At 61.1% G+C, this 57,671-nt stretch carries 50 protein-coding genes (1 of these 50 running past the window's edge); 35 read left to right on the top strand and 15 right to left on the bottom strand.

Features of this window, described 5'->3' with window-relative positions:
- Nucleotides 1-2,969, bottom strand: partial view of a DUF748 domain-containing protein gene (locus tag JHD64_RS03390; protein ID WP_199052256.1) — the 5' portion only. It extends 361 nt beyond the left edge of the window; only the first 2,969 of its 3,330 coding nucleotides appear in the window; it begins with the start codon at nucleotides 2,967-2,969; the stop codon falls past the left edge of the window.
- Between the two features lie 164 nt (nucleotides 2,970-3,133).
- Here JHD64_RS03390 and earP point away from each other — a divergent pair, with 164 nt between their 5' ends.
- The 3 genes from earP to JHD64_RS03375 all read left to right on the top strand — a co-directional run bounded on the left by earP (nucleotide 3,134) and on the right by JHD64_RS03375 (nucleotide 5,558).
- Nucleotides 3,134-4,291 carry an elongation factor P maturation arginine rhamnosyltransferase EarP gene (gene earP, locus JHD64_RS03385; protein WP_199052255.1) on the top strand — a complete coding sequence of 386 codons (1,158 nt, stop codon included), beginning with the start codon at nucleotides 3,134-3,136 and terminating at the stop codon, nucleotides 4,289-4,291.
- A 57-nt stretch (nucleotides 4,292-4,348) separates the two neighbouring features.
- Nucleotides 4,349-4,912: an elongation factor P gene (gene efp / locus JHD64_RS03380; protein WP_059285870.1), complete on the top strand. Its 564-nt coding sequence runs from the start codon at nucleotides 4,349-4,351 to the stop codon at nucleotides 4,910-4,912.
- Nucleotides 4,913-5,015: 103 nt separating this feature from the next.
- Entirely contained in the window at nucleotides 5,016-5,558 is a 543-nt protein-coding gene (locus JHD64_RS03375) for a DinB family protein (protein WP_199052254.1), read from the top strand.
- A gap of 50 nt (nucleotides 5,559-5,608) precedes the next feature.
- Here the strand turns inward: JHD64_RS03375 and zapE are convergent, their stop codons facing one another.
- Nucleotides 5,609-6,772 (bottom strand): cell division protein ZapE, encoded by a 1,164-nt coding sequence (gene zapE / locus JHD64_RS03370; RefSeq protein ID WP_059285873.1) that lies wholly within the window; start codon nucleotides 6,770-6,772, stop codon nucleotides 5,609-5,611.
- 296 nt (nucleotides 6,773-7,068) lie between these two features.
- On the opposite strand from zapE, the gene JHD64_RS03365 reads away from it, so the two are divergent.
- The 3 genes from JHD64_RS03365 (at nucleotide 7,069) to JHD64_RS03355 (ending at nucleotide 9,991) form a co-directional block, all read left to right on the top strand.
- The gene (locus tag JHD64_RS03365; RefSeq protein ID WP_199052253.1) at nucleotides 7,069-7,809 is read left to right on the top strand and encodes an acetoacetate decarboxylase; all 741 of its coding nucleotides are present in this window, start codon (nucleotides 7,069-7,071) and stop codon (nucleotides 7,807-7,809) included.
- A 16-nt stretch (nucleotides 7,810-7,825) separates the two neighbouring features.
- Nucleotides 7,826-8,608, top strand: coding sequence for a 3-hydroxybutyrate dehydrogenase (locus JHD64_RS03360; protein ID WP_059285875.1), 783 nt, complete (start codon nucleotides 7,826-7,828; stop codon nucleotides 8,606-8,608).
- Nucleotides 8,609-8,812: 204 nt separating this feature from the next.
- Nucleotides 8,813-9,991, top strand: a complete 1,179-nt coding sequence (locus JHD64_RS03355; RefSeq protein WP_199052252.1) for a patatin-like phospholipase family protein — start codon at nucleotides 8,813-8,815, stop codon at nucleotides 9,989-9,991.
- 72 nt (nucleotides 9,992-10,063) lie between these two features.
- On the opposite strand, the gene cysM is transcribed toward JHD64_RS03355, so the two are convergent.
- From cysM to cmk, 11 genes are all read right to left on the bottom strand, one after another.
- A complete protein-coding gene (gene cysM / locus JHD64_RS03350) occupies nucleotides 10,064-10,978 on the bottom strand; it encodes a cysteine synthase CysM (RefSeq protein WP_059285876.1) in 915 nt (304 codons plus the stop codon).
- Between the two features lie 132 nt (nucleotides 10,979-11,110).
- Nucleotides 11,111-12,106: an ADP-glyceromanno-heptose 6-epimerase gene (gene rfaD, locus JHD64_RS03345; protein WP_199052251.1), complete on the bottom strand. Its 996-nt coding sequence runs from the start codon at nucleotides 12,104-12,106 to the stop codon at nucleotides 11,111-11,113.
- 11 nt (nucleotides 12,107-12,117) lie between these two features.
- A complete protein-coding gene (locus tag JHD64_RS03340; RefSeq protein ID WP_233170315.1) occupies nucleotides 12,118-12,699 on the bottom strand; it encodes a DUF924 family protein in 582 nt (193 codons plus the stop codon).
- A gap of 26 nt (nucleotides 12,700-12,725) precedes the next feature.
- Entirely contained in the window at nucleotides 12,726-13,688 is a 963-nt protein-coding gene (gene rfaE1, locus JHD64_RS03335; RefSeq protein ID WP_199052250.1) for a D-glycero-beta-D-manno-heptose-7-phosphate kinase, read from the bottom strand.
- Nucleotides 13,689-13,694: 6 nt separating this feature from the next.
- Nucleotides 13,695-15,014 carry a UDP-glucose/GDP-mannose dehydrogenase family protein gene (locus tag JHD64_RS03330; protein WP_199052249.1) on the bottom strand — a complete coding sequence of 440 codons (1,320 nt, stop codon included), beginning with the start codon at nucleotides 15,012-15,014 and terminating at the stop codon, nucleotides 13,695-13,697.
- Nucleotides 15,011-15,757 carry an orotidine-5'-phosphate decarboxylase gene (gene pyrF, locus JHD64_RS03325; protein ID WP_059285881.1) on the bottom strand — a complete coding sequence of 249 codons (747 nt, stop codon included), beginning with the start codon at nucleotides 15,755-15,757 and terminating at the stop codon, nucleotides 15,011-15,013. The genes JHD64_RS03330 and pyrF overlap by 4 nt, the downstream gene beginning before the upstream one ends.
- An 18-nt stretch (nucleotides 15,758-15,775) precedes the next feature.
- The gene (gene lapB, locus JHD64_RS03320; protein WP_059285882.1) at nucleotides 15,776-16,936 is read right to left on the bottom strand and encodes a lipopolysaccharide assembly protein LapB; all 1,161 of its coding nucleotides are present in this window, start codon (nucleotides 16,934-16,936) and stop codon (nucleotides 15,776-15,778) included.
- A gap of 70 nt (nucleotides 16,937-17,006) precedes the next feature.
- A complete protein-coding gene (locus JHD64_RS03315; RefSeq protein WP_103525165.1) occupies nucleotides 17,007-17,300 on the bottom strand; it encodes a lipopolysaccharide assembly LapA domain-containing protein in 294 nt (97 codons plus the stop codon).
- A gap of 141 nt (nucleotides 17,301-17,441) precedes the next feature.
- A complete protein-coding gene (locus tag JHD64_RS03310) occupies nucleotides 17,442-17,756 on the bottom strand; it encodes an integration host factor subunit beta (RefSeq protein WP_199052248.1) in 315 nt (104 codons plus the stop codon).
- 7 nt (nucleotides 17,757-17,763) lie between these two features.
- Nucleotides 17,764-19,455: a 30S ribosomal protein S1 gene (gene rpsA, locus JHD64_RS03305; protein ID WP_110313272.1), complete on the bottom strand. Its 1,692-nt coding sequence runs from the start codon at nucleotides 19,453-19,455 to the stop codon at nucleotides 17,764-17,766.
- A gap of 94 nt (nucleotides 19,456-19,549) precedes the next feature.
- Nucleotides 19,550-20,218 (bottom strand): (d)CMP kinase, encoded by a 669-nt coding sequence (gene cmk / locus JHD64_RS03300; protein WP_199052299.1) that lies wholly within the window; start codon nucleotides 20,216-20,218, stop codon nucleotides 19,550-19,552.
- Between the two features lie 283 nt (nucleotides 20,219-20,501).
- Here cmk and aroA point away from each other — a divergent pair, with 283 nt between their 5' ends.
- From aroA to JHD64_RS03285, 3 genes are all read left to right on the top strand, one after another.
- Nucleotides 20,502-21,788 (top strand): 3-phosphoshikimate 1-carboxyvinyltransferase, encoded by a 1,287-nt coding sequence (gene aroA, locus JHD64_RS03295; protein WP_199052247.1) that lies wholly within the window; start codon nucleotides 20,502-20,504, stop codon nucleotides 21,786-21,788.
- Between the two features lie 106 nt (nucleotides 21,789-21,894).
- Nucleotides 21,895-22,338, top strand: coding sequence for a nucleoside triphosphate pyrophosphohydrolase family protein (locus JHD64_RS03290; protein WP_199052246.1), 444 nt, complete (start codon nucleotides 21,895-21,897; stop codon nucleotides 22,336-22,338).
- Nucleotides 22,339-22,410: 72 nt separating this feature from the next.
- Nucleotides 22,411-22,959, top strand: coding sequence for a cytochrome b (locus JHD64_RS03285; protein WP_199052245.1), 549 nt, complete (start codon nucleotides 22,411-22,413; stop codon nucleotides 22,957-22,959).
- Nucleotides 22,960-23,020: 61 nt separating this feature from the next.
- On the opposite strand, the gene JHD64_RS03280 is transcribed toward JHD64_RS03285, so the two are convergent.
- Nucleotides 23,021-24,538 carry an MFS transporter gene (locus JHD64_RS03280; protein ID WP_059285888.1) on the bottom strand — a complete coding sequence of 506 codons (1,518 nt, stop codon included), beginning with the start codon at nucleotides 24,536-24,538 and terminating at the stop codon, nucleotides 23,021-23,023.
- 90 nt (nucleotides 24,539-24,628) lie between these two features.
- On the opposite strand from JHD64_RS03280, the gene JHD64_RS03275 reads away from it, so the two are divergent.
- Nucleotides 24,629-25,558: a LysR family transcriptional regulator gene (locus JHD64_RS03275; RefSeq protein ID WP_199052244.1), complete on the top strand. Its 930-nt coding sequence runs from the start codon at nucleotides 24,629-24,631 to the stop codon at nucleotides 25,556-25,558.
- Between the two features lie 57 nt (nucleotides 25,559-25,615).
- Here the strand turns inward: JHD64_RS03275 and JHD64_RS03270 are convergent, their stop codons facing one another.
- The gene (locus JHD64_RS03270; RefSeq protein ID WP_199052243.1) at nucleotides 25,616-26,635 is read right to left on the bottom strand and encodes a LacI family DNA-binding transcriptional regulator; all 1,020 of its coding nucleotides are present in this window, start codon (nucleotides 26,633-26,635) and stop codon (nucleotides 25,616-25,618) included.
- A gap of 240 nt (nucleotides 26,636-26,875) precedes the next feature.
- On the opposite strand from JHD64_RS03270, the gene ptsP reads away from it, so the two are divergent.
- From ptsP to JHD64_RS03145, 25 genes are all read left to right on the top strand, one after another.
- Nucleotides 26,876-29,380 carry a phosphoenolpyruvate--protein phosphotransferase gene (gene ptsP, locus JHD64_RS03265; protein ID WP_199052242.1) on the top strand — a complete coding sequence of 835 codons (2,505 nt, stop codon included), beginning with the start codon at nucleotides 26,876-26,878 and terminating at the stop codon, nucleotides 29,378-29,380.
- Nucleotides 29,377-30,333 (top strand): 1-phosphofructokinase, encoded by a 957-nt coding sequence (pfkB, locus tag JHD64_RS03260; protein WP_199052241.1) that lies wholly within the window; start codon nucleotides 29,377-29,379, stop codon nucleotides 30,331-30,333. The genes ptsP and pfkB overlap by 4 nt, the downstream gene beginning before the upstream one ends.
- 213 nt (nucleotides 30,334-30,546) lie before the next feature.
- Nucleotides 30,547-32,262 carry a PTS fructose transporter subunit IIBC gene (locus JHD64_RS03255; protein WP_199052240.1) on the top strand — a complete coding sequence of 572 codons (1,716 nt, stop codon included), beginning with the start codon at nucleotides 30,547-30,549 and terminating at the stop codon, nucleotides 32,260-32,262.
- A 241-nt stretch (nucleotides 32,263-32,503) separates the two neighbouring features.
- Nucleotides 32,504-33,877 carry an MFS transporter gene (locus tag JHD64_RS03250; protein ID WP_199052239.1) on the top strand — a complete coding sequence of 458 codons (1,374 nt, stop codon included), beginning with the start codon at nucleotides 32,504-32,506 and terminating at the stop codon, nucleotides 33,875-33,877.
- Between the two features lies 1 nt (nucleotide 33,878).
- Nucleotides 33,879-36,239 carry a beta-glucosidase gene (locus JHD64_RS03245; RefSeq protein ID WP_199052238.1) on the top strand — a complete coding sequence of 787 codons (2,361 nt, stop codon included), beginning with the start codon at nucleotides 33,879-33,881 and terminating at the stop codon, nucleotides 36,237-36,239.
- Nucleotides 36,240-36,545: 306 nt separating this feature from the next.
- Entirely contained in the window at nucleotides 36,546-36,905 is a 360-nt protein-coding gene (locus JHD64_RS03240) for a translation initiation factor Sui1 (RefSeq protein ID WP_199052237.1), read from the top strand.
- Nucleotides 36,906-37,185: 280 nt separating this feature from the next.
- On the top strand, nucleotides 37,186-37,776 hold the full coding sequence (locus JHD64_RS03235) for a helix-turn-helix domain-containing protein (protein WP_199052236.1): 591 nt from the start codon (nucleotides 37,186-37,188) through the stop codon (nucleotides 37,774-37,776).
- Between the two features lie 31 nt (nucleotides 37,777-37,807).
- Complete coding sequence (locus JHD64_RS03230) at nucleotides 37,808-39,115, top strand: FAD-binding oxidoreductase (protein WP_199052235.1); 1,308 nt, start codon at nucleotides 37,808-37,810, stop codon at nucleotides 39,113-39,115.
- 494 nt (nucleotides 39,116-39,609) lie between these two features.
- Nucleotides 39,610-40,116, top strand: a complete 507-nt coding sequence (tssB, locus tag JHD64_RS03225) for a type VI secretion system contractile sheath small subunit (protein ID WP_059285730.1) — start codon at nucleotides 39,610-39,612, stop codon at nucleotides 40,114-40,116.
- A gap of 17 nt (nucleotides 40,117-40,133) precedes the next feature.
- Entirely contained in the window at nucleotides 40,134-41,672 is a 1,539-nt protein-coding gene (gene tssC / locus JHD64_RS03220; protein WP_199052234.1) for a type VI secretion system contractile sheath large subunit, read from the top strand.
- A 109-nt stretch (nucleotides 41,673-41,781) separates the two neighbouring features.
- Nucleotides 41,782-43,338 carry a type VI secretion system protein TssA gene (gene tssA, locus JHD64_RS03215; protein WP_199052233.1) on the top strand — a complete coding sequence of 519 codons (1,557 nt, stop codon included), beginning with the start codon at nucleotides 41,782-41,784 and terminating at the stop codon, nucleotides 43,336-43,338.
- Nucleotides 43,339-43,354: 16 nt separating this feature from the next.
- A complete protein-coding gene (tssF, locus tag JHD64_RS03210) occupies nucleotides 43,355-45,118 on the top strand; it encodes a type VI secretion system baseplate subunit TssF (RefSeq protein ID WP_199052232.1) in 1,764 nt (587 codons plus the stop codon).
- The gene (gene tssG, locus JHD64_RS03205; protein ID WP_199052231.1) at nucleotides 45,097-46,095 is read left to right on the top strand and encodes a type VI secretion system baseplate subunit TssG; all 999 of its coding nucleotides are present in this window, start codon (nucleotides 45,097-45,099) and stop codon (nucleotides 46,093-46,095) included. Before tssF ends, tssG begins: the two co-directional genes overlap by 22 nt.
- On the top strand, nucleotides 46,088-46,738 hold the full coding sequence (tssJ, locus tag JHD64_RS03200; protein ID WP_199052230.1) for a type VI secretion system lipoprotein TssJ: 651 nt from the start codon (nucleotides 46,088-46,090) through the stop codon (nucleotides 46,736-46,738). The genes tssG and tssJ overlap by 8 nt, the downstream gene beginning before the upstream one ends.
- A gap of 2 nt (nucleotides 46,739-46,740) precedes the next feature.
- The gene (gene tssE, locus JHD64_RS03195) at nucleotides 46,741-47,229 is read left to right on the top strand and encodes a type VI secretion system baseplate subunit TssE (RefSeq protein ID WP_199052229.1); all 489 of its coding nucleotides are present in this window, start codon (nucleotides 46,741-46,743) and stop codon (nucleotides 47,227-47,229) included.
- A 76-nt stretch (nucleotides 47,230-47,305) separates the two neighbouring features.
- Complete coding sequence (gene tssK / locus JHD64_RS03190; protein WP_059285736.1) at nucleotides 47,306-48,655, top strand: type VI secretion system baseplate subunit TssK; 1,350 nt, start codon at nucleotides 47,306-47,308, stop codon at nucleotides 48,653-48,655.
- Entirely contained in the window at nucleotides 48,652-49,296 is a 645-nt protein-coding gene (locus JHD64_RS03185) for a DotU family type IV/VI secretion system protein (RefSeq protein ID WP_199052228.1), read from the top strand. Before tssK ends, JHD64_RS03185 begins: the two co-directional genes overlap by 4 nt.
- Nucleotides 49,297-49,305: 9 nt before the next feature.
- Nucleotides 49,306-50,886 carry an OmpA family protein gene (locus JHD64_RS03180; RefSeq protein WP_199052227.1) on the top strand — a complete coding sequence of 527 codons (1,581 nt, stop codon included), beginning with the start codon at nucleotides 49,306-49,308 and terminating at the stop codon, nucleotides 50,884-50,886.
- Nucleotides 50,887-50,971: 85 nt separating this feature from the next.
- Complete coding sequence (locus JHD64_RS03175) at nucleotides 50,972-51,457, top strand: Hcp family type VI secretion system effector (RefSeq protein ID WP_059285739.1); 486 nt, start codon at nucleotides 50,972-50,974, stop codon at nucleotides 51,455-51,457.
- Between the two features lie 68 nt (nucleotides 51,458-51,525).
- Nucleotides 51,526-53,856: a type VI secretion system Vgr family protein gene (locus tag JHD64_RS03170; protein WP_199052226.1), complete on the top strand. Its 2,331-nt coding sequence runs from the start codon at nucleotides 51,526-51,528 to the stop codon at nucleotides 53,854-53,856.
- Nucleotides 53,856-54,692 carry a DUF4123 domain-containing protein gene (locus JHD64_RS03165; protein ID WP_199052225.1) on the top strand — a complete coding sequence of 279 codons (837 nt, stop codon included), beginning with the start codon at nucleotides 53,856-53,858 and terminating at the stop codon, nucleotides 54,690-54,692. Before JHD64_RS03170 ends, JHD64_RS03165 begins: the two co-directional genes overlap by 1 nt.
- Before the next feature lie 51 nt (nucleotides 54,693-54,743).
- Nucleotides 54,744-55,430, top strand: a complete 687-nt coding sequence (locus JHD64_RS03160) for a hypothetical protein (RefSeq protein WP_199052224.1) — start codon at nucleotides 54,744-54,746, stop codon at nucleotides 55,428-55,430.
- A gap of 142 nt (nucleotides 55,431-55,572) precedes the next feature.
- The gene (locus tag JHD64_RS03155; protein WP_199052223.1) at nucleotides 55,573-56,229 is read left to right on the top strand and encodes a DUF3304 domain-containing protein; all 657 of its coding nucleotides are present in this window, start codon (nucleotides 55,573-55,575) and stop codon (nucleotides 56,227-56,229) included.
- Between the two features lie 89 nt (nucleotides 56,230-56,318).
- Nucleotides 56,319-56,867 carry a DUF3304 domain-containing protein gene (locus tag JHD64_RS03150; RefSeq protein ID WP_199052222.1) on the top strand — a complete coding sequence of 183 codons (549 nt, stop codon included), beginning with the start codon at nucleotides 56,319-56,321 and terminating at the stop codon, nucleotides 56,865-56,867.
- Nucleotides 56,849-57,671: phospholipase effector Tle1 domain-containing protein (locus JHD64_RS03145; protein ID WP_199052221.1), on the top strand; the 823-nt coding region annotated here is incomplete at its 3' end. The genes JHD64_RS03150 and JHD64_RS03145, both read left to right, overlap by 19 nt.

Raw genomic sequence — 57,671 nt, 5'->3', positions numbered from 1 at the left:
CGCCCGGCGGCCTGCAGGATGGCGCTGTCGATGCGGGCACGGGCCAGCTCCTTGCTGTCGACCGCCGGATCAAAACTGCCGGCAAGCTGCAACTGCATCTTGGGCCGCTTGGCCATTACCGCAGCCACCTTTTCCAGCTTCTCGCGCTCCGGCGGTGCCACATTGGCCTCACCCGGAATGAAGTAGACATTGTCGAAGCCATCGCCACCCAGCAACGCACCCAGGGCACGGAACGGGGCGGTGACCACCTTGGTCAGCACATTCACCAGCGCCTTCCACACGATCTGGCCATAGCTGAACTGCGGGTCATCCAGGCTGCCGGATACCGGCAAATCCAGATCGATCTTGCCGTCGCTATCCTCCAGCAAGGCCACGGCCAACCGCAGCGGCAGGTGGGTACCCTTGTAGTCCGGCACCTCGTCACCCAGCTGGATGGTGTTGATCACCACCCGGTTCTGCCCCTTCATCTGGCGGTGGTCCAGCAGATAGTGCAGGTCGACGGTGAGCCGGCCATCATTGATGCGCCAGCCGGCAAAGGTGGTGGCATAGGGGTTGAGGTTGTTGAGCAGAATATTGCGGAATGACAGCGTGACATCGGTATTGTCGGTCACCGCCAGCGGGGCCAGCACGCCGCGTACCCGCACATCACCATACTGGTCGACATCGCCATCCAGCGTGATGGTGCCGGTGCGGCCGGGGCGGGTGGACAGGCCCTGGATCGAACCGCGCAGGTGGTGCATCTGGGTGGCAAAGTTCGGCTGCATGCTCTGGTCGGCAAACTGCACCTTGCTGCGGTTCAGATGAATGCTGCGGATTTCCACTGGCGGCATGCTGCTGGCCGCTGCTGGCTTGGCGGCCGCTGCGGTTTTCGGCGCAGCCGCGGCCTTGGCGGCAAAAATGCGCTGCCAGTTGAGCTGGCGCTGGGCGTCCAGAATCAATCTGGCAGACAGTTCTTCCAGCTGCACATCCTGTACCGCCACGCTGAGCGGCAAGGCCTGGGTGCTCTGGGCACGGATACCGTTGACCCGCAGATTGCGCCAGCCCAGCAGCGGCAGTTTCTCACCCGGCTCCATGATGGCCAGGCTGCTGATGCCGGCAGTACCGGCCACTTTCCAGCCTTTGCTCGCCGACTCCACATCCAGCTGGGCATTCAGCTGGCCGCCATTCATGCGCAGCGGCGTGCCGGACAAACCATACGGTGCAAACGGTGCCAGCGGCAGGGCCTGGGCATTCACCTTGCCCTTGATGGCTGCAGTGGCCGGGTCCAGCTGCAATGCGGCCTTGAGCTGGCCGGACTCCAGCTGGCCGGCCAGTTCCAGCGCCAGCTGGCCGGCAGCATCAGGCTGCAAGGTGGCGTTCAGCGCGCGCAGCGTGGCACTGACCGGTCGCGCCAGGGTCTGGTCGCTCCAGCCCAGCTGGCCATCCGTCAGCTTGACCGCAGGATAATGCAGCTGCCAGCCTGGCTGGCTCTTGCCGTCGGCGCTTGCCGGCTGGCTGGCTGGCGGATTGACCTTGCCGCGGGCAAACAGCCGGGCCAGGTTTAACTGCCCCTGCTTGTTGCGTTCCACAGCCACGCGCAGGCCCTGCAAATCCAGCGCACCCGGCTCGATCAGCAGACCATGCTGCACAATGCGCGAAGGCTGCAGCGTGGCCTTGGCCAGGCTGATCTGTTCTTCCCGCTCGCCATTACCCAGCTTGATGTCAGCCAGCTCGGCCGCCAGCCGGTCGACGCTGAAGCCCTGTCTGGGGTCCAGCGCAAAACGGGCATGCAATAGCGGCAAGGAGGCTGACAGCTGCAAGGGCGTGGTGAAACCGGCATCGGTCAGCCGGTATTGCCAGTTGGCCAGCTTGATATCGTCCACCGTGATGGACCATGGCGACGGCGCATTCTGGTGCGCGGGCTGGGCCGCTGCGCTGGCCGGCTGTTGCGGCAAGGCCATCATCCAGTCGATCACACCATTCTGCATGCGCATTGCATCCAGGCTGCCGCCCTCCAGCGCCACTTGCTTGATCGCCAGGCGGCTGCCCTGCAGATCAAAGCTGCCACCACTGACATTGAGGGTGGGCAGGGAAAAATGGTGCTGGCTGGCCGGTGCCTGCATCAGCAAGCCCTTGAGCTGGGCATTGAAGGGGCTGATCTGCAGCTGGGCGCGCTTGCCGCTCATATCGAAGTGATAACTGGCCTGGGCCGACAGCTCGCCTTGCGGCTTGGCGATATTGAACTGCGGCTTGATGTAGTCCCACACGCTGGCCAGGGTAAAGCCGCGGATGCTGGCTTGACCGGTCGATTGCAAAGGCTGCAATTGCAGGCTGCCCTTCCAGTCCAGCTGGGTGCCATCCCCCAGGGCGGCATGCAGGCGATAGCCACCGGCTTCCGGCAGGGTGGAAATATCCGTCAGCGACAGATTCAGTGGCGAAACCTTGAACTGCTCCTTGCTGCCGGCCAGCTGGTCATTGACCATGATCTGGCCATTGCGGATGGCCAGTGCCTGCAGCAGGAATGTTGGTGTGGTGCTGTCCTGTTTTTTCGGCTGGGGCGGGCCGCTGGCATCGCTGATGAAGCGCGCCCAGTTCCACTGCCCTTGCCCGTCACGCTTGACCCATAGCCTGGGCGCGTCCATCGCGAATTCCGACAGCTGCCAGCGCCCCAGCAACAGCGCGGTGGGGTCGAAATCGACATAGACCCGGTCGGCGGCGAACAGCGGCTCACCCTTGCCCTCGGCCAGTTGCAGCCGGCGGATTTCCACCGCCATTTTCCACGGATTGATGGACACTTCGCCCAGGCTCAGCTGGCGACCGATGCCAGCAGCCCATTTGCTGGCCTGGCTTTGTACGATGCCCGGCGCAATACCCGCCAGAAAGCCCCAGCACAGCACGATGATGCCAAGCAGGCCGGCCAGCCAGCGCCGCCAGCGCGCAGCCTTGCCTGGCAAGGGGGGATTTCCAGAATTCTGATCAGTTGTGCTCATGGCGTTCTTCTTGTAGGCATTAGCTTTCATTTTAACTGTTTTATCAAATAGTGTTACCCGCATGTTGTTAGCAAAGTTGTTGGCACGCCTGACCGGCAGCCACAGCCGCACAGGCCGCAGCAGCGCGTGCTATGCTGCGCCTGCCCTCATTTCATCATGCCGCCATGCCACAGACCGCACGCCTCAGCTGGGATATTTTCTGTACCGTCATCGACAACTACGGTGATATCGGGGTGGCCTGGCGACTGGCCCGCCGGCTGGCTCATGACTTTGGCCACCCGGTGCGGCTGTGGGTGGATGATCTGGCCAGTTTTGCCCGCATCGCCCCCTTGCTGGACCCGGCCAGCCCACAACAGCTGGTGGACGATATCGACATCCGCCGCTGGGAGCCGCACGACAGCTTTGCCGGCTACCAGCCGGCACGGGTGGTGATCGAGGCCTTTGGCTGCCGCCTGCCCGACACCGTGGAACAAGCCATGGCAGGGGCTGACATCAGGCCGGTGTGGATCAATCTGGAATACCTGTCGGCGGAAGACTGGGTGGAAGGCTGCCATGGCATGGCCTCGCCCCACCCGCGCCTGCCCTTGACCAAGTACTTTTTCTTTCCCGGTTTCAGCGCTAGCACCGGCGGCCTGCTATGCGAGGATGGCCTGATCGCCACCCGTCAGCGCTGGCAACAAGACAAGCTGGCGCAACGCGCCTTCTGGCAGATGTTCGATATTCCGGAAAAGCAGCCGGAGGAGTGGCGCATCAGCCTGTTTGCCTATGAAAACCCGGCGGCACGCGAGTTGCTGGAGTACTGGACAGGCAGCCCGCTGCCGGTGCACTGCATGGTGCCGGAGGGCAAGGTGCTGGCCGATGTCGAGGCAGTGCTGGGGCGGCCGCTGCAGGCCGGACAGCATGCCACACGCGGCGCGCTGACCGTGCATGTGCTGCCGATGACCGATCAGGACAGTTACGATCTGACCCTGTGGTCTTGCGATATCAACTTCGTGCGCGGCGAGGACAGCTTCGTCCGGGCACAATGGGCGGGCCGGCCCTTCATCTGGCATATCTATCCGCAAGACGATGCGGCGCACATGGTGAAGCTTGATGCCTTTTTGTCACACTACTGCCGAGGCATTGACGCGGAAACCGCCAGCGCCCTGCAGGCGGCAAGCCATGCCTGGAACCATGGCCAGGGCATGGTGGCAGCGTGGCAGCAGCTGGAAAAGTGCCTGCCGCAATGGCATCAGCACAGCCGCAACTGGCCGGACAAGTTGCTCGAGCAAGGAGACTTGGGGATGCGGCTGGTGCAATTCATAGAAAACCAGCTAGAATAGCCCGTTTTTCGGAAACCGATTTCCGAGTTCAATCAAGAGTTTGGGACTTTACAAGCAATGAAAACCGCACAAGAACTCCGCGCTGGCAACGTATTCATGGTAGGCAACGACCCGATGGTCGTGCAAAAAGCCGAATTCAGCAAATCCGGCCGCAACGCATCCGTTGTAAAAATGAAGATGAAGAACCTGCTGACCGGCACCGGCTCTGAAGCCGTTTACCGCGCTGACGACAAGTTCGACGTCGTGGTTCTGGATCGCAAGGATTGCACCTACTCCTACTTTGCTGACCCGATGTATGTCTTCATGGACAGCGAATTCAACCAGTACGAAGTAGAAGCCGACAACCTGGGCGACGCACTCAACTACATCGTTGACGGCATGGAAGATGTTTGCCAGGTTACCTTCTACGATGGCAAGGCCATCTCCGTGGAACTGCCGACCACCGTGGTACGCGAAGTGGAATACACCGAACCGGCCGTACGCGGCGATACTTCGGGCAAGGTTCTGAAGCCGGCTCGTCTGGTAGGCACCACCTTCGAAGTACAGGTTCCGGCCTTCGTCAATACCGGCGAAAAGATCGAAATCGACACCCGCACCGGCGAATTCAAGAAGCGCGCCTGATCGCTTGTTTGAATGCTGTGCAAAAAGCGGCCTGATGGCCGCTTTTGTTTTGCCTGTCATTCCGGCAAATGCTGCGTTATCGTGCTGTTTTCAGGAGGGCACGATGAACCGACTCGCACAGCTTGCGCTGCAGGCCCGCTACAACCAGTGGATGAATGACAAACTTTACCAGGCGGCAGCCCGCTTGCCAGAAGCGGTCTTGCAGCAGGACTGCGGCGCGTTTTTTGGTTCGCTGTTTGGTACGCTCAATCACATCGTGGTAGCCGACACCTTGTGGCTGCAACGCTTTGGCCAGCACCCCGCCAACTTTGCCGCCTTGCAGCCGCTGCAGGCCATGGCAGCGCCCACCTCCTTGAACGACTTGCTGTTTGACCAGCTGCCCGCGCTAGCGACGCGGCGACAGCAGCTGGACGAAGTCATCATCTACTTATGCAGCGCGCTTAACGACAGCGATCTTGATCAGCCGCTGGCCTATCACAACACCCGTGGCATCGCGCAGCGCAAGAACTTCCACGCCCTTCTGCTGCACTTCTTCAATCACCAGACCCACCACCGCGGCCAGGCCACCACCTTGCTGTCCCAGCTGGGCGAGGACGTCGGCATCACCGACCTGATTGCCCTGATCGACGACATTCCGCAAGCCTGACAGCAAAACGGCCAGACACTGTCTGGCCGTGGGCTGCACAGCACGGTATTTCAGATCACCACGCCCGGCGGTGGCTGGTCGTGGGTCTGGCCGGCACTCTGGTGCGGCAGCTCCAGATAACTCTTGGACTGCATTTCGGTCAGCCGGCTGGCGGTACGGAAAAACTCGCTGGCCTGCACGCCGTCGGTATAAATATCGTCGATGGGCACTGCGGCCGAAGCAATCAGCTTCACCCGGTTGTCGTAAAACACATCCACCAGCCAGGTAAAGCGGCGGGCAATGGAGGCATCCTTGGCCGCCAGCTTGGGAATACCGCTGATGAACACGGTATGGAATTCGGTGGCGATCTCCAGATAGTCGGTCTGGGCGCGCGGACCATCACAGATGGCCGGAAAATCAAACCAGATCATGCCCGGTGCCAGTTTCTTCAGCGGAATCTGCCGCCCCAGAATCTCGATTTCCTGCTTGGCAATCAGCGTCTCGCTGCTCAAGCGGCTAAACATGGCCTCCATGCGCGCCTCGGCAGCCGCATCGTCCGGCACCATGAACAAGGGCTCACGGGTCAGTTCGCGCAGGCGATAGTCATTGCCACCATCCACATTCAGCACATTCAATTCGCGCTTGATCAAGTCAATGGTCGGCAGGAAGTTCTGCCGTTGCAAACCGTTCGGGTACAAGCCATCCGGCGGGTAGTTGGAAGTGGTCACCAGTACCACGCCACGCTCGAACAAGGCGCTGAGCAGGCGGCCCAGCATCATGGCATCGGCAATGTCGCTGACATGAAATTCGTCAAAACACAGCAGACGGGTTTCGCGGGCGATCTTGTCGGCATAGGCCAGCAAAGGGTCTTTGCTCCCCGCCAGCTGGCGCAGTTCGCGGTGCACCTCGGCCATGAAATTGTGGAAATGAATGCGGCGCTTGCGTCGATACGGCACGCAGGCGTAGAAGGCATCCATCAGGAAGCTCTTGCCACGCCCCACGCCCCCCCAGAAATACAGGCCACGCGGCACATCCGGGCTGCGCAGGCTGCGCCCCAGAAAGCGGTTGCGCTTGTCCTTGAATTCCAGCAATTGATGCCACAAGGCATCGAGCTCTTCGATGGCGGCTGCCTGTGCCGCATCATGAATGAAACCGGGCTTTTCACTGGCGGCCTGGTACCAGGCCTTGGGGCTGGTCAGGGCGTTGCCATCCGGGGAAAAGGTATGCTGGGACATGATGTGTGCTGTTCTGTTGTTGGTGTTGTGGCGCAGGCTGGCACCGGCGCAATAAAGCCATACCGCGAGCCCTGCCCGTCCGGCGATCAATAGCGCATGATAACCCGAATCGGCGCGCTGTCGGGCAAGTGAAAAACAAGGCCGGTCATGCTGCTGCAATCCATTGCCCCTGACAATTAGACCTGTCACCACGATCTGGCTGTAAAGCCTCCCGCCAGACATTCTTAATGGGCTGCCGCCAGCCGGTCATGGCGGCATGCATTCCAGCAACGCACGACATCCTTACAGGTAGGTTCATGAATATCGAACAGATTCGTCGGCAAGCCTTTGCCATGCCGCTTACCAGCCCAGCCTTTCCTCCCGGCCCCTACCGCTTTTACCAGCGGGAATTCTTCATCATCAGCTACCGCACCGACCCGGACAAACTGCGGGCGGTGATTCCCGAGCCATTGCAAATGATCGAGCCGGTGGTCAATTTCGAATTCATCCGCATGCCGGACTCCACCGGCTTTGGCGACTACACCGAAAGCGGTCAGGTGATTCCGGTTTCCTACCAGGGCAAAGCGGGCAACTACACCCACGCCATGTATCTGAATGACCACCCGCCCACCGCCGGCGGCCGCGAGTTGTGGGGCTTTCCCAAGAAAATGGCCTCCCCCCAGCTGAAAGTGCATACCGACACCCTGGTAGGCGAGCTGAACTATGGCCCGGTACGCGTGGCCACCGGCAGCATGGGCTACAAGCACCGGGAACTGGACCGCGCCGTCATAGCCCAAAGCCTGCGCGACACCCCCAACTACCTGCTGAAAATCATCCCTCATGTCGATGGCACGGCGCGCATCTGCGAACTGGTGAGCTTCCCCATGCTGGATGTCGAAGTGCATGGCGCCTGGACTGGACCTGCCGCCTTGTCACTCTTCCCCCATGCACTGGCACCGGTGGCGGATTTACCGGTGCTGGAAATACTGGGTGCCAAACACTATGTTGCCGACCTGACTCTGGGCCTTGGCAAAGTTGAATTCGATTATCTGCGCTGACCAAAGGAGAAGAAGCATGAAACTGCAAGGAAAAGTTGCCCTGATTACCGGTGCCGCCAGCGGCATCGGCCGCGCCATTGCCGAGACCTATGCCCGCGAGGGCGCAGCGGTGGCCATTGCCGACATCAATCTGGCCGCAGCCGAGGCCACGGCCAAGGAAATCATCGCGGCAGGCGGCAAAGCCATGGGCGTGGCCATGGATGTCACCAATGAAGAGGCGGTCAATGCCGGCACCCAGGCCGTGGTGGATGCCTTTGGCCAGCTGGATATCCTGGTATCCAATGCCGGCATCCAGATCATCAGCCCGTTGGTGGATTTCAGCTTTGCCGACTGGAAAAGGCTGCAAGCCATTCATGTCGATGGTGGTTTCCTCACCACCAAGGCCGCCCTGCCCCACATGTACAAGGACAAGCGCGGTGGCACCGTCATCTTCATGGGTTCGGTGCACTCGCACGAAGGCTCCAAGCTCAAGTCCGCCTATGTCGCAGCCAAGCACGCGCTGCTGGGCCTGAGCAAGGTACTGGCCAAGGAAGGGGCGGAATACAATGTCCGCTCCAATGTGATCTGCCCCGGTTTCGTGCGCACCCCGCTGGTGGAAAAGCAGATCCCCGAACAGGCCAAGACCCTGGGCATCTCGGAAGACGAAGTCATCAAGCACGTGATGCTGGGTGACACCGTCGATGGCGTCTTCACCACCGTGGATGATATCGCCCAGACGGCACTCTACCTGGCCTCCTTCCCCAGCAATGCCCTGACCGGCCAGTCGATTGTGGTCAGCCATGGCTGGTACATGCAATAAAAGGCTGACACTACCGCTGCCGCAGCCATGCCTTCTGGCCTTGGCCAGTCTGCATCGGCTGCGCTGTCCCTGAGACGCGACACCACGCAGTGAGCCGCTCCAGGCCACAGCGGATAATGAAGGGAGCCGCCCCCCTTGGAGGGTGGCTCCCTTCCCTGGCATACCAGCAACCAGCCGCACAGCGATGTGCAAACGGAGTATTGCATGAGCGTTGGCTACGATCCGCAACACCAGCTTTATCAAAGCGCCAGCCTGCCGGCCGGCCATCAATACCATGTCGTCGCCCTGTTGCTGCAAGGTGGCGGCGCGCTGGGTTCCTACCAGCCTGGCGTCTATCAGGGCCTGGCCGAGGCCGACCTGCACCCCAACTGGGTGGCCGGCATTTCCATCGGGGCGCTCAATGCAGCCATCATTGCCGGCAACCCGCCCAACAAACGGGTGGACCAACTGCGCCGCTTCTGGGAAACCATCTGTCAGCCGCCATTACTTCCGGCAACGCCATTGAGTCATCTGGATACCAGCCAATGGCCAGACCCGATGCAGCACATGCTGGCCGGCTGGGAAGCCTGGCGCTCGCTACTGGAAGGTCAGAACGGCTTCTATCGGCCGCGCCTGCCCTGGAGCTTTCACCAGTACAGCACACCGGCGGAGATCAGTTTTTACGACACCAGCCCGCTCAAGCAGACACTGGAACAACTGGTGGATTTCGACCGCCTCAATGACAGCCGGCTGATGCGGGTGTCGGTTGGCGCGGTCAATGTGCGTACCGGCAACTTTGTCTATTTCGACAACACACGGCAAAAGCTGCGAGCGGAGCATTTCATGGCCTCAGGTGCGTTGCCACCGGGCTTTCCTGCGGTGGAAATCGACGGTGAGTTCTACTGGGATGGTGGTGTGGTGTCCAATACCCCGCTGGGGCAGCTGATTGGTGCCGATGAACGCAACAATACCCTGGCCTTCCAGGTAGACCTGTGGAGTGCGCGTGGCGACCTGCCCGGCAATATGAAGGAAGTGGCCATGCGCCAAAAAGACATCCAGTACTCCAGCCGCACCCGCATGATGACCGATGTACTGCGCCACGAACTGCACTTTCGCGAGATGCTGTCCGAGCTGATGGAGCTGGTTCCTGCCGAGCATCACGACAAGAAAATATTCCTGGCTGCGCAGCAGGCCGCCAGTAGCCAGCGGCTAAATGTCATCCATCTGATTTATCAGGACAAGGTTTACGATGATCATTACAAAGACTACCAGTTTGGCCTGCAAACCATGCGCCAGCACTGGCACAGCGGTTATCAGGACATTCGCAACAGCCTGCAGCGCCCCGGCTGGCTGGACATGCCGGATGCGGCCAACTCCTGCGTGACCCACGATATTCATCGCTGAACAGACACCGCGCCCACCAATACAAAAAGCCGTTTCCTGATGGAAACGGCTTTTTGTATTGAACTGTTCGTCCTACAGAGGAAACAGGCCAGTCGACAGGTAGCGGTCGCCACGGTCACACACAATGGACACGATGACCGCGTTTTCCAGTTGCCGGTTCAGCCGTAACGCCACCGCCAGTGCGCCACCGGAAGACGGACCGGCCAGAATGCCTTCTTCTCGCGCCAGTTGGCGGGCGGTGTCTTCCGCCTCTTGCTGCGACACATGAATCAGCTGATCGATACGGCTGAAATCACAGATCCTGGGCAGGTACTCGTCTTCCCATTTGCGGATGCCGGGAATCTGGCTACCGGTTTCCGGCTGCACACCGATGATCTGGATGGCCGGATTCTGTTCTTTCAGATAACGGCTATTGCCCATGATGGTGCCGGTGGTCCCCATGCTGGAAACAAAGTGGGTGATCTTGCCCTGGGTATCGGCCCAGATTTCCGGCCCGGTTCCTTCATAGTGCGCCAGCGGATTATCCGGGTTGGCAAACTGGTCCAGAATCACCCCCAGCCCGGCACGCTGCATGCGGTGTGCTTCGTCGATGGCCCCCGGCATGGAGGCTTCTTTCGGGGTCAGAATCACCTCGGCACCATAGGCGCGCATGGTTTGCACGCGTTCGGTACTGGAGCCTTCCGGCATCAGCAGGATCATCTTGTAACCCATCATGGCCGCCGCCATGGCCAGCGCAATGCCGGTATTGCCACTGGTGGGCTCGATCAGGGTATCCCCCGGCTTGATATCGCCACGTGCCTCGGCCCGGCGGATCATCGACAGCGCGGGGCGGTCCTTGACCGAACCGGCCGGATTATTCCCTTCCAGCTTGAGCAGCAGCACATTGCTGCTATCCCCCGGCATACGCTTGAGCCGAACCAGCGGCGTATGGCCGACGAAGTCTTCCAGATACTTGTACACGAGTGAGTCTCCTTGGCAGAGCGCCATTATACGACCTGGTGCTAACAGGCAGTCGAACCGTTATTTCTAATCAAATAACCAAGCAGCAAGCGCCATGGCGATGGCAATAAAAAAGCCGCCAAGCCTCAGGCATGGCGGCTGGTGCGAATGGCCGGAGACTTAGCGGTTGATCAGCCAGTCCACATAACGGTCCACGCCCTGCTCCACCGTCAGCATGGGGGCGCTGTAGCCGGCATCGCGCAGCTTGCCGATATCGGCCTGGGTAAAGCTCTGGTATTTGCCCTTGAGCGCTTCCGGAAAATCGATGTACTCGATGATGCCCTGGGCCACCAGTTCGTCCAGGCTCAGTGCCGGCTTGCCTTCGTGGCGGCGGCAGGCATTGACGGTGGACACCGCCACATCGTTGAAAGGCTGGGCGCGGCCGGAGCCCAGGTTGAAAATGCCGCTCTTGCCTGGGTTATCCAGGAAATACAGATTGACCTTGACCACGTCTTCCACCGAGACAAAGTCGCGGCTTTGCATGCCATTGCCCCAGCCATCATTGCTGCCAAACAGCTTGACCTTGCCGTGTTCGCGGTACTGGTTGAAGTTGTGGAAGGCCACCGAGGCCATGCGCCCCTTGTGCTGCTCTTGCGGGCCATAGACATTGAAATAGCGGAAGCCCACGGCCTGGGCAGACAGGCCTTCCTTCATGCGCTGGCGCAACACCTGGTCAAACAGGAATTTGGAGTAGCCATACACATTGAGCGGGCCTTCGTACTGGCGCTCTTCCTTGAAGATAGTGCCCTTGCCATAAGTAGCCGCGCTGGAGGCAAACAGGAACTGGATTTCCTCGTGCTGGCAGTAATCAAACAGCGCCAGCGTGTACTGATAGTTGTTATCCATCATGTACTTGCCGTCGTGGTTCATGGTGTCGGAGCAGGCACCCTGATGCAGGATGGCGCTGATCTCGCCCTCGAACTCGCCTTCCAGCAGCAGATTGAGGAAATCATGCTTGTCCAGATAATGGGCGATTTCACAGTCCACCAGATTGCGGAATTTGTCGCCAGAGGTCAGGTTATCCACGGCGATGATGTCGGTCATACCGCGCTGGTTCAGCGCCTTGACGATATTGGAACCGATAAAGCCGGCGGCGCCGGTCACCACGATAGTCATTGTGCGTCCTTTCAGAAGGAGGAGCCGGGCTGCTGCAAAAAGGCCAGCTCTTCCGGTGTGCTGGGGCGGCCCAGCAGCGCATTACGATGGGGAAAACGGCCAAAACGGCGGATGATGTCGCGATGCCGCTGGGCGTAGTCGATGAATTCCGCACTATGCGGGTAGGCTGCCAGCGTCTGGAACAGCGCGACGGACACATCCTGGTCGGCCAGCTGTTCGCTGTGTTCGAAAGGCAGATAGACAAACACCCGCGCCATCGGCGGCAGTGCCTGATCCGCGGCGGCGTCGACCAGCTGGCGTGCCGCAGCCAAGGCCAGCGCATCGCTGGCGAAAGCCTGGGCGCTGTCGCGATACATATTGCGTGACAGCTGATCCGTCAGGACGATATAGCCCAGCAGCGCCAGCGGCTCGGCCACTGACGGCATGGCCAGCTGCCCGCTCATGGCGGCTTGCCAGCCACTGGCAAAGCGCTGGCGCAACAGCTGGTCGAATTCAGCATCCTTGCGAAACCACTTGGCTTGCGGCTGCTGCATCAGCGCGGGCTCTGCACCACCAAACCAGCATTGCACCACCTCGTCCAGCACTGTTGTCATGTGCATCCCCAGCCCTGCGGCCACAGTCAAACTACGAACAATTCCTGCTGGGTGCACACAGCCGTGCCCAGCTTGCCGACCACGATGCCCGCCGCGGCATTGGCCAGACTCATGGCCAACGGCAGCGACAGCCCGGCCGCCAGGGCCAGACCCATGGTGCCGATCACGGTATCCCCCGCGCCGGATACATCGTAAACCTCGCGGGCGAAAGTCGGCTGGTGCAAGGCGCCTTCGGCACGGAACAGGGTCATGCCCTCTTCGCTACGGGTCACCAACAGGGCATCCAGCTGCAGTTCGCTGCGCAGTGCCTGGGCCTTGGCAATCAGCTGCTCCTCGCTATGCCAGCTGCCCGCCACCTCTTTGAACTCGCTGCGGTTCGGCGTCAGCAGGGTGGCACCGGCATATTTGGCATAATCATCGCCCTTGGGGTCGATCAGCACCGGTTTGCCGGCAGCCCGTGCCAGCTCGATCATGCGTGCCACATGGGTGAGGCCACCCTTGCCGTAGTCGGACAGAATCACCACATCGTGCTCGGCCAGTACCGCCTGGTATTGCTCCAGCTTGTCCGCCAGGATTTCCCGGCTGGGTGCATCTTCGAAATCCAGCCGGATCAATTGCTGCTGACGCGCTACCACGCGCAACTTGATGGTGGTGGAAATGGCGGCATCACGCTTGAGCAAGGTGGTGATGCCATCTGCCAGCATCAGTCGCTCCAGTGCAGTGGCTGCTTCGTCATCGCCCACCACCGACAGGATGGAGGCCTTGCCTCCCAGACTGGCGATATTACGCGCCACATTGGCCGCACCACCGGCGCGTTCTTCCATGCGGCCGATACGGGCCACCGGCACCGGTGCTTCCGGTGAAATGCGTGAAACATCGCCAAACCAGTAACGGTCCAGCATCACATCGCCCACCACCAGCACACGGGCACGGGCCAGATCGGCGCTCAGCGTGGTACGGTCCAGCCCCAGTTCATGCAACAGATTCATACGGTTTTAGCGTCCTATCGCCTGATAGTCGAAACCCAGCTCACGCAGCCAGGCCGGATCATACATATTGCGGCCATCCAGAATCACCGGGTGCTTGAGACTGGCCTTGATGGCGTCGAAGTCCGGCGCACGGAACATCTTCCATTCGGTGACAATCAGCAAGGCATCCGCTCCGTGCAGGGCAGCCATCATGTCATCGGCAAACTGCAGTGCCGGATTGTCGCCCATGACGCGGCGCGCTTCATCGGCGGCGACCGGATCATAAGCTGCCACCGTGGCACCACGGCGGGTCAGTTCGGCGACGATGACGCGGCTGGAGGCTTCACGCATATCATCGGTATTCGGCTTGAAGGCCAGCCCCCACAAGGCAAAATGGTGACCGCTGAGATCCTCGCCAAAGCGTTTGACCAGCTTGTCCACCAGCCGGCGCTTTTGCGCTTCGTTGGCCTCTTCCACCGCCGTCAGCACGCGCATGGCGTGGCCTTGCTCGCGACCACTGGCCACCAGCGCCTTGACGTCTTTCGGGAAGCAGGAGCCACCATAGCCGGCCCCCGGATACAGGAAGTGATAACCGATGCGCGGATCGGAGCCGATACCACGGCGTACCAGCTCGATGTCTGCGCCCAGATCTTCCGCCAGATTGGCCAGTTCGTTCATAAAGGAAATACGGGTGGCCAGCATGGCGTTGGCCGCATATTTGGTCAGCTCGGCCGAGCGTACATCCATGAACAGGATACGGTCGTGATTGCGCTGGAAGGGAGCGTACAGGCGGCGCATCAGCTCGATGGCGCGTTCGTCTTCGGCACCGACCACAATACGGTCGGGCTTCATGAAGTCCTCGATGGCCGCACCTTCTTTCAGGAACTCGGGATTGGACACCACGCTATAAGCAATGCCGGCACCGCGTTCGGCCAGGGTGGCGGCAATCTGCGCCTTGACCTTGTCGGCCGTGCCGACCGGTACGGTAGATTTGTCCACCACCACCTTGGGCTCAGTCATGTACAGGCCGATATTGCGCGCGGCAGCCAGCACATATTGCAGGTCGGCGGAGCCATCTTCATCCGGCGGGGTGCCCACGGCAATGAACTGTACCTCGCCAAAGGCGACGGCGGCGGGGATATCCGTGGTAAAGGACAGGCGGCCAGCCTCGACATTACGCCGCACCATGTCATCCAGGCCAGGTTCGTAAATGGGAATGCCGCCTTGCTGCAAGGTGGCAATCTTGGCCGGGTCCACATCGAGACACAGCACATGGTTGCCCACTTCGGCCAGGCAGGTACCGGTGACCAGGCCAACATAGCCGGAACCAACAACGGTGATCTTCATGCCTGTTCTGCCCGGTAAAGCGCGATATCGCGATTGATCTTGCGCAGTACATCCAGCGGCTCATCGGCGCGCGTGATGGGGCGGCCGATCACCAGATAATCGGCACCGGCCTCCAGTGCGGCCACCGGGGTCATCACCCGGCGCTGATCGTCGGCAGCGCTATCTGCCAGGCGGATGCCCGGCGTGACCAGCTGGAACTCCTTGCCCAGCGCGGCCTTGAGCATGGGGGCTTCCTGTGCCGAACACACCACGCCATCCAGGCCACAGTCGCGGGTCAGGGTGGCCAGGCGCAATACCTGCTCCTGCGGCGAGACAGTGATGCCGATTTCCGCCAGATCGGCCGCTTCCATGCTGGTGAGCACGGTGACGGCAATCAACAGCGGACGCTGGCTGTATTGCGCCAGTCCCTCGCGCGCGGCTTCCATCATGCGGCGGCCACCGGAGGCATGCACATTCACCATCCACACGCCGGCCTCGGCGGCAGCCTTGCAGGCATGGGCCACGGTGTTGGGAATGTCATGGAACTTCAGATCAAGAAACACCTGAAAGCCTCGCGCGGCAAGGCTTTCCACCAGGCCACGCCCGGTGGAGGTAAACAATTCCTTGCCCACTTTAAGCCGGCACTGCTGCGGGTCGAGACGGGCTGCAAATTCGAGAGCCGACGGCGCATCGGCAAAATCCAGCGCCACAACGACAGGAGATGCCGGTTGCAGGTCCTGACCGGCGGCAATTAGCGGATTCATGTTTTCTCCTGAATGCGATCAATGAGTTTCCGAGCGGTTGGGCGTAAAGCTTTCCCACTCGCCGCAGGCGGGGCAATGCCAGAAGAAGGCCCGCGAGCGGAAATTGCAACACTTGCAGCGGTGCACCGTCAGGCGCGCCGCGTGTTTCTGGATCAGGGCACGGGCCACTTCGGCATCCATGCGCCCTTCTGGCGACAGCTCGTCCATCTGTGCTTCGATCAGGCGGTAAACGCCCATCAGATTGGGACGGGCGTGTACCGACTGACGGGCCACTTCCAGCGCCCGCTCCTCGCCTTCGTAGGCTGACAGCTTCTGATACAGCAGGTCGGTCAGCTCCAGTTGCGGGAAAGTCTTCTGGTAACCCTGCAGCAGGGCAATGCCCTCCTGTGGCTTGTCCAGTTTCTCGTAGGCGTCGAACAAGCGCTCGGCCGCCATCGACAAGTATTCGTAATTCTGTTTCTCGATGTTTTGCCATGCCGCAATGGCCGCTTCGATTTTGCCTTCGGCAAATTCGATATCACCCAGAATCAGGCTGGCGCGCACACATTTGCGATTGGCCTGCATGGCCTCGGCCACCAGGGTACGGGCCGCCGGGTAATTGGAGCGGTACAGCTCCCCCTGCGCCAGTTCGCAGAAAAACTGCGCCACTTCATGCTGGAAGGAATGGGCATCACTGCGCAGTTCCTTGGCGGTTTCAATGGCTTTTTTCCAGTCGCGATCCTGCTGGTAGATATCCAGCAGCTGACGTCGCGCCGCCAGCGCCATATTGCCGCCCAACAGTTTCAGCAAGATTTCTTCGGCCCGATCCACCAGACCGGCCTTGCGAAAATCCTGCGCCAGCTCGTTACGCACGATGTCGCGCTGTTCGGCAGGCAGGTCGGACGATTCCAGCATGCGCTGATGCAGGCGAATGGCGCGGTCGTTCTCGCCGCGTTTGCGATACAGCTTGCCCAGCGTCAACTGCAGTTCCGGTGCCGATCCCTGCTGGCGCGACACCTCGGCCAGCGCCTGGGCGGCAATATCCGTCTTGTCGTCCACAAGAGCATCCAGACCACGGAAAAAGCCGGTGGGCACCGACTTGGCCTGCTTCAATACCGTGCGCATGTCTACTCGCGCGGCCAGCCAGCCCAGACCGAAAAAGGCCGGGAATAATAGCAGCCACCACAAATCCAGTTCCAAAGAATGCTTCCTTCAAGGGGAGTAAGAGGCCGGCCCCGCGCGCATGGTGGCGGGACCTGACAGAACAGGTCTAATCGGCCAGTGCGTCGCTGGGATCGACGGCGACCTTGCTGCTGGGCGGGCGGTTACGCAATTCCTTCTTGAGCTGGGACAGCTCCTTGCGCATGCGCAGATAGTAGGAGAAGGTGGCCAGCAATCCGACAGCAGCGCCTGCAACAAAGAACACCAGCAGGAAGACGATCAGCGGTGCCGACCAGGACTGGCCGAAGAACAGCTTGAACTCGACCATGTGGCTGTTTTGCACGGTGACGGCAATCAGGAAAACCAGCAGGGCCAATTCGATGATACGCACGATGTAGCGCATGCTCTTTACTCGGAGAGGGTTACCGGAGTGCAAGTTTAAACGATAGTGTGCTGCAACCCAAGCCAGAGGAAGGTCAAACAAAGAAAAAGCGCCGCAAAAGCGGCGCTTTGATTTGGCTTGCTAGACCGGGATTCGCAACAATCAGACCTGGGTCTGCTCCAGCAGGGACAGATCCACCCGTTCGCGCAATTCCTTGCCGGCCTTGAAATGCGGCACATATTTCTCAGGAACCGAGACACTGCTACCTGATTTCGGGTTACGGCCCACACGGGGCGGACGGTAGTTCAGGTCGAAGCTACCGAAGCCGCGGATTTCAATGCGGCTACCCTGTGCCAGGTTGCTGGCCATCGCATCCAGAATGGTTTTGACGGCCAGCTCAGCATCTTTGTAGACCAACTGAGAATTGCGCTCGGCAAGACGTTCTGCCAGCCGCGCGATCAGCTCAGACTTGGTCATGATGCAATTACTCGTTGGAGCCGGACAGCTTGGCCTTCAACAGAGCACCCAGGTTGGTAGTACCAGCCGAAGCGCTGTCAACCGACAGGTTCTTCATGGCGGTGCTGTCTTCCTGAGCATCCTTGGCCTTGATGGACAGGCTGATATTGCGGGACTTGCGATCCACGGCAATGATCACGGCTTCCACTTCTTCGCCATCCTTCAGCAGGGTACGGGCATCTTCCACGCGGTCGCGGGACAGCTCGGAAGCACGCAGGTAGCCTTCAACGTCCATGTCCAGGGCAATTACGGCACCCTTGGCATCAACAGCCTTCACGGTACCCTTGACCAGAGCGCCCTTGTCGTTCATGGCAACGTAGTTGTTGAACGGATCACCTTCCAGTTGCTTGATGCCCAGGGAGATGCGTTCTTTTTCCACGTCGATGGACAGAACAACGGCTTCAACCTCGTCACCCTTCTTGAACTTGCGCACGGCATCTTCGCCGGTTTCGTTCCAGGACAGGTCGGACAGGTGAACCAGGCCGTCGATACCGCCCGGCAGGCCAACGAACACACCGAAGTCGGTGATCGACTTGATGGCACCCTTCAGCTTGTCACCCTTGTGGAAGTTGTCGGCAAACTCGTTCCACGGGTTGGCCAGGCACTGCTTCATGCCCAGGGAGATACGACGACGGTCTTCGTCGATTTCCAGGATCATGACTTCAACTTCGTCACCAACCTGAACGACCTTGGACGGGTGTACGTTCTTGTTGGTCCAATCCATTTCGGACACGTGTACCAGACCTTCGATGCCTTGTTCGATTTCAACAAATGCGCCGTAGTCGGTCAGGTTGGTTACCTTGCCGAACAGACGGGTGCTGGCCGGGTAGCGACGGGACAGACCAACCCACGGATCTTCGCCCAGTTGCTTCAGGCCCAGGGATACACGGTTCTTCTCTTGGTCGAACTTCAGGACCTTGGCTTCGACTTCGTCGCCAACAGCCAGAACTTCGGACGGGTGCTTCACACGACGCCATGCCAGGTCGGTGATGTGCAGCAGGCCGTCGATACCGCCCAGGTCAACAAACGCACCGTAGTCGGTGATGTTCTTGACGATACCCTTGATAACGGCGCCCTCTTTCAGGGTTTCCAGCAGAGCCTTGCGCTCTTCGCCCAGGGTTTCTTCCAGAACCGAACGACGCGAAACAACCACGTTGTTACGCTTGCGATCCAGCTTGATAACCTTGAATTCGATGTTCTTGTTTTCGTACGGGGTGGTGTCTTTCACCGGACGCACGTCAACCAGAGAACCCGGCAGGAAGGCGCGGATGCCGTTGACCATAACGGTCAGGCCACCCTTGACCTTGCCGCTGATCAGGCCGGACAGGATCTTGCCGGTTTCCAGCGCTTCTTCCAGCTCAACCCATGCAGCCAGACGCTTGGCTTTTTCACGGGACAGCTTGGTTTCGCCAAAACCGTTTTCCAGCGCGTCGATGGCAACAGTCACGAAGTCGCCGATGGCAACTTCAACAACGCCTTCGTCGTTCTTGAATTCTTCGGCCGGAATCAGGGATTCGGATTTCAGGCCGGCATTAACAGTTACGAAGTTGGAATCAACTGCAACGACTTCGGCAGTGATCACCTCGCCCACGCGCATGTCGTGAAGGGTCAGGCTTTCTTCGAACAGCTGGGCAAAGTTTTCCATGGAGAGGGTAGTCATCAAGCTTACTCTCGGTGCACACCTTGCGGCGTGCGGGGTTAGGGTTGAACACAGGGCGCTTCTTGCAGTGCAGCAAGCGTTGCCCCTTAAAAAATCATATGCCGGAGACCTGGGACTGCCCGAAGCGGCGGAGTACCGTTTCGACCGCCTGGTCGATGGTGAGCTCCGTGGTGTCGAGCAGAAAGGCGTCCGGCTCTTGGCGCAGCGGCGCTACCGCCCGGGCCGCATCGCGCGTGTCCCGATCGATAATGTCCTGCAGAATCCGTGGGAGGTTAGCAGATTCCCCCTTGCCGATCAACTGCTTATGGCGGCGGGCCGCTCGCTCGTCGGCACTGGCGGTCAAAAAAATCTTGGTCGCTGCCTGCGGAAACACCACCGAACCCATGTCGCGGCCATCGGTCACCAGGCCGGGAAGCACGGCAAAAGCACGCTGTCGCTGCAATAGCGCGCTGCGTACCGCCGGCAAAGCGGCCACTCTGGATGCGCCGATGCCGATCTCTTCTGCCCGGATGTCTTCGCTGACATCGTTGCCATCCAGCCACACCCGCCCCTGCGCAAAAGCCGCCGGCAAGTTGGCGGCCAGCGCGGCCAATGGCTGTTCGGCATCCCAGGCCACATCGTGCTTGCGCGCATGCAGGGCAAGCAGGCGATAGAGCGAGCCGGAATCAAGATAATGAAAGCCCAGGCGCTGGGCGACGATGGCGGCGACAGTACCCTTGCCGGAAGCGGAAGGGCCGTCGATGGTGATCACGGGAACTGACATGGGCTGGGCTTGCATCCTGTAGCACACGACGACGGCTTGCTCCGTCGTCAAACCGTTGATTTTAGCGCAGTGACCGGGTCGCAGGAACGGCTTTGGCAGGATTTTCTGGCGCAATGCAGCAGAACGAAGCGGCAACACGGCAAGATTGTAGTTTGCACGTTACCCCGCCGGCCTTTACAGTGATAGGCCGCAACGCCCGCCAGCCCTGCCTGCCGCAGCCTGTGCCCGCGTGATGACAATACCCGGACCATTCACGACACCTACAGAGACTCGACGCAACGCCATGGAACAGCTCCGCCTTACTCCGACTCCGCACCTTGCCGGCACCATCAAGCTGCCCGGTTCCAAAAGCATTTCCAATCGCACCCTGCTGCTGGCGGCACTGTCCAGCGGCACCACACTGGTACGCGACCTGCTGGATTCGGATGACATCCGTCACATGCTGGCCGCACTGGGTCTGCTAGGTGTCAAGGTCGAGCAGCTGGGCAATAGCCGCGACTTCCGGGTACAAGGCGTGGGGGGCGAGTTTCCGGTCAAGAGCGCCGACCTGTTTCTGGGCAATGCCGGCACGGCCTTCCGCCCGCTGACCGCCGCACTGGCGCTGATGCAGGGTCATTACCAGTTGTCTGGCGTGGCCCGCATGCATGAGCGGCCGATTGGCGACCTGGTGGACGCCCTGCGCGCCGCCGGCGCAGAGATCAGTTACCGGGGCAATCCGGGCTACCCGCCGCTGGCCATCGGCCCGGCCAGCTTGCGCGCCGGCGAGGTGATTCCGGTCAAGGGCAATGTCTCCAGCCAGTTCCTCACCGCCTTGCTGATGGCGCTGCCGCTGACCGGTGAAACCGTCACCATCGAAGTGGTGGGCGAACTGATTTCCAAACCCTATATAGAGATCACACTCAACCTGATGGCTCGTTTCGGCGTACAGGTAGAGCGTCAGGGCTGGCAGCGTTTCGTGATTCCGGGTGGCCAGCACTATATTTCGCCGGGCGAAGTCCACGTTGAGGGCGATGCTTCCAGCGCTTCTTACTTCCTGGCCGCCGGCGCACTGGCTGGCGGTCCGGTACGGGTGGAGGGCGTGGGCAACAACAGCATCCAGGGCGATGTGAAGTTTGCCGACACCCTGCGCCAGATGGGTGTGGCCATCACCATGGGGGACAACTGGATCGAAGCCTCTGCCAGCGGCAAGCTCAAGGCGATTGATGTGGACCTGAACCACATCCCGGACGCCGCCATGACCATCGCCATCGCTGCACTGGCTGCGGATGGCACCACCACCCTGCGCAATATCGAAAGCTGGCGCGTCAAGGAAACCGACCGCCTGTCCGCCATGGCCACCGAGCTGCGCAAGGTCGGCGCCACCGTGGAAGAAGGCCAGGACTACATCCGCATCACCCCGCCCGCGCAACTGCTGGCCGATGCCGAGATAGACACTTACGACGATCACCGCATGGCCATGTGTTTCTCGCTGGTTTCCCTGCTGGGTGTGCCGGTGGTCATCAACGATCCCAAATGCGTGGCCAAGACTTTCCCGGACTACTTCGAAGTACTGGCCACGCTGCACGACTAAGTAAGCGACATACCGGTTCCACGCCCGCCTTGCGGGCGTTTTTTATTGCCAATACCGCACAAAAAACACAATATATAGCAATCAACAAATCAAAGCATACAAGAAGATGAGCAATCTTTACGCTATCCGCCGTGACTTCATGCAGCAATTCGACCTGCCCGCCCCCGCCACTCCCGGCCTCTACCGCGACACCCTGCCGATGTGGGAAACCATGCTGCAAGAAGAAATGGCCGAATTCCTGCATGCGCTGCAAGAATTCAAGCAATCAGCCAGCTGTGACCCGCAAGAACAAGTACGCCGCATGGCCGAGCTGACCGCCGAGGGCGTGGATGTGCTGAACGTGCTGACCGGCCTGCTGCTATCGCAAGGCATGCCACTGGAGGCCATGACCGAGGCCATTCATCAGGCCAATTTGCGCAAGCAGATTGATGGCAAGGTAGTGCGCCGTGCCGATGGCAAGGTACTGAAACCGGCAGGCTGGCAGCCGGCAGACAAGTGCGGCGTGATTCGCGCTGCCTTGCAGCATGAGAAGAGCACGGCGCAAGATTAAGTCTGGTTTAAGACTGGCTGACTATGCTGCGGCCAGATCAAACCGGACACTCCCCACGCTGAAGGGACCATCATGCTGAAAAACTCACAACACAGTTACGGCCGTCTGGCCCGTGCCTTTCACTGGCTGAGCGCACTGGCTGTCATCGCGGCGCTGGCCTTTATCGAATTCAAGGACATCGCCCCCAAGGGCAGCCCGCTGCGTGACTTGCTGAAATCCGGCCATTTCCAGGCTGGCATCATCGTCTTGCTGCTGGTGCTGCCGCGCCTGTTGTGGCGACTGGCCAACCGGGTACCGGACATCACCCCGGCACCACAGCCGGCCGCCATGCTGCTGGCGCATGCCGCACACTGGCTGCTGTATGGCCTGATGCTGGTGCTGCCCCTGCTGGGCATCGCCATCGTGCAGGGTAATGGCAAGGATGTGGTGTTGCTGGGTAGCACGCTGCCGGTCTTGTTCAATGTCGGCAAGGAAACCGCCCACAACCTCAAGGACATTCACGAAGCGCTGGGCAATCTGCTGCTGTGGCTGGCCATCGTCCATGCCGCCGCCGCGCTGTGGCATCACCGCTTCGTCAAGGATGACACTCTCACCCGCCTGACCGGGCCGCTGCGCCCCTGAGCGGCATCCGCCTTCACTCGCGACAAGCCGGCCTGGCCGGCTTGTACGGTGAATGCCGCTTCTAGCGTAAATCGCGCTGCCACAGCGACAACAACAGGGCCAGGCCGGCCAGGGCAGCCAGCGACAGCAAGGCATGATCACAGGCAATCAATACCGTCTGCTGGGTCACTTGCGCAGACAGATGCGCCAGGCTCGTCGCATCCACCGCCTCTCCCCACTGTCGCAGTGTCACCCCATCCAGCCGCCCCAGCAGCGCCAGCCGTGCCTGGGCCTCGCCCGCTTGCAATTGCAAGGTGGCCAGGCCGGTGCCCATGGCCCCGGCCAGTTCACGCATGATGTTCTTCAGCTGATAGGCATGGGCAAAGTCTTCGACCTGCACCTCGGCATAGGTCATGGCGGCAATCTGCAAGACCGACAGCACCGGCACCAGACCGTGCAGCAGGATGGCTGGCAATACGCTGGACAGTGCAGCGCCTGGCATGGCCGCAGCGGCCAGCCACAGACAGCACAGGGCCAGCAAGGCAAAACCGATGGCCAGTACATGGTGTCGACGGTTCAGCCAGCGGCTGGCATACAGATAGACCAGCGCCATCGCCACCGTCACCATGCCACCCAGGCTGATGACCTGGCCGGTGGTGACAAAATCAAAGCCCAGCCCGCGTTGCAGCAAGGTGGACAAGAGGTAGGACCAGATGCCGTTGCCCAGGTAATACAGGGCATAGAAGGCCAGACCCATCAGATAGCGGCGGCGCAGTAGCGCATGCAGCTGCAACCAGGGATCGGGATGGGTGTGACTGCGCCGCCAGGCCAGCCCCAGCAACAGCACCCCTCCAGCCAGGGCCAGCCACATGCCGGGCCGGGCCGCAAAGCGCAAAAAACGCAAATCCTCCAGCGTATGCAACACCAGCAAGGCCCCCAGCCCCAGCGCTGCCACCGCCACCCAGTCCAGCTGCCCGGCCTGGGCGCGGGTGGGCGCACCGGCATGCCGGGGGTAACTGATTTGTACCAGCAGCAACAACACGGGAACCAAACCGGCCTGTAACCAGAAAATCGCCTGCCAGCCCCAATCCTCCACCAGCAGGGCGGACAACCATGGCGCCATGCCGGACAGGGAAAACAGGCCCAGCAAAAAGCCATACATCAATGGCTTGCGTTCCTTGGGCTGCGCTACCAGCTGCAGCAGGATGCGCGAGGCAGTAAACAAGCCGCCGCCACCCAAGCCCTGAAACAGCCGCGCCACGGTCAGGCTGGTGATGCCCTCGGCCAGGGCGCAGCCCACACTGCCGGCCATGAACAGCAGCAAGGCCCACTCGGTATAACGCCGGTAACTGATCAGCGTGGCAAAGCGCCCCAGCAAGAGATTGACCAGCACCGCGCCCACGGCAAAGCTGGTCAGCGCCCACAGATACTCTTGCGGCGCGGCAGCCACCCCGCCCTGAATGGCCCCGCCCGCCACCCCCATCATGCTGACGGCGACAAAGTCAGCCCCGGTGACCAGGCCCAGCGTCAGGCCGAACAGCCGTACCTGCCAGGGGCGGCATTCGGGGTGGGCTTGCAATAACACGGGATAGGCATTCATGCGGCAAGGGGCTTTGTGGGTGGATGGATCGCGCTGACTATAAAGACCATGTTATTTTGAATAAACCGTCAAAATTGAAATGATTATTCAATGTCACGTACAAACGACTGGAATGATTGGTATCTGTTTAATTGCGTGGCGCAGTTGGGCAGCTTCAGCCGGGCAGCCGAGCGACTGCAACTGCCCAAATCGACAGTCAGCACCAGTCTGGCCCGCCTGGAAGAAAAACTGGGCAGCCGCTTGCTGGAGCGCAGCACCCGCCGCCTGCGCCTGACAGAGGCCGGCTTTCATTTACTGGAAGAAATCAGCCCGCTGTTTGCCCGGCTGGAAGATGTAGCCGACCACTTGCAAGGCCAGACCGAAGCACCACTCAGGGGCACGCTGCGCATTGCCGCGCCGTACGAGTTCGCCAGCCTGCACCTGAGCCCGGTGCTGTGCGACATCATGCAGGCGCATCCGGAGCTGCATATTGAAGTGGATGTCATCAGCAATCAGACCGACCCGCTGAGCAGCGGCCACGACCTGAGCTTTGTCATGACCAGCCAGCCCTTGCCCGACTCAAACCTGCTGGGCAAGCGCCTGTACACCCTGCAACAGGGCCTGTTTGCGGCACCGGCCCTGCTGGCTGCACGCGGTCAGCCGCAACACCCGTCAGCCCTGGAGGATTGGCCGCTGCTGGGCGCGGCCAGCGCCCTGCCCTGGCACATGCGGCATGCAGATGGCACAACATTCACCCTGCAACAGGGCCTGCACCTGCAAACGGCCAATGCCGGGCTGCGACTGCAAGCCGCCATTGCCGGACGCGGAGTGTGCCTGGTGTCCTGCAATTTTGCCGCTACGGCGCTGGCGGCCGGACAGCTGCAAAGCATCCTCACCGACTGGACGCTGCCGCCACTGAAAACCTATGCCCTCGTACCCAATCGCAGCTTGCACCCCACCAAGACCCGGCTGTTGCTCGACGGGCTGGAGCGGCATTTTGCGGCGACAACGCAGCAAGCGGTGCAAACCCGTAGCCGGTGACGGCAAGAAAAAAGGACGTCTCCCGACGTCCTGAGTAGCGGTCAATGCGGGCAGCAATCAGCGCCCTGCACCATCCGGTCCGGCGTCCGCTGCCAGGTTGTGCGCGGTGGAACCACGGGCAATCAGCCTTCCGGACAGCACCACCTTGCGTGCGCTGCGCGCCGGGTCTTCCAGCCGCTCCAGCAGCATCTTCATGGCGGTGCGGCCAATGTCGTACACCGGCTGTTCGATCACCGTCAGGCCGGGGCCGGCCAGTTCGGTCCAGTTGTCGTTGTCAAACCCGGCCAGTGCCAGCTGTGCCGGAATACTCACGCCCGCCGCCCGCGCCCCGCGCAACATGCCCAGCAGCACCAGGCCATTACTGGCAATCAGTGCTTCCGGCTGCGCCGGCTCGCGCAGCCAGTCGCGCACGGCCTGCTCGGCCGCTTCCGGCGTGGGGGCAATAAAACGTGCCTCGGCCTGCAAGCCATGTCGCTGCATGGCGGCCACCACTCCGGCATGACGCTCGGCCCCGGTGGTACTGGTATTGCCAAACAGGCCGCCGATGCGGCGATAGCCCTGCGCCAGCAAATGCTCCACCAGCAGGCTGGCGGCTTCGGCATTGTCCAGCACCACGGCATCGGCATGACCGGGCGGTGCGGCACGGTCGATCAGCACCACCGGAAAGCCCAGTTGCTGTGGGTCCAGCTTCTGCGCCGTGGCACGGGTGGGGGCGAAAATCACTCCGGTGACCCGCTCTTCCTGCATCAGCCGCAGGTACATGGCTTCCTTTTGCGGGTTTTCGTCGGTATTGCACAGGATGACGCGCATGCCCACGGCATAGGCCGCATCCTCCACGGCGCGGCTGACCGCGGTAAAGAAGGGGTTGCGGATATCGGACACGATCAGCCCGATGGTGTGGCTGTGCTGCGAGCGCAAGCGCCGTGCCGACAGATTGGGCAGATAGCCGGTGGCAGCCACGGCGGCTTCCACTTTCTTGCGCAGCTCCTCGCTGACCGGGCCATCGCCCAGCGCACGTGACACCGTGGCGACCGAAACACCGGCAGCCCGGGCAACATCCTTGATGCGTACGGTCATTTTGCAATCGTTTTCAGTCAGATTGTCGTGATCCTGCATCAAGTCAAAATGCTTTGCAAGCCTTTAATTACAAGGATGATCAGCAAGCTGCATGTTGTTTGATCAAGATGATCCACGATCAATATTGACAGGTGTTGTGTAATCGATTTCAATGCCATCAACGCAACGCCAGACAATAGCCAGCACAGCCCCTTGTTGGGTGCAATGCAGCAAAATAACAGTACCAGGAGACCACTCCCGATGTCGCACGAACTGATCCATCCGGAACTGATTTGCCTTGCCACGGCCCCGGCCAACAAGGAAGAGGCCATCCGCCAGGCCGGCCAGTTGCTGGCCCGCGCTGGCTGCATCGACGCCGCCTATATCGACAGCCTGCTGGCCCGCGAAGCCGTGGCCAACACCTTTCTGGGGCATGGCGTGGCCATTCCGCACGGCATGGTGGAAGACCGCCACCTGATCAAGCGCACCGGCATTGCCATCCTGCAGATTCCGCAGGGGCTGGAGTGGAATCCGGGACAAACCACCCACCTGCTGTTTGCCATTGCCGCCCAGTCGGACGAACACATCCAGCTGCTGCGCCGGCTGACCCGCCTGCTGCAGGACGAAGCCCGCCTGCAGCAGCTGTTTGCCACCAGCAACCCGCAAGAGCTGATCGCCGCCCTGTCCGACAGCGCTGCCGCACCGGCTGCGCCGCAACAAGCCGCTGGCGATCTGGCAGAAAAATTTGAATGGGTGGTGGACTACCCCAACGGCCTGCATGCCCGTCCGGCCACCGCCTGGGTAGAAACCGCCCGCCAGTACGCGTCACAGGTACAAGTGCGTCATGGTCACCATGTCGCCGACGCCAAGAACATGATTTCCCTGCTGCAACTGGGCCTGCAACGTGGCGACCGGCTGGTGGTCTCCGCCGAAGGCAGCGATGCCGCCGCCCTGCTGCAAGCCCTGCAAGGGGTGATGACCCGCCTGACCGCGCAGGAACAGACCGACGCTGCGCTGGCCGCACAAAAAGCCCAGGCCCAGCGTAGCGAACACAACTGGCAGCCGCCGGGCCACCCGCTGGAAGTGGCTGGCATCAGCGCCAGCCCCGGCCTGGCCATCGGTCAGGTGCATGTGCTGACCCACGGCCTGCCCGCCATTCCCGATCACCCGCTATCCCTGGCCGAAGCCGGTGACAAACTGCATGCCGCGCTGGCCGATACCCGCGCCGAACTGGCCAAGCTGGCTGAAGACACTGCCCAGCGCCTGGGTAATGCCGAAGCCGCCATTTTCAAGGCGCAGGCCGAGCTGCTGAGCGATACCGACCTGATCACCCTGTCCTGCCAGCTGATGGTGGAAGGCCACGGTGTGGCCTGGTCCTGGCATCAGGCCGTGGAACGCCTGGCCGACCGGCTGGCCGCGCTGGGCAACCAGCTGCTGGCCGCCCGTGCGGCCGACCTGCGCGACGTGGGCCGCCGCGTGCTGGGCAAGATCGACCCCAGCCTGCAAGCCACCACCCTGGCCGAACTGCCGGACAACTGCATTCTGCTGGCCAGCGACCTGTCGCCGTCCGATACCGCCGGGCTGGATACCGCCAAAGTGGTCGGCCTTGCCACCGCCCAGGGTGGACCCACTTCGCATACCGCCATTCTGGCGCGCACCCTCGGCCTGCCGGCGCTGGTTGCCGGTGGCCCCGGCCTGCTCGGCGTGGCCAATGGCACCCCGGCCATTCTGGATGGCCAGAGCGGCCGGCTTTACCTGAGCCCGAGCGAACTTGACCTCAAGTCCGCCCGCGACTGGATGGCACAGCAAAACGCACGCAAGGCACGCGAGGAAGAACAACGCAGCCTGCCGGCCCAAACCCGCGATGGCCATAGCGTGGAAGTGGCGGCCAACGTCAACCGCCCGGACCAGGTGGCCGCCGCCATTGCCGCCGGTGCCGAAGGCGTGGGCCTGATGCGTACCGAATTCCTGTTCCTGGAACGGGACACCAGCCCGGACGAAGAAGAACAGTTCGCCACCTACCAGGCCATGCTGCAGGCACTGGAAGGCCGGCCGCTGATCGTGCGTACGCTGGATATCGGCGGCGACAAGCAGGTGCCCTACCTCAACCTGCCGCACGAGGAAAACCCCTTCCTCGGCATGCGGGGCGCCCGTCTGCTGCTGCGCCGCCGCGACCTGCTGGAACCGCAGCTGCGCGCACTGTACCGCGCCGCCCGTGGCGGCCAGCCGCTGTCCATCATGTTCCCGATGATTACCTCGCTAAAGGAAATCACCCGCCTGAAGGGCCTGTGTGAAGGCATCCGCCGCGAGCTGAACGCCCCGGTGGTGCCGATCGGCATCATGGTGGAAGTACCCGCTGCCGCCACACTGGCCGACAAGCTGGCCGAACATGTGGACTTCTTCTCCATCGGCACCAACGACCTCACCCAGTACGCGCTGGCCATCGACCGACAGCACCCGGAACTGGCCGCCGAAGCCGACAGCCTGCACCCGGCGGTGCTGCGCCTGATCCAGCAGACCGTGCAGGGCGCCGCCCAGCATGGCCGCTGGGTGGGCGTGTGCGGTGGCATTGCCGGCGACCCCTTCGGTGCCGCCCTGCTCACCGGCCTGGGCGTGAACGAACTGTCGATGAGCCCGCGCGATGTGGCCAGCGTCAAGGCCCGCCTGCGTGGCAGCGACTTTGCCAAACTGGCCGAACTGGCCCGCCAGGCAGTGGATTGCGATAGCGCCGAAGAAGTGCGCGCCTTGCAGAGCCTGCTGTCATGAACAGTCCACTGATCACCATCACCCTGAACCCGGCCATCGACCAGACCGTCTGCGTACAGAATTTTCAGCCCGGCAGCGTCAATCTGGCGCTGTCCAGCACCAGCAATGCCGGCGGCAAGGGCGTGAACGTAGCCAGCTGCCTGGCCGACTGGGGGCTGCCGGTGCTGGCCACCGGCCTGCTGGGACGCAATAACAGCGAGGCTTTCGAAGCGCTGTTCAAGGACAAGGGCATTGCCGACCGCTTTATCCGTGTGGCGGGTGACACGCGCGTCAACATCAAGCTGTCCGACCTGGCCAATGCCAGCACCACCGACATCAACCTGCCGGGTTTGAGCGTGGGTGAGGCGCAATGGGAACGCCTGCTCACCCTGCTGGCGGCTGACGTCAATCCGGGCAGCCAGATTGTGCTGGCAGGCAGCCTGCCACAAGGACTGGAGCCGGAACGCCTGCCGGTGCTGATTGGCAAGCTGCGGCAATGGGGCGCGCATGTGCTGCTGGATAGCAGCGGTGCCGCGCTGGCCACGGCACTGGCCGCGCCACGCGCCAGCCTGCCGGACTGCATCAAGCCCAATCGCCACGAACTGGAACAATGGGCTGGCCGAGCGCTACCCACCCTGGACGACGTGCTGGCCTGCGCCCGCCAGTTGCAACAGGCCGGTGTGGCCGAGGTGGTGGTGTCGCTGGGCGAACAAGGCGCGCTGTTTGTACTGGAGGACGGTCCGGCCCTGCTGGCCCGCCTGCCGGTACAGAACCCGCTGAGCACCGTCGGTGCCGGTGATGCACTGGTGGCCGGCCTCAGCGCCGCACGCCATCAGCGTCTGGCCGGTGAAGAGCGCGCCCGGCTGGCCGTGGCCTTTGCCACCGCCAAGCTGGCCCGCATCGGCCCCCACCTGCCGGAACGCGCGCAGGTGGAACAACTGGCACGGCAAGTGGAAGTGCAGCACCTACAGTAAGAGCGGTTAACAAAATAGCGCAGCATCCCTGAGGCAAGGCGCGCCGACGCAGACAGTACAAGCAGTACGGCCAGGAGGCGCAACACCGCATCAGGTTTTTTGTTAGCTGCTCTAAACCATCATGCTGCGGGCGGGCAACGCTCACCCACCCCCGCCACGCGGCAGATCATCAGCAAAGCAACAACAACAGGCAGACATAACAGGAGAAAGACAATGGCAAACCTGCTGGCAGTAATTGCCGCTCCGGATCGCAGCACCCAGGCCATGTTGGCCGGTGAGGCCCTGCGTCAGGCAGCAAGCAAGCTGAAACACAAGATCGATGTGGAAATCCATACCGCACAAGGCGTGCAACAGCCGCTGGGCGCCAGCACCATTGCCGACGCTGACGCCGTGCTGCTGATTGGCGAAGCCGCGGCACAGGATGTACGCTTTGCCAACAGCCACACCCTGCTCAGCTCGCTGGAAGCGGTGCTGGCTGATGCCGAAGGCCAGCTCAAGGCCAGCCTGAGCGCCCAGACTGCCAGCAGCGCGTTGCGCATTGTCGGCATCACCTCCTGCCCCACCGGCATTGCCCACACCTTCATGGCGGCCGAAGGGCTGAGCCAGGCGGCGCAGAAACTGGGCCACAACATCCGCGTGGAAACCCAGGGCTCGGTCGGCGCACAGGACACGCTAACGGCAGATGAAATCCGTCTGGCCGATGTGGTGATCATCGCCGCCGACACTCAGGTGGACCTGTCGCGCTTTGTCGGCAAGCGTTTGTTCTCCAGCGGCACCAAACCGGCCATCAACGATGGTGAAAACCTGGTGCGCCGTGCCATTGCCGAAGCCCAGCCGCATGGTGCCAGTCAGGCTGGCAGCAGCCAGGCCACCGCCGGCACCGCTTCCGCCAGCAGCGCCCAGAGCGAACAGCGCAGCGGCCCCTACAAGCACCTGATGACCGGTGTGTCCTTCATGCTGCCCTTTGTTACCGCGGGCGGCATCATGATTGCGCTGGCTTTTGCGCTGGGCGGCATTTACGCCTTTGACGACGCGCACAAGGGCACGCTGGCCTGGGCCTTGTTCCAGATTGGTGCCAAATCCGCCTTTGCGCTGATGGTGCCGATTCTGGCCGGTTACATTTCCTACTCCATTGCCAACCGTCCGGGTATTGCTCCCGGCATGGTGGGTGGCATGCTGGCCGCCAGCCTGGGTTCCGGTTTTCTGGGTGGCATTGCTGCCGGTTTCATCGCCGGTTACGGTACCGACTTCCTCAACAAGAAAATCCAGCTGGGTCGTAATCTGGATGGCCTGAAGCCGGTACTGATCCTGCCGGTACTGGGTTCGCTGCTGGTGGGCCTGTTGATGATTTACGTCATCGGCACGCCGGTGGCCGCGGTACTGGCCATGCTGACCGATGCCCTCAAGAGCATGCAGGGCAGCAGCGCCTTGCTGCTGGGTGCCATTCTGGGCGCGATGATGGCCTTTGACATGGGCGGCCCGGTCAACAAGGCAGCCTATGCCTTTGCCACCGGCCTGATTGCCAGCCAGGTCTACACCCCGATGGCAGCCGTGATGGCCGCCGGCATGACCCCGCCGCTGGGCATTGCGCTGGCCACCAAGCTGTTTGCCGACCGTTTTACCAGCGACGAGCGCGAAGCGGGCAAGGCTGCTGCCGTACTGGGCATTTCCTTCATCAGTGAAGGGGCGATTCCGTTTGCCGCCCGCGACCCGCTGCGGGTGATTCCGTCGCTGATGGTGGGCTCGGCCGTGACCGGTGCCATCTCCATGGCCATGGGCGTGGAGCTGAAAGTGCCGCACGGTGGCGTGTTCGTACTGCCCATCCCCAATGCGGTGACCCATCTGGGTTCCTATCTGGTGGCGCTGGTGGTGGGTACGGTGCTCACCGCCGTGATGCTGCGCCTGCTGAAAAAACCACTGGCACAGTAAACCCCTTAGGCCGGCAAACCACAGCAGAGGGTAGCCGGCTTACAGATTTCTCTCTCTCGGCCAACTCCTGTGCGGGTTGGCATTTTTTTTTGTCCGCCACCTCGCAAATCTCAGGATAGAAAACGAAATTTCCAGACCAGGATGACCAGGGCCGCGCATGGCAGCGCTGCTATGGTAGAGCCCATCCCCGCCGCGGCAGGCAAGCTTGTGCCAAGCCCGGCTCACTCTGGAGAACCACCACATGTCAGCCCCTGCCCTGTCCGCCGCCGATGTCAAGCTGGGCCTGCGTGAAAAAGCAGGCTACGGACTGGGCGACATGGCGTCCAATCTGTCGTTTGGTGCCGTGTCGCTGTTCCTGCTGTTTTTCTACACCAATATCTTTGGCCTGAGCGCCGGCGAAGCCAGCCTGATCTTTCTGGTCGCCCGCATCATCGATGCCCTGTTCAACATCCTGCTCGGTTACGCCATCGACCGGACCCACAGCCGCCATGGCAAGCTGCGGCCCTATCTGCTGTATGGCGCACTGCCACTGGGGGTGCTGACCGTGCTGTGCTTCAGCACGCCGGACACCAGCTACAAATTCGCCTATGCCCTGGTCAGCTATACCGTGTACTGCCTGGCCTACACCACGGTGAACACGCCCTATTCGGCCATGAACAATATGCTGACCCAGCACGCCATGTCGCGCGCCTCGCTGTCGGTCTATCGCATGGTGTTTGCCACCCTGGGCTATTTTGTGGTGTCGGTGTATGCCGAGCAGCTGATCCGCCGCTTTGCCGACCCGCGCACCGGCTACCAGCTCACCATCGCGCTGTTCGCCGGGCTGGCCACCCTGCTGTTCTACGCCTGCTTTGCCCTGACCAGGGAACGCATCCTTCAGGATCAGGATGCCGCCCCCGGCGTGCGCCAGATGGTGCAGGCCATCACCGGCAACCGGCCCTTGTTCCACCTGTCCATGTTCACGGTATTCAGCTATATCGCCTACAGCGTGTGGATGGCCGCCGCCATTTACTACATCAACTATGTATTGCGCGATGCAGCCTATGCCGCCAGCTTTTTCGCCATCCAGACCGTGGCCAATCTGGTCGGCACCATCGCTTCGGAACCGCTGATTGCCCGTTTCGGCAAAAAGAGACTGACCCTGCTCACCCTGGGCGCCGGCGCGTTGGCGCTGGCCTGTCAGTACTGGCTGGCGGGCGACAGCCGGCTGGCCATCATGGCCTGCGTCTGCGTATACAGCGCCGCCATGGGCAGCATCTTTGTCTGCATGTACGCCATGCTGGCCGACACGGTGGAATACGCCGAGTGGCAACACCATGTGCGTACCGAGGGGGCCATCTATGGCTATTTCAACTTCATCACCAAGGTGGCCATGGCCATTGCCGGCGGCCTGGCCGGGCTGATCCTGCAATATGCCGGCTACGATGCCGCGCATATCACGGCGCGGGCGCAAGACTGGATCGCGCTGATGATGACGCTGATTCCCGCGGCCATGTTCGTGCTGGCGCTGCTGTTCATGCTGCGCTACCAGCTGGATGAAGACAGCTATCTGCGCATGGTGGGCCAGATCGAAGCGCGCAAGCAGCCCGCTGCCGCTCAGCCACAGGAGTCCTGACATGACCAACCCCCACACAGAACTGATCGCCCGCATGCGCCCGCAAGACAAGGTCGCCCTGCTGAGCGGGCGTGGCCTGTGGCGTAGCGCCAGCCTGCCGCAGCTGGGCATCCGCGACTTTGTCATGACCGACGGCACCTATGGCGTGCGCTATAGCAGTGCGCAGATCGACCAGCAGGAAAGCTGGAACATCAGCGACTTCCTGTCGGTGGTGCAGCAAGACGCCGGCCAGGCGGCTGGCGGCAGCGACAAGGGCGGCTCGGAAGCGCTGTTCGGCCACTCGCGGCCGGCCACCTGCTTTCCCAATGGCTCCAGCCTGGCCTGCAGCTGGGATGTGGAGCTGGTGCAGCAAATGGGCCGCGCACTGGCCATCGAATGCCAATCCATGGGAGTGGGCCTGCTGCTGGGGCCGGGCATCAATATCCGCCGCACGCCGCTGGCCGGGCGCGGTTACGAGTATTACTCGGAAGACCCGCTGCTCAGCGGCGAGCTGGCCGCCGCGCTGATCAACGGCCTGCAACAGCAAGGCGTGGGCGCCAGCCTCAAGCACTTTGCCTGCAACAACTCGGAATACATGCGCACCCGCATGGATTCCATCGTCGAGGAGCGCGCGCTGCGCGAAATCTACCTGTACGGCTTCCAGCGCGCCATTGCCAAGGCACAGCCATGGACGGTGATGTCCTCCTACAACCGGCTGAACGGCGAACAGACCTCGCAGCACCACTGGCTGCTGACCCGGGTATTGCGCGAGGAATGGGGCTATCAGGGACTGGTGATGTCCGACTGGTACGGCATCAAGGACCGCCCGGCGTCCTTGCTGGCCGGCAATGAGCTGGCCATGCCGGAAAACGCACTGGACAATGCCGAACTGCTGGCGGCCATCGAACAGGGCCGCATTCCGGCGGCGCAGCTGGACAGCGCCTGCCTGCACATGCTGCAACTGATCGACAAGGTGCATGCCGGACGCCGCCCCGGCACCGTGGCGGACTTTGCCGACCATCACCGCCTGGCGCAGCAGATCGCCGCCGCATCACTGGTATTGCTGAAAAACGAGCAGGACTTGCTGCCACTGGATGGCCAGCAGCTGCGCCGGCTGGCCGTGATTGGCAAACCGGCACGGCAGCCGGTGATCCAGGGCTCGGGCTGCGCCACCACCCAGCCCTGGCAGCTGGACTGCCCGCTGGATGAAATCCGCGCCCTGGCCGGGGCAGAGCTGCACCTTGACTACGCCATCGGCGCGCCGGACGACGAACACGACGATGAGGCGGCACTAGAACAAGCCTGCGCCATCGCCGCCGCCGCCGAGGTGGCGGTGGTGTTTGTCAGCACCCCCATCGGCATGGACGGTGAAAATGGCGACCGTCAGCACCTTGGCCTGTTGCCCAGCCACGACCGCCTGATCAGCAGGCTGGCCGCGGTACAGCCCAGGCTGGTGGTGGTGCTGTGCAATGGCGATGCGGTGCTGATGCCCTGGCTGCCACAGGTGCCAGCGCTACTGGAATGCTTTTTTGCCGGCCAGGGCATGGGCCATGCGGTGGCCGCCACCCTGTTTGGCCACAACAACCCCAGCGGCAAGCTCACCACCACCCTGCCCAACAGCCTGGAAGAAACCCCGGCCTATCTGCACTATCCCGGTGAAAATGACCGTCATCATTATGGCGAGGGCCTGTTTGTCGGCTACCGCTATTACGACAAGCGCCAGATGGCGCCGCTGTTTCCCTTTGGCTTTGGCCTGAGCTACACCCGTTTCGACTACCAGAACCTGCAGCTCTCCAGCCACGACATGACAGAACACGCCACCCTCACGGTCAGCATCGACATCCACAATCGTGGCGGGCGCGCTGGCAAGGAGATCGTGCAGCTCTACATCGCCCCGCCGCCATCACCACTGGCGCGTCCGCCGCAGGCCCTGCGCGCTTTTGTCAAACTGGATATCCCGGCCGGTGCCAGCCGCACCGCCCACTTCACGCTGCAACGCGAGGACTTTGCCTATTACGACCCGGCCCATGCCAGCTGGGTGGTCGACAGCGGTCCGCATGAAATCCGCATCGGGGCCTCCAGCCGCCATATCCTGCAGCGGGACAGCATCCTGATCACGGCAGAGCCACGCCTTCCTGCCATCCAGGCCGATTCATCCCTGCTGCAGCTGGTAGCTCATCCCCCCTTGCTGCAGGCCGTGGCGGAATTGATCGCCAGCAAATGCCCGCTCAGCAGCAGTCAGGCCAGGCAAAAGCTGCTGGACATGGCTTCCGCCGAAATGTTTGTCGGCCTGTTCATCACCCTTACCGCCATGCTGGAGCTGGATATCAGCCGCGCCGAGCTGCAGGAGGTACTGACGCGGTTCGACAGCCTGCCGGACTGAACACCGCCGCATGCTTCGCGGTTTTTTCATCGAGACGTCAAGCCGCTGTCACATAACAAGGCGACAATCTGTCCCGAGCCAGCGGCTTGCGCTGGATTGTCTCTTGTTCCGTTGTTTCTTCTCGGCTTTACTCTCGGGCCAACCCCTTACCGGGTTGGCACTTTTTTTGGGCGTGCTGTCCCGGCCCGCCGCATGCATCTCCATCCCCTTGCCAGAAACGCTGCCAGCCGCCAGGCAAAGGGCAGCTATCGTCTTGCCCGGCATTTGGCGCTAGACTGCCGGCTGCCTTGTTTACCTGTCAGCAATATGAAATCGAAATCCTCCTCCGGCGGCCTGGTTTACTCCACCGAGCACGGCCGCATGTGTCCCGACTGCCGCCAGCCTGCTGACGCCTGTCGCTGCCAGCAAGACAGCCTGCCCAGCGGTGATGGCATCGTGCGCGTCAGCCGCGAAAACAAGGGTCGTGGCGGCAAGACCGTCACCCTGGTCAAGGGCGTGCTGCGCGACAGTGCCGGCCTGACGGCACTGGGCAAGCAGCTGAAAAATGCCTGCGGCAGCGGCGGCACCGTCAAGGATGGCAACATCGAAATCCAGGGCGATCATGTCACCACCGTCATTGCCACCCTGCAAAAGCTGGGCTTCCAGGTCAAACGCGCTGGCGCTTAAGAGCGGGTGACAAAATGGCCTAGCGTCGCTGGGGCAAGGCGCGCCGACGCAGACAGTACCAGGAGTACGACAAGGAGGCGCAACGCAGCAGCAGGCTTTTTGTTAGCGGCGCCAAGGCGACAGCCCACGACCTTGCTCCGCAGTCACACACCCCGCCAGCGCGGTAGCTGCACTCACTGGCCGCTGGCATTCCTGAAAAAATACAACACAAATTTTCCAGCAGTGAAAATTTTGCATTATTTTTTCACAAAATCCGCACATCCCCCGTATGCTGGCGGACATGACATCCGCCCATACCGCTCCGCTCCCGCCCGACAGCCAACCCGATCCGGCCTGGCTGGGCGAACAAATCCGCCAGTTGCGCAAGCTGCGCCAACTGTCCTTGCAGCAGCTCAGCGAAGCCACCGGCCGCTCCGTCGGCTTCCTGTCACAGCTGGAACGTGGCAAAAGCCAGCCCAGCGTGGCTGACCTGAACAAGCTGGCCAGCGTACTGGCCGTCCCCTACAGCGTGTTCTTCAGCCAGGCCCCCCGGCACGAACGCGGGCTGGTGGTGCGTCAGGCACATCGACCGGTCTTGCACTACGCCGAGGGCGTCAGCGATGCCCTGCTGTCCCCCGGCTTTGGCAGCGGCCTGCAACTGATGCTCACCCGTTTTGCCCCCGGTGCCAGTTCCGGCCAGCAAAGCCTCAGCCATGGTGGCGATCAGGGCGGCATGGTGCTGTGTGGCGAACTGGAATTATGGGTGGACCAACAATGCCATCAGCTGCAAGCCGGCGACAGCTTCAGCTTCCACAGCAGCCGGCCACACCGCTATCGCAACCCCGGCACCGTCGAAACCCAGGTGATGTGGGCTTATACCGCCAGTCACTGAGCCCCGCCCGCGCCACCACACAGGAGACGCCATGTTTGAATCCAGCGCACATTACCCACCCAGCTGGTATGCCGCCAGCAGCCAGGCCGAACAAGTCGAACGCCCGCCGCTGTGCCAGGATCTGGATGTCGACGTACTGGTGGTGGGAGCCGGTTATACCGGCCTGTACACCGCACACAATCTGGCCGATGCCGGGGTGAATGTGGCGGTGATCGAGGCCAGCCGCGTGGGCTGGGCGGCAAGCGGACGCAATGGCGGCCAGCTCATTCTGGGCTTTTCCTGCGACATGCCGCCCATCGAAGCGGCGCTGGGGCTGGAAACCGCACGGGAAATCTGGCAATTGCTGCGCGGCGCCGCTGCCGACATCCGGCACAAGATCAGCCATCACCACATCGACTGCGAGCTGGCCGAAGGGCATTTGTGGACCTCGGTGCTGTGGCAGCGCATCCGCCTGCTGTCGGAATGGCAGGAACACGCCGCCCGCCATTACGACTATCAGGCGCTGCAGTTCGTCCCGCGCAAGGACCTGCCGCAGCATGTCGGCTCGGAGCGCTATGTGGCCGGCCTCATCGACCGCGAAGGCGGCCATTTTCACCCGCTCAAATACATCCTGGGGCTGGCCCGTGCCGCAGAAGAAAAGGGCGTGGCCATCTTCGAACAGACCCGCGCCCTGTCCTACACCAGCAGGGCCAATGGCTGCGAGGTACAAACGGCACAGGGCAAGATCCGCTGCCGCAAGCTGGTACTGGCCACCAATGCCTATATCGACCAGCTGGACCCGGCGCTGGAACGCAGGATCATGCCGGTCGGCACCTATATGATTGCCACCGAACCCTTGCCGGAAGAGGTCACGCGGCAACTGCTGCCCAGCAATATGGCGGTGTCGGACAACCAGTTCATTCTGGATTACTTCCGCCTGACGGCCGACCGCAGCCTGCTGTTCGGCGGCAAATGCACCTATTCCGGCCGCACCCCGGCCAATCTCACCGCCAGCATGCGCGCCGACCTGCTGCGGGTATTTCCGCAGCTGGCCCCCTATCGCATCACCCACACCTGGGGCGGCCATATCGACATCACCGTGCCGCGCACGCCGGACTTCGGCTGCCGGGGCGATGTGTACTGGGCACAAGGCTTCTCCGGCCACGGCGTGGTGCCCACCTGTGCGGCGGGCCGGGTACTGGCCAATGCCATTCTCGGCGACAGCCACCTGCTGCAACAGTTCATGCGCCTGTCCAACCCCGACTTCCCCGGCGGCAAGCTGCTGCGCGTGCCGCTGCAGGCGGCCGGCATGCTCTATTACCGCCTGCGCGACTACGCCATCCCTGGCCTGAGCTACTAAGCTCTGCTGGCGCCAGTCACGCCGGTGCAGGGCTAGTGTGAGCCGCGGCACGCCGCATCAGCACAGCACGAACAGATTGCCAGCCCATGCAAGCCCCGCCCTGTCCAGAAACAGGACGGGGCTGTCACCTCTTGCGCCCGCTTCCCTGACCGCTAGCCAAGCCGGTCGGCATCACCAGTTACAAATCAGCCCTTGGACAAGCAGGCATTCCCGTCTGCCATAGCCCCACCTCCCCCAGCAAGCCCGCCGCACCTGGTGGCAAGCCTCGTATTAATCCGAGCCAGGCCAACAATTCCCCAGTCGACGACCCGGTTTTTGCCTCAATCCATTAAGCATTTTCAGATAAAGACAAATGGCTATTGCTTGCAAAATTTTTATGCAATAGGGTTTTGAAAAGAAAAATTTATTTTTTATCAAAGACTTACAAATAGTCAGCATAAGCAGCTTAAGCGGAATGTCCTGAACCTTGCTGTACATCACTGGAGAAACACACCATGGCTGAGAGTTTTCAGAAAGAAGTCCCCCCCGCCCGCGTCAATATCACGCTGGACCTGCATACCGGCGGTGCCCAGAAAAAAATGGAACTCCCGCTGAAGCTGCTGGTACTGGGCGACTTCAGCCAGCGCGACGATGGCACCGCGCTAAGCGACAAAACCAAACACTCCATCAATAAGAACAACTTTGATGCAGTGCTGGCCGATTACCAGCCTGCCTTGCAGCTCAGTGTGGACAACACCCTGGCCGCCGATGGTTCCGAGCTGCCAGTCAAGCTGAGTTTCAGCGCCATGAAGGATTTTCACCCCGAGCAGGTGGTACGGCAGATCCCCGAGCTGCGTGCCCTGCTGGCCATGCGCAATCTGCTGCGCGACCTCAAATCCAATCTGCTCGACAACGCTGCCTTCCGTCGTGAGCTGGAAAAAATCCTCAAGGACGAAAAGCTGTCGCGCAGCCTGCGCGCAGAGCTGGAACACATTGCCCCGCTGGACACCCCGCAAGTCTGACTACCAAGGAAAACATCATGGAAATTAGCCCTCAGGAAAACAGCAGCACCGTGCTGGAACATGACACGGAACAGGACAGCGGCGTGTATAGCGCCTTGTGCACACGCATCAAGCTCAGTCCGGTCAGCCATGCCCCAGCTTTTGAAGTGTTCCAGAACCAGGATGCCCTGTCCGAATCCTCCATCGACGAACGCATTGCCGTCGCCGTCAATGTATTCCTGAAAATGGTGCAAGAATCAGCCATGAAAGTGGAGCGGCTGGACAAAAGCCTGCTGGACTATCATATCGACCGCATCGATGCCCAGATCAGCCGCCAACTGGATGCCGTGTTGCATCACCCGGATTTCCAGCGCACCGAATCGGCCTGGCGCGGACTGAAATTCCTGGTGGACCGTACCGATTTCCGCAAGAACGTCAAAATTGAAATCCTGGACGTCTCCAAAGACGCCTTGCGCCAGGATTTCGAAGACAGCCCGGAAGTCATCCAGAGCGGCCTGTACCGCCACACCTATATCCAGGAATACGATACCCCGGGTGGCGAGCCCATCGGTGCCATCATTGCCGATTACGAATTCGACCGCGGCCCGCAGGACATCGCCCTGCTGCGCAATGTCTCCAAAGTATCAGCCGCCGCCCACATGCCCTTCATTGCCTCGGTCGGTGCCGCCTTCTTCGGCAAGGACAGCATGGAAGAAGTGGCGGCCATCCAGGATGTGGCCAATTACTTTGACCGTGCCGAATACATCAAGTGGAAAAGCTTCCGCGACACCGACGATGCCCGCTATGTCGGCCTCACCCTGCCGCGCTTCCTGGCACGCTTGCCTTACGGCCAGGACACCGTCCCGGTGCGCAGCTTCAATTACAGCGAACAGGTAAAAGGCCCCGACCACCAGCGCTATCTGTGGGCCAACGCAGCGTTTGCCTTTGCCGCCAATATGGTGCGCAGCTTCATCCACAATGGCTGGTGCGTGCAGATTCGCGGCCCGCAAGCCGGCGGCCTGGTGGAAGATCTGCCCATCCACCTGTACGACCTGGGTACCGGCAACCAGATCAAGATCCCCACCGAAGTGCTGATTCCGGAAACACGCGAGTTCGAATTCGCCAATCTCGGCTTTTCACCACTGTCCTTCTACAAGAACCGCGACTACGCCTGCTTCTTCTCGGCCAACTCGGCACAAAAGCCGGTGCTGTATGAAACACGGGAAGCCACCGCCAATAGCCGCATCAATGCCCGCCTGCCCTACATCTTCCTGCTGTCGCGCATCGCCCACTACCTGAAGCTGATCCAGCGCGAAAACATCGGCACCACCAAGGACAGGCGCGTGCTGGAGCTGGAGCTCAACAGCTGGGTCAAGAACCTGGTCACCGAAATGACCGACCCCGGCGATGAACTGCAAGCCTCCCACCCGCTACGGGAGGCCAGAGTCGTGGTGGAGGACATCGAGGACAACCCCGGTTTCTTCAAGATCAAGCTGTTCATCGTGCCGCACTTCCAGGTCGAGGGCATGGATATCAGCCTGTCGCTGGTATCGCAAATGCCCAAGGCCAAGAGCTAGGGCCAAGCGCTGAGACCAAGCGGTTTGCCCATCTGCTCCCGGATGGGCAAGCCGCCCGAAAGTCAGCGCAGGCAGTCACGCACAGACCACTACAGGAACACCACGGCCCATGAAACCGGACTGGCTCAATCGATTGATCGGACAGGACAACACCAGCCTGGCAGAGCAGCCCTTTGCTGAACCGCTGCAAGCCTGCCAACCCGAGCATCCTTGCGGAGAGGATGTCGGCAACAATGAGCTGTTTTTGCAGGTCAAGGAAAACCTGGCCTTGCTCTCCGGCCTCGATAGCATCGCCCTGGAGCGGGACTGTCTAGTCTTGTTACAGCAAGGCAAGGATTTACGCCCTGCGGTGTATCTGGTGTATGCCTGGATCCGCCAGCAAGGCTGGCAGGGCTTGCTGCAGGGGCTGCAATTCCTGGAAGCGCTCATCCGGCTGTATGGCAACAAACTGCATCCACGCCGCAACGAAACCCGTCACGCTACCCTGGCCTGGCTTGGCAGCAGCAAGGTACTGGACTGGCTGGATGCCCAAGGAAGCCCCCCTGCACCACTCAAACCAGCTCTGCGTCAGCAACTGCAGGCCGTGCTGGAGGCATGGGCAGGGCATGACGCCAGACTGCAAACAGCCTGGTCTGCCTTGCAGGCCCGACTGCAGCAGGAGGATGCGCAGGAAAGTGTCGCCAGAGACGCCGCCATGCCCGACGGCCTGCTCCAGCACACCCCTTATCAGGATCAAGCGATTCGTTCCAGCCAGATGCTGATGGATAGTCTGCGCGCCATGTGCAGCTATCTGCGCCAACAACCTCATGGCGCCTTCGCCGCCTTTCGCCTGGCGCGGGTGGTGCGCTGGGATAGCGTACTGCACCCCCCGCCACACAATGGTCAACTGCTGACCAGGCTGGCCGGACCACGCCCGGAATTACGCCAGCAGCTCAAGCGCCTGCTGCTGCAAAAACAATGGCACGGCCTGCTGGAAAAAATCGATGCCGCCTTTCTGGAGTCAGCCAATCACTTCTGGCTGGACTTGCAGTATATGGCCTGGCAAGCACTCGGCCAGCTGGGGCAGGACTATCAACAATGGCGTGACATTGCCTTGAGCGATATTGCCCTGATGCGGCACCGCCTACCGGATATCGAGCAGCTGCGCTTTGCCGATGGCAGCTCCTTTGCCGACGACACCACGCTGGAATGGCTGGCCAGCCATGCAGTCGTGCATGACATCAGCGCCGGAGAGGCCATTACACCGACCTATGCCAACGCGGGCAGCGACCCGTCCTTGCAAGACATCAGCCAGGAAGCCCGGTTGCTGGCAGAACAGCAAGGGCTGGAAACCGCACTGGCCTGGCTGCAAACCCTGCCGCAGCCACGCGGCATGCGTGGTCAGACCGAACGCCTGCTGCTGACAGCCCGGCTGGCGGAAGCCAACGGCAGGGCAGACATTGCGCTGGGGATTGCCAGCGGACTGGAAAGCCAGGTATGCAGCCCTGCCATCTGCCAGTGGGACCCGGAACTGGCCTTTGAAGTCAAGCTCACCTACCAGCAATTACTGCGCAGCCGCGGCCGGAAAGAAAACGACAAACAGCAGCTGAATCTGCAGTTACAGCGTTTACAGCAGGAACTCAGCCTGCTCAACCCCTTGCGTAGCGCGCTTTTACCGAGCTACTGAAGCTGAGCCACTGCCGATGGATGACCAAACCCTGCATTACTTCGAAGCCGAAATGCGCTATCTGCGCGACGCGGGCAAGGAATTCGCCCAAGCCCATCCCGACCGCGCCGCGCAGCTCAACCTTGACCGGGTCGGCGATCTGGACCCGATGGTCGAGCGTCTGCTGGAAGGCTTTGCCTTTCTGATGGGCAAATTGCAGCAAAAACTGGATGACGATCTGCCAGAGCTGACCGAAAACCTGGTCAGTCTGCTGTGGCCACATTATTTGCGCATGATACCGTCACTGACCGTCATGTCGTTTCAGCCTGCCACAGGGGTGCTGCAACAGGCAGAGCATCTGGCCAGCGGCACCGCGGTGCAAAGCGATCCGGTCGGCACGGCAGGCATCCGCTGCCACTACCGCACCACCCGGCCATTGCAATTGCTCCCGCTGCAGCTGCAGCGGGCACAGCTGGAAGAGCAGGACGATGGCCGCCAGCTGATCCGCCTGGGTTTCCTGCTGGAAGCACAGGCCAATCGCGAAAGTCTGGACCTGTCCCGGCTGCCCTTGTTTCTCAATGCCGATGCGCCGGTTGCCTTTGCCCTGCTGCACGCACTGACCCGGCCGCAGGTCCGGCTAACACTCAAGCCCAGCGGGCAAGAAACCGTGATTGCCACCGACCTGAGCCTGCGGCAAACCGGCTTCGACCCGGATGACGCGCTGTGGCCCAGACCGGCCACTGCGCATGGCGGTTATCCCTTGCTGATGGAATACTTTGCCTTCCGGGAAAAATTCCTCTTTATCGAACTGCAAGGCATCCAGACCAGCCAATTGCCGACAGACGGCCGGTTCGACATCGAAATCAGTCTCGGCAGCAGCTTTCCTCCCGGACTGCCCTTCGACCAGCGCGCCTTTCAACTGAACTGCGTCCCGGCCATCAATCTGTTCGAAGTGGAAACCGAGCCGATTCATGTCGACCACCTCTCCACCGAATATCGCGTCATCCCCCGGCTACAGGATGCCGCCCATGTCGAAGTCTTCTCCGTCGATAGCGTGCAGGCTTTTGACCACCATACCGGTCAACGCCATGCCTATCTGCCATTCAGCAGTTTTCGCCACCGTGGCGGCATGCTGCGCCACGAAGCACCCGAGCGCTATTACCACAGCAGCCAGCGTCAAAGCGCCAGCGGACGTTACGACACCTGGCTGATGCTGGGCGGGCACGCCTGGCATCAGCAAAACAGCCTGTTCAGCGAAACCCTGTCGCTGCAGGTCACCGGCACCAACGGCATGCTGCCGCGCAAGGCATTGCGCCAGACGCAGTTGCTGACCCTGCTGCAAGACAATGCCTCGGTCGTGGCGATCTGCAATCTGCTTCCACCCAGCCTGCCCTGCCACCCGCCGCGGGAAGACCGCTTCCAGTGGCGGGTCCTGTCGCATATGGCCAGCAATTACCTGTCCTTGCTGAATACGGAAACCTTGCGCGGCACCCTGGCCTTGTATGACTGGACCCACGACGAACTCAACCGCCGCCGGCTGCAGGCTATTGTCGATGTTTCGCATCAGCTGGTCCGCAAAGTGGAGCGCGGCTGCGTGATGAGCGGCGTTGAAATCACCATTACCCTGGATCAGGCCGGCTTTACCGGAGAGGGAGATCTCTACCTGTTTGCCACCCTGCTGGACCACTTTCTCGCCGGTTATGCCGATCTCAACCTGTTTACCCGTCTGCGCGTTCTGCTCCAGCCAACGGGACAGATTTTCTGCGGGGAGGACCGTGCATGCAGCCGCCCTCCCCTCTGATACAGAGCCTGCTGGAACAGGCATGCCGCTTCAATTTTTATCGCTTCTGCGAACTGGTGGAACTGGCCCGGCCCGATGCCGCGCGGTTTGCCAGCCAGGACAGCATCGCAGCCGACCCCATCCGCTTCCGGTCGCGTCCGGGTTTCGGTTTTCCCACGGCGGAACTGGCCTATCAGCCGGAGGACATGAGCGATGCAGGGCCAGCGGCTCCCGCCGTGCAGACCCGTTTTCTCGGGCTTACCGGCGTGGATGGCATCCTGCCCCTGCATATCGGCAATGACCTCGTCACCCGCAGGGAAGGACACGAGGTCCTGGCAGACTTTCTTGATCTGTTCCATCACCGCATCGTCACCCGCTATTACGCCATCTGGCGCAAATATCACTACCCCGTCGGCTTCCAGCCCGGAGGACAAGACCGGATATCCAGGGCCTTGCTTGGCCTGACAGGCCGCGCCATCCCCGGCACTGCGCCTGCACTCAGCCCGGCACGCTGGCTGGCACTGCTCGGGCCGATGAGCCAGCGCAGCCGTACCGCCGATGGCCTGCGCGCAGCGGTGCTGCATGTGCTGCCGGACAGCAGGCCCGAGATCAACTGTTTTTACCCGCGCATGGTCCCGCTCCCCGCCAGTCGGCTAGGCCGGGACAGCCGGATGGCAACGGGCAGCCTGGTGCTGGGACGACGCCTGCTCGATGTGCAGCGCACCGTCAAACTGATCTTGCATCTGCAAGACAGCAGTCAGCTCGGCCCGCTGCAACAAGGCCAGCCAAGCCATGCCGAGCTGTGCACCATCCTGCGCGGCTATCTGGGCCTGCGCTGGGACCTGGCCTTGTTTGCCAGCCTGCCCCGTCATGCATGGCCTCCTTCGCGGCTATCACGCCATGGTGCCAGGCTTGGCCGCGATGCCCATCTGAAGCCTGCCTTGCTGGCAGCCCAGACCAGAGACCCGCTGATTCCGCTAGGCAGGCTACATGCCTAGCCCGATTCCGCTCAAACAGGAGAACCCCCCCATGCGCCACGCCCTGCGCATCATGCTGTTGCTGCTGGTCCTCGGCCTTGCCGGCTGCGGTGCCTGGCAATACGTCAAGGACGGAAGCAAAGCCCTGACCGAGGCAGTGTTTTATCCGCGCATCAAGACCGTAAAACTGGATGTGACCGCCAGGGCCGCATTGAACCCGGATGAACAGGGGCGCTCCTTGTCGGTGGTGGTGCGCGTCTATCAGCTGCGGGATGGCAAGGCATTCCGCGCCGCCAGCTACGAACAGATACTCGGCGACGACAAGAAAATACTGGGTGATGAGCTGCTGGCACGCCACGACTTTGTGCTGACACCGGACAGCAGCTACAGCCTCGACCAGCCGCTGGACGAAAACGCCGGGCAGATCGCGATCGTCGCACTGTTTCGCCAGAACGGACCACAAGCCATCTGGCGCATCGGCTTGCCCATCAGCGTGCTGGACAATGACACCCCGGCCAAATTGGAAGTCAAGGATAGCCAGATCCTTATCAGCCAGTTGCCACACCCGCTTCCCCAGCCGGCAGCGGCAGTCCCGCAAACACCAGCCAGCCCGCCACCCCAGCCCGCAAGCGCAGCAGCGGCCAGCAAAGCAAAGGGGAAATGATCATGCGTCACCGGCAAAGCGGCCCCTCCCTCTACGAGAAACTGTTAGGCAACTTCCAGGATGGCAGCACGGTATACGACTGGGACGATGCCACCCAGCTGCTGCTCAGCGTGATGGACAACATCCGGGTGATTCTCAACAGCCGGCAAGGTGCGCTCAAGCATCTGCCTGACTACGGCCTGCCTGATCTGTCACTGATCTACCGCCACCTGCCTGCCAGCGCGCATCAATTGCGTCAGAGCATCGCCAGCACGCTGCTGAAATACGAACCGCGGCTGCACAGCATCGATATCCAGCTGCTGGAAGCCCAGCACAGCGATGTACTGGGTTATGAGCTGGTCTGCCATCTGAAACAGGCCGGACTGGTGCGCTTTGGCAGCTACTTCAGCCCGGACCAGGCCGTGCGCCTGCGGCTACTGACGGCGCCAGCGCAGTCATCTGCGGACCCGCCGCTAGCACGGAGCTCACAGGCTTACTCCACCGTACCTTGATTCCCGAACCGTTTAGCCATGGCTGATCGCCGTAGCGACCATGCATTCAGGCCATCATTTTTGAAGGATATTCAGCTTGCGCATTCACAAACCACTCTGGCACGAAGGCATCCTGCTCCTGCCACAGCTGTTTCAACAACAAGAAGCCATGCAAGCCGCCCAGCGCCAACAGCTGGCCGAACTGGCCAGCCCCTTTCCCTGGGGGCTGTCCGCCATCCTGCTGGATGAACACGCGCTGGATCAGGGACAGGTCAGGCTGGATAGCCTGGCGGGCATTTTTCCCGATGGCAGCGCCTTCGACCAGCGACTGAGCGGCCACCTGCCTGCGCCACGCCATCTGGATGAGCTGCCCGCCACAGTGGACAGCGTCACCGTCTGGCTGGCGCTGCCAGCGCTCAACCCCATGGGAAACAATCTGCATCAGGGCAGCGTCGGGCCTGCTGACATACCACGGCGGTATCAGCAGAGCTTTGCCCGCGTGGCCGACCACATGGGAGAACAGGAAGACGAGCTGGCCGTCGAGCAGCTCAATCTGCTGTTGAAGTTTGATGGCGAATCACTGGATGGCATGAGCAAGCTGCCCCTGGCCCGACTGCAGCGCAATGCACAAAACCGCTTTGCCTGCGACCCGGACTTCATCCCCCCCCTGCTGTGCTGCCATGCCCTGCCTGCACTGCAAAACCGCCTGCAGCAGCTTGGCGAACTACTGCAAGCCAGGCAGGACAGCCTGCAGCAACAGCGCCGCGAGCGCACCCAGCAGGCGGCCGACTACCTGCTCTCCGACATCAGCCTGCTGTGGCTGATGAATACCCTGGGGCAGTGCTGGCCAGAACTGCGCATGCTGTCGCAATTACCCGGCATACACCCTTACCACGCCTATCTGTGCCTGTCGCGACTGGCCGGCATGCTTTGTACCTTTGCCCTGGAACGCCAGTTGAACGATATCCCGGCCTATGACCACCAGCAGCTGGGCCCGGTCTTCGGTCAGCTCGACAGCCTGATCCGCGATCTGCTGGATACCGTCATCCCCACCCCGGTGGTGCTGCTCCCCTTGCAGCGTGACGGCGCCAATTTGTGGATCGCCCATCTGCAAGACCCCCGTTTGCGCGAAGGTGCCGATTTTTACCTGTCGGTGCACGCCGCCATGCCGCTGCACCTGCTGCAAGAGCAACTGCCCAAGGTCTCCAAGGCCGGGGCACCTGAGGATGTCGCCCGCATCATGTCCTCTGCACTGAACGGCATTCCGCTGCGCCCCATGCAACGTCTGCCCACGGCCCTGCCCAGCAGGGTGGACAGCCTGTATTTCGCCCTGGATGCCCAGCACCCGGCCTTTGCCGCCATGCTGGCCGCCCAGTCCTGCGCCTTTTACTTCCCTTCCTCGCTGCCAGAACTGCAACTGGCGCTGTATGCGGTGCCCAGACCATGAAACCAGCCGACATCCTCCACAGCGTACGCGGCCACATGCGCGATGTGGCCCTCATCGTCACCCGGCTGAACGGACAAGCCGAGGTGATGGCACCGGACCGGTGGCAAGACCACTGCCTGACCGTGCTGGACGAGCTGGACCAACAGCTGGCCCAAAGCGGAGCACCTGCCAGCGACCGGGCACAGATGATCTACGCCGCCAGCTGCCTGCTGGACGAAACCGCACTGCGCACCCTGCCCGAAGCCCAGCGCCTGCAATGGCAAGCCACGCCCTTGCAGGTACAGCGCTTTGGCACCCTGCAAGGAGGCGAACAAGTGTATGAACAAATCAGCCAGGCACTCGCCACGCCAGCGCCTTCCCTATGGCTGCTGGCCTGCTGGCAACTGGTGCTGGCACTCGGCTTCCAGGGCAAATACCAGCATCAGGATCCTGCGCAGCGCACCCAACTGATACACAAGCTGGATCAAAGCATCGGGCCGATCGACACCCCCGTGCAAACCCCCCAGCGCAAACGGCGCAGCCTGCACTGGCGCAGCTTCTCCCCCTGGCTATGGGCCCTGCTGTCCTGCTCCCTGGCCCTCATCGTCTACTTCCTGCTGCAAAGCTGGCTGCACCATGCAGTCAGCCAGCTCGGCAGCTAAGGAATCAACATGCCACGCATACTCTGGCACGGGCTGTTTCCCCCCATGGTGCTGACACTCGGACTCCTGCTGATCTGGCGTTCATTACCGCTGACTACGCTCAGCGCCGCCCTGCTCAGCCTGCCCTGGCTGCTCCTCATGCTGCTGTGGTGGCAACGCGGATTGCGGCAGGCCAACACCGGTACAGACCGCACCATCGATGTCGTGCTGGTGGGGGGACCAGCCGCCTCCGACCTGATGCAAGGCGATGCCAGCCGCGAGGGCCTGCACCAACGCTGGCTATGGCTGGCAGATCCCGAGCAGCTGGCCGGCTGGCAAGCCGGACACTACCGCGTCAGTGGCCTGCTGCTGGTCGTCAATGCCGATCAGCCGCTGGCCGCTGCCACCGACCCGGCACTATCAGCTTGGCAACGTGCCTGGCAACACGCACAGCAGCAACTCGGCCACCCCCTGCCGGCGGCCTTGCTGGTCATCGCGGCCTTCCCGGCCCAGGCCGGCAGCTTGCAGCCAGCCAATCCCGCCATCGCCCCGGCCACAGACTATCCGGCCGCGCAACAGGCCATCGCCCAGCAAGGCCGGGCCATGGAAACCGAGACCTGGCACAGCAGCGTAGAGAACCGCCAGCAGGCCGTGCACAACAGCATCGCCCTGCAATGGCTGCTGCAGCATACGGCAGCACAGCTCCTGCCAGCCCTGCTACCACAACAGTCAGCGCGTGGCGGCCCCGCCCTGCATGCCATCGGCTGGATGTGTGCCGGCGAACTGACAGGCGATAGCCCCTGGCAACAGGCTGCCAACCAGGCCAGTCAACTGCGACTGCGCGCGCAGCAGCCGGCGACCCCACCGCAGGCCCTGCCGCTGCCCGAGGCACTGCTCGCCAGTTTCCCGGCCCGGCTAAGCTGCCCGCCTTCCCTGCAAGGGCTGGCCTGGCTACTCACCACGGCGGCGCTGTTTTTTACCGCCTTTGCCACCAGCTCTGCCTGGAACAATCACCTGCTCATCCAGCAAAGCGAAGCCAGGCTGCGCGCCTTCCAGATACTCAAGCCCACGCAGGAACCGCTGCGCGGCCGGGCAGCGCAAACCCTGCAAGTCTGGCAAAACCACTTGAACAGTCTTGCCACCGACGGCATACCGCTGCGACTGGATCTCGGGCTGTACCAGGGCCATGCCCTGGCCAGCATCAGCAACGAGGCCCTGCGGCACTACCAGCCCCCCGCCCCCAAACGCGAGGTCGTCCGCCTCGATACCACTGCCCTGTTCGACAGTGGCAAGGCCGTGCTCAAGCCACAAGCCAAACTGGCCTTGCAATCGGTGCTGGTCTGGCTACAGGCCAATCCGGGCAAACGGGTATTGATCGACGGCCATACCGACAACACCGGCAACGCCGCCAGCAATCTGCAGCTGTCGCTGGCTCGTGCCGAAGCCGTGCGCAGCTGGCTGGTGACCGCCACCACCTTCCCCATTACCCATTTTGCTGTCCAGGGGCTGGGAGACACCCAGCCCCTGGACAGCAATGACGATGCGACCGGCCGCAGCAAAAACCGGCGCGTGGAAATCACCCTGATCGAACCGCCAGGCAAAACGCGCTGACATCAGGGTGTCAACGAAACCGCCCCTGCCCGGTGCAGGTGGACGGACAACACGACCGGGGCCAGCCCCGGCAAGGAGAAACAGTATGGCCATACCCGCGTATTTGTGGATCAAGGATGACGGCGGTGCCGATATCAAGGGCTCGGTCACGGTGCAGGGACGTGAAGGATCGGTAGAAATCCTGGAATTCGACCATAGCGTCTACATTCCCACCGACGGCAATACCGGCAAGCTCACCGGCACCCGCGTGCACACCCCGCTGACCTTCGTCAAGGAGTTCGACGCCTCCTCACCCTATCTGTACAAGGCGGTCACCAGCGGACAAAACCTCAAGGGCATGGAGATCAAGTGGTACCGCATCGACGATGCCGGCGAGGAAAAAGAGTACTTCAACATGAAGCTGGAAAACGTCAAGGTCGTCGCCGTCAAACCCAAGATGCACAACATCAAGGACATCGACAAGGAACGCTACAACCACCTGGAACAAGTGGACGTGCGCTACGAGAAGATTACCTGGGCCTACAAGGACGGCAACATCATCCACTCCGATAGCTGGATAGAAAACCGCTAACCCCCAACCACCGGCAGCTGCCCCCCGGCAGCTGCCGCGACCGCAACCCACCACAGCAAGGACCCGCCATGCCCAACCCCTACCAGCTCGCCTTCCCCGCACGCCTGGGGCTGGACCTGTCCGTGTTCGCCTTTACCCTCGACGAAGCCCTCGACACCCCCTTCCTGCTCGACATCGCCGTCACCTCAAGCCAGGCACACCTCCCCCTGGCCCAGCTCATCCACCAGCCCGTCTCCTTTACCATCACCCCGCCCGCCGCAACAGTCCTTCCCCCCATCCCCGGCCTGACCCCACCACCCGCCAGCGACCGCTCCCGCCGCTGGCAGGGCGTGGTGCGCGCCGCCAGCCGCCTGCACAGCAATCCGCAGGAAACCCGCTACCGCTTTCGCATCGGCCCACCCCTCGCCACCCTCGCCGATGGCCGCCACACCCGGCTGTTTCAGCAACAAAGCATCCCCGCCGTGATCGCAGCCGTGCTGCAGCAGCATGGCCTAGCCGGCAGCGCCCTGCAGTTCGACCTGACTGCCGACTATCCCCTGTTCGAACACCTCACCCAGTATCGCGAGAGCGATCTGGATTTCATCCAGCGCCTGGCCGCCTCCGCCGGGCTGTTCTATCAGGACATCCCCGCTGCCGATGGCCGCACGCTGCTGGCCTTTGGCGATAATCTCGAGCATTACCAGCGCGGGCTGCTGCCCATCCTGCCGCTCAGCCCCGATGCCGGCCTGGAAGGCGTCGGCCGCGAAGTGATCCGCCGCTTCGACCTGCACCACCAGCCCATGCTGCACAGCGTGCAGCGCCGCGACTTCAACTACCGCAGCGCCAGCACCCCGCTGGCCAGCCGCGTGGACAGCCCCGACGACACCCCGGCGGCCCATGGCCTGGATGATGACTGGGGCGAGGGCCAGCGCACGGCCGACGAAGGCCAGCGCCTGGCACTGCTGCGCCACCAGCTGTCGCTCAGCCGCCAGTGCCAGGGCGAGGGGGCCGGCAATGTGCTGCACAGCCGCCCCGGCGCCGTGTTCACCCTCAGCCAGGCCTTTGCCGAAGCCCCCCATGGCTGGCTGCTCACCGCCGTGCGCCATCAGGGCGCGCGCGATCAGGCCTATCACAACCAGTTCAGCGTCATCCCCGCCGACCGCCTGTGGCGACCGGCGCTGCGCGACAAGCCGCGCATCCACGGCACCCTGCCCGCCATGGTGGTCAGCCCGGCCAACAATAGCTACCGCTACCCCTTTCTCGATGCCGATGGCCGCTACCGGGTGCGCTTTCTGTTTGATCTGGATGAATGGCCCCCCGGCAGCGATTCGCGCCCGGTCCGCCTGGCCAAGCCCTTTGCCGGCGGCGGCTTTGGCCTGCACCTGCCGCTGCATGCCGGCACCCGCGTCAACATCGCGTTTACCGCTGGCGATATCGACCGCCCCTATATCGCCTCGGCCATGCACGACAGCAGCAAGCCGGATCACATCAACAGCGGCTGGCATACCCGCAATGTCATCCTTACCCGCGCCCACAACAAGCTGCGCATGGAAGATCTGCACGGCAAGGAACACATCAAGCTGGCCACCGAATACGGCAAGACCCAGCTCAACATCGGCCACCTGGTGGATGGCCAGCGCCAGCCGCGCGGGGAAGGCTTCGAGCTGCGCAGCGAGCAGTGGGGCGTGCTGCGCGCCGGACGCGGACTGCTGCTGTCCGCCCATGCCCAGCAACACGCTCAGGGCAAGCAAACCGACCTGACTGAAACCTACCAGACACTGGATGAAGCCAACCAGAACGCCCACGCCATGAGTAGCGCAGCAAAAATGGCCAACGCGGAAGAGCTGGACTGGCAAGCACAACACCAACTGTTACAGCAACAAATCAAACAGTTGCAAGAAGCCGTGCTGGTCGCCACGTCCCCAAGGGGAATGGCACTGTCCACGCCTGGCAGCATGCACCTGAATACGGGAAAAACCCTGGCGATCAGCAGCAGTGGCAATACCGCAATCACGATCATGAAAAAACTGACGGTAAATGTCAGTGAAATCATCAGCCTGTTTGCCATGAAAACTGGCATCAAATTATTTGCCAACAAAGGACCTATTCAAATCCAAGCTCAATCAGATGCATTACAACTAGCATCCATGGGAGAACTCAATATCAGCAGTTCCAATGGCAAAGTGATCATCAATGCCAAAGAAATCACACTAACTGCTGGAGGTAGCTGGATCAACATTGGCAGCGAAGGGCTAAAACTGGGTAGTGGTGCAGGGCCGATTACCCATTTTGGTGATTTCAGCGTCCTTGGCCCCGTTGCAAAATCAACTCCCCTTCCATCGTTTACCAAGGTGAATTGCAAATCCTGCCTGGAACGCGCTTTCAGAGAAGCCAACCCACTAACAGGAGGCCATGCCTAATGTTGAATGTCATAAAAACACAACGACAGACTGCAGCAGAATGGCTGGACGAGCTGCTAACTCATGTACAACAAATACAGAAAACCCAGCTATTTGCGATGATTGATCTAGCACAGGATCAACATTTCATTCTGCAAACAATTCAATATCATTCGGCAGCACCAAGTTATCGCCTTTTATTGGAAAACACGATACACCACATGGCAGCCGAGGCAGGACCAGTATTGATTGCCTTCCAAACAACACAGGAAAAACAAGTAAAATTATTACTGGAATTAATACAACTCATCAAAGATGAGCCACGTCTTATTTTGTTTTTGGCAGAAGAGCACGTCAACCTAGACCAACTCGCCAAACGACTCACACAAGCAATGCAAGTGGAACTGAATGAGGGCATCATGCCCATGATATTTCGTTTTTACGATCCACGCTGCATACATATAGCACTAAGCAACTTATCCCCAGCCGAATTCAAGTTTATTTTTGAACCCATTCACGCCGTTCACTGGCAAGACCGTGATGGCGTTTCCTGTCGGATAAACCGCCCTGATGAGCTCTCCTCTTTGCCGGACTGGCCGCATCAAGTACTGCACCTGAGCGATGGCAGTGTACAAGCCTTAAGCGCATGGCAGCAAGCCGAAAGATGGCAACAAACCCATGAATCCACCCCTGACTCATTTGGCCTGGACAATAAAGAATCCATGATGAAACTCCTTTATAAAATGCAATTACTGGCCGATGAGAAAAATATGCTTTCCGAGCCAGAGCGCAATGCTTTTATTCATGAACAACTGCAAAACACGAGTAAAACAAATAACCACATCAAGAGTAATTAATTCCAGTGTTTACCAAACAGATCTCCACACAACCACTAAGGAAAACACACCATGTCAACCACACTCCGTGACAGCGCAATCGCAATTTTAATGCTAAGCAGCATTCTCTGCACTTCGGCAAGCAGCCATGCCGAAACATTAAAATCGGAAAAAATCTATTTTTCAAAAGAAAGCATTGATCAACTAAAAGACTGGATAAACAGTAACAAATCAATCAGCAAGGAAATAAAAATAGGCAACTTCAACATTCCACTTCCACCTGGAGAGTGGAGACCACTACCAGGCGGACTGGAGACTGGGTCTTTTATCGCAAGTAAAAATCAGATTGGCATTGAACTATACACCCCATCAAACAATTCAGAACAAATGCCAGACTACATGCTAAGTATTACGACGAGTCAAAGCATACCCTTTACCTACCTGCCAAAAATATGCGAAAAAAATAACATGGAAAAATCAGAGGAAGAAATTACAAACAACAACAAAGCAATACCCAGCCTCGACTGCAATACGTTCGAGACGAAATATGCCTTTGACACCCCCATACTTGCCTCTATTCAACTTTACTCGAAAGAAAACAACAACATCTATATTACTTACGTCCGACCAATAAATAAAAACAACTCATCAAGCGAAAATTTCAAAGACAAGGAAAAAAGAGAAACAGAAGAATTCAAGAAGCTATCAAACAACTACTTGAAAATTTTAAATAAAAACATTGCACCACTTTTCAAGTAAGCAGTACACACTTTTTTCAACGTTGAAATAACGGCGTTGCACCCGGCAAGACGGTGCAACGCAGCAATATTTTCCTGGCTGGGCTTGCACCTTAAAAATAAGCCGCCAAACAGATGGAGGGCCAGCTAATGGAGAAAAAGTCATGTCCGAAACCCCAATAAACCTGGAACACGCCCAACTGGCCACACCCTGGGATGATCAGCAGGATGCCTTCCCCAGTGATGCCCAGCAGCTGCACGACATGCGCTATTTACAGCAACAGCTCTGGCGGCACGGCATCCGCTGGCTTAAACGCACGCTGCTCTGCCTGCTGCTGCCCTGGCTGGCGGCCTGTTCCAGCCTCCTGGCCGGGCCGGGTGGCGGGCTGATCGGCGTGCCCACCCATTTGTATGACTTCAACCCGGAAATCTACACCGTCAAATCCGTCACGTTTGAGTTTCTTGGTGTGGCCGGGGTATCCGGTGGCGAGGAGTGCTGCGCCACGCTGCCCCGTATCTGGCGTCCCGGTCTGATGGCCACCGTGCGTTGGGTGGAGGACCCCAACCCTTGCCTGGGGTGCGGTCCTAAAAATGAGAATGCTTTTCGTGAATACATGAAAAAGAAAGAAGCCAGCTACCAGCACTACAGCGCGCAGGTGGAGATTCCGCCGTACAAGGATACCTATGGCATCAATCTGGCCTTCCTGCCCTGCCATCAAGTGCGACTGGTAATTGATAGCAAACAGGTTTTTCCCACATTGGCCAAGTGGAGAGCTGAGGCCAAACAGATGGAGGGTCAGTCATGTCCGAAACCCCAATAAACCTGGAACACGCCCAGTTGGCCGCACCCTGGGATGATCAGCTGGACGCCTTCCCCAGTCATGCCCAAGCGCTGCGCGACACGCGCTATTTGCAGCAACAGCTCTGGCGGCACGGCATCCGCTGGCTTAAACGCACGCTGCTCTGCCTGCTGCTGCCCTGGCTGGCGGCCTGCTCCAGTCTCCTGGCCGGGCCGGGCGGGGGATTGATGGGTGTGCCCACCCATTTGTATGACTTCAACCCGCACATCTACACCGTCATCAGCGCTGAGTTTGAGTTTCTGGGTAAGTCAGCGGTATTTGCCGGCGAGGTGTGCTGCGCCACGCTGCCCCGTACCTGGCGCCCCGGTCTGATGGCCACCGTGCGCTGGGTGGAGGACCCCAACCCTTGCTTGGATTGTGGTCCGAAAGACCGCAATGCTTTTCGCGAGTACATGAAAAAAAAGCAAACCACCTACCAACACTACAGCGCGCAGGTGGAGATTCCGCCGTATGGCAGCACCTGCGGCCTGAATCTGGTGTTCCTGCCCTGCCATCAGGTGAGGCTGGTGTTGGACTGCAAACAGAAATATCCGCTGATTAATCAATGGGAAGCCGAAGCCAAACAGATGGAGGGTCAGTCATGTCCGAAACCCCAATAAACCTGGAACACGCCCAACTGGCCGCGCCCTGGGATGAGCAGCTGGATGCCTTCCCCAGTGATGCCCAAGCGCTGCGCGACATGCGCTATCTGCAGCAACAGGAAATGCAGGAGGTGTGCCTGGCCGCGCGTGCCCAGCGCCGCCCGCCCCCGTGTGGGCTGGTGACCAATGTGTCGTTGTTCTTCGATGGCACCAACAACCATATGGAAACCGACCTGCCAAATAATAGCCATTCCAATATTGCCCGCTTGTTTCAGGCCTCCATCCAGGGAAAGAAAGCTGGTAGGGATGGCTATTTCTCCTACTATCTGCAAGGGGTGGGCACCCAGTTCAAGGAAATCCATGAAATGAGCTTCTCCGCTGCCGGGTTGAAATACGCCAGCGGCGGGCAGATGCGTATTTTATGGGGGCTGACCCGGCTGATTGATGCGCTGCGCAAATCGAAAAGCCCGGACCCGGACAAACCGGAAGACTTGCCGGATGATGAGGCCTATCGTATTGCCTGCGACATGGTAAATGGCGAGCTCAACCAGTGGGACACCAAGCGGCAGGGGCCGATACCGCCCAGCCAGCGCCGCCGCCAGGCCATGCGCAATGGCATGGCCTCCATCATCCAGCATCTGGACGTGCAGCAAGCGCCCAAGCTGGCTGGCTTGCGGGTGCATGTATATGGCTTCTCCCGTGGTGCGGCCGAGGCGCGCGCCTTCTTGCATTGGCTGCTGGAGCTGTGCGAGCACGGCGAAGATGGCAAGTACCGGCTGTTTGGCGTGCCGGTCAAGGTGCCGTTTGTCGGCCTGTTCGATA

It is taken from the genome of Aquitalea sp. ASV15, assembly GCF_016429115.1.
Taxonomy (GTDB): Bacteria; Pseudomonadota; Gammaproteobacteria; order Burkholderiales; family Chromobacteriaceae; genus Aquitalea; species Aquitalea magnusonii.
This window is presented reverse-complemented; position numbering and strand designations above follow the sequence as displayed.

Excerpts from the sequence above, each read along its gene's own strand:
- earP (WP_199052255.1), top strand. The coding sequence starts at position 3,134 with ATGCCACAGACCGCACGCCTCAGCTGGGATATTTTCTGTACCGTCATC.
- efp (WP_059285870.1), top strand. The coding sequence starts at position 4,349 with ATGAAAACCGCACAAGAACTCCGCGCTGGCAACGTATTCATGGTAGGC.
- JHD64_RS03375 (WP_199052254.1), top strand. The coding sequence starts at position 5,016 with ATGAACCGACTCGCACAGCTTGCGCTGCAGGCCCGCTACAACCAGTGG.
- zapE (WP_059285873.1), bottom strand. The coding sequence starts at position 6,772 with ATGTCCCAGCATACCTTTTCCCCGGATGGCAACGCCCTGACCAGCCCC.
- JHD64_RS03365 (WP_199052253.1), top strand. The coding sequence starts at position 7,069 with ATGAATATCGAACAGATTCGTCGGCAAGCCTTTGCCATGCCGCTTACC.
- JHD64_RS03360 (WP_059285875.1), top strand. The coding sequence starts at position 7,826 with ATGAAACTGCAAGGAAAAGTTGCCCTGATTACCGGTGCCGCCAGCGGC.
- JHD64_RS03355 (WP_199052252.1), top strand. The coding sequence starts at position 8,813 with ATGAGCGTTGGCTACGATCCGCAACACCAGCTTTATCAAAGCGCCAGC.
- cysM (WP_059285876.1), bottom strand. The coding sequence starts at position 10,978 with ATGGCGCTCTGCCAAGGAGACTCACTCGTGTACAAGTATCTGGAAGAC.
- rfaD (WP_199052251.1), bottom strand. The coding sequence starts at position 12,106 with ATGACTATCGTGGTGACCGGCGCCGCCGGCTTTATCGGTTCCAATATC.
- JHD64_RS03340 (WP_233170315.1), bottom strand. The coding sequence starts at position 12,699 with ATGACAACAGTGCTGGACGAGGTGGTGCAATGCTGGTTTGGTGGTGCA.
- rfaE1 (WP_199052250.1), bottom strand. The coding sequence starts at position 13,688 with ATGAATCTGTTGCATGAACTGGGGCTGGACCGTACCACGCTGAGCGCC.
- JHD64_RS03330 (WP_199052249.1), bottom strand. The coding sequence starts at position 15,014 with ATGAAGATCACCGTTGTTGGTTCCGGCTATGTTGGCCTGGTCACCGGT.
- pyrF (WP_059285881.1), bottom strand. The coding sequence starts at position 15,757 with ATGAATCCGCTAATTGCCGCCGGTCAGGACCTGCAACCGGCATCTCCT.
- JHD64_RS03315 (WP_103525165.1), bottom strand. The coding sequence starts at position 17,300 with ATGCGCTACATCGTGCGTATCATCGAATTGGCCCTGCTGGTTTTCCTG.
- JHD64_RS03310 (WP_199052248.1), bottom strand. The coding sequence starts at position 17,756 with ATGACCAAGTCTGAGCTGATCGCGCGGCTGGCAGAACGTCTTGCCGAG.
- rpsA (WP_110313272.1), bottom strand. The coding sequence starts at position 19,455 with ATGACTACCCTCTCCATGGAAAACTTTGCCCAGCTGTTCGAAGAAAGC.
- cmk (WP_199052299.1), bottom strand. The coding sequence starts at position 20,218 with ATGTCAGTTCCCGTGATCACCATCGACGGCCCTTCCGCTTCCGGCAAG.
- aroA (WP_199052247.1), top strand. The coding sequence starts at position 20,502 with ATGGAACAGCTCCGCCTTACTCCGACTCCGCACCTTGCCGGCACCATC.
- JHD64_RS03290 (WP_199052246.1), top strand. The coding sequence starts at position 21,895 with ATGAGCAATCTTTACGCTATCCGCCGTGACTTCATGCAGCAATTCGAC.
- JHD64_RS03285 (WP_199052245.1), top strand. The coding sequence starts at position 22,411 with ATGCTGAAAAACTCACAACACAGTTACGGCCGTCTGGCCCGTGCCTTT.
- JHD64_RS03280 (WP_059285888.1), bottom strand. The coding sequence starts at position 24,538 with ATGAATGCCTATCCCGTGTTATTGCAAGCCCACCCCGAATGCCGCCCC.
- JHD64_RS03275 (WP_199052244.1), top strand. The coding sequence starts at position 24,629 with ATGTCACGTACAAACGACTGGAATGATTGGTATCTGTTTAATTGCGTG.
- JHD64_RS03270 (WP_199052243.1), bottom strand. The coding sequence starts at position 26,635 with ATGACCGTACGCATCAAGGATGTTGCCCGGGCTGCCGGTGTTTCGGTC.
- ptsP (WP_199052242.1), top strand. The coding sequence starts at position 26,876 with ATGTCGCACGAACTGATCCATCCGGAACTGATTTGCCTTGCCACGGCC.
- pfkB (WP_199052241.1), top strand. The coding sequence starts at position 29,377 with ATGAACAGTCCACTGATCACCATCACCCTGAACCCGGCCATCGACCAG.
- JHD64_RS03255 (WP_199052240.1), top strand. The coding sequence starts at position 30,547 with ATGGCAAACCTGCTGGCAGTAATTGCCGCTCCGGATCGCAGCACCCAG.
- JHD64_RS03250 (WP_199052239.1), top strand. The coding sequence starts at position 32,504 with ATGTCAGCCCCTGCCCTGTCCGCCGCCGATGTCAAGCTGGGCCTGCGT.
- JHD64_RS03245 (WP_199052238.1), top strand. The coding sequence starts at position 33,879 with ATGACCAACCCCCACACAGAACTGATCGCCCGCATGCGCCCGCAAGAC.
- JHD64_RS03240 (WP_199052237.1), top strand. The coding sequence starts at position 36,546 with ATGAAATCGAAATCCTCCTCCGGCGGCCTGGTTTACTCCACCGAGCAC.
- JHD64_RS03235 (WP_199052236.1), top strand. The coding sequence starts at position 37,186 with ATGACATCCGCCCATACCGCTCCGCTCCCGCCCGACAGCCAACCCGAT.
- JHD64_RS03230 (WP_199052235.1), top strand. The coding sequence starts at position 37,808 with ATGTTTGAATCCAGCGCACATTACCCACCCAGCTGGTATGCCGCCAGC.
- tssB (WP_059285730.1), top strand. The coding sequence starts at position 39,610 with ATGGCTGAGAGTTTTCAGAAAGAAGTCCCCCCCGCCCGCGTCAATATC.
- tssC (WP_199052234.1), top strand. The coding sequence starts at position 40,134 with ATGGAAATTAGCCCTCAGGAAAACAGCAGCACCGTGCTGGAACATGAC.
- tssA (WP_199052233.1), top strand. The coding sequence starts at position 41,782 with ATGAAACCGGACTGGCTCAATCGATTGATCGGACAGGACAACACCAGC.
- tssF (WP_199052232.1), top strand. The coding sequence starts at position 43,355 with ATGGATGACCAAACCCTGCATTACTTCGAAGCCGAAATGCGCTATCTG.
- tssG (WP_199052231.1), top strand. The coding sequence starts at position 45,097 with ATGCAGCCGCCCTCCCCTCTGATACAGAGCCTGCTGGAACAGGCATGC.
- tssJ (WP_199052230.1), top strand. The coding sequence starts at position 46,088 with ATGCCTAGCCCGATTCCGCTCAAACAGGAGAACCCCCCCATGCGCCAC.
- tssE (WP_199052229.1), top strand. The coding sequence starts at position 46,741 with ATGCGTCACCGGCAAAGCGGCCCCTCCCTCTACGAGAAACTGTTAGGC.
- JHD64_RS03185 (WP_199052228.1), top strand. The coding sequence starts at position 48,652 with ATGAAACCAGCCGACATCCTCCACAGCGTACGCGGCCACATGCGCGAT.
- JHD64_RS03180 (WP_199052227.1), top strand. The coding sequence starts at position 49,306 with ATGCCACGCATACTCTGGCACGGGCTGTTTCCCCCCATGGTGCTGACA.
- JHD64_RS03175 (WP_059285739.1), top strand. The coding sequence starts at position 50,972 with ATGGCCATACCCGCGTATTTGTGGATCAAGGATGACGGCGGTGCCGAT.
- JHD64_RS03170 (WP_199052226.1), top strand. The coding sequence starts at position 51,526 with ATGCCCAACCCCTACCAGCTCGCCTTCCCCGCACGCCTGGGGCTGGAC.
- JHD64_RS03165 (WP_199052225.1), top strand. The coding sequence starts at position 53,856 with ATGTTGAATGTCATAAAAACACAACGACAGACTGCAGCAGAATGGCTG.
- JHD64_RS03160 (WP_199052224.1), top strand. The coding sequence starts at position 54,744 with ATGTCAACCACACTCCGTGACAGCGCAATCGCAATTTTAATGCTAAGC.
- JHD64_RS03155 (WP_199052223.1), top strand. The coding sequence starts at position 55,573 with ATGTCCGAAACCCCAATAAACCTGGAACACGCCCAACTGGCCACACCC.